Genomic DNA, 57,671 nt, shown 5'->3' on the forward strand with positions numbered 1-57,671 from the left:
CTTTTGATAACGACGAGCAACAACCGCCGCAATACGGTGCGTATCATCTTGATATGGAATTTCTAAATTATACTTACGATAATCATTTCGTGATGGACGACTATTTTTATAAACAATAACCCCACCAGTCACAAACTCATTATTAATATTAGCAATATCAATCATTTCAATTAAATATGGTAATTCTGATAAACCTAAAAGCATTTGTAACTCTTTTAAAACTTCAGCATTATTTAATTCTCGTTGGGCAGTTGTCTGGTATTGGACATAAGATTCATAACTATTTTCAGTCGCTAACTTCATAATTGTTTTTTCAATTGGTGTTTTAGGATGAAAAACACGATTATCAAATAACAAGTTTAATTCTGGTAATGCAATTGCCTCGTTAACAATTATTTTTGTGGGTAAAATATTTTTTTGATAAATATTTTGCAAGTATAAGCGGTATAATTCTTGGTAATCTTCAGCAAAATCAAGATGATAATATTCATAATCTTTATAGCTTAATTTTCCAGCACGATAAAATAAAGTTGTTAACACTAAATGCTCAGTAGCTTGATATAAGCTAATCACATCTAAATCATCATTTTGATTTAACATTTCAACTGTTTGTGATGATAAAGTTCAATCTAAGTTTCGAATTAAAACTTTTAATTTATGTGCTTCTTCAAATTGTAAGTTATCTGCGGCTTGAAACATTCTTTTCTCTATTAGTTTTTTTGTTTTAGTAAAATTACCTTTAAAAAAATTATGAACTTTTTTAATCATTTTTGTATAATACTCTGAAGGAACTGATTTAAAACAAGCACCTGAGCATTGATTAATATGATAATAAAGGCAAGGTTTTCCAAGATTTCCTTTACAACGACGTAAAGGATATAATCGTTCTAAGACTTTAATAATTTCCCGCGCATGACTCCCTTCTGGGAATGGTCCATAATAGCGAGCATATTTTTGATGAACATTACGAACATACAAATATTGAGGGTCTTTTTCTTTTGTAATTACAATATAAGGATAATGTTTATCATCATTTAACAAAATATTGTATTTTGGTTTGTACTGCTTAATTAAATTATGTTCTAAAATTAGTGCCTCTTTTTCAGTTTTCGTAATAATTGTTTCTAAACGAACTATTTCTTGAACTAAGCGGGTTGTTTTAAAATTATACACTTTGTTAAAATAAGAACTAACACGACTTCGTAAGTTTTTTGCCTTTCCAACATATAATACTTGATGATAATTATTGTAAAATAAATAGCATCCTGGTTTAGTTGGTAAAATCTCAACTTGCTCTTTTAACGATAATTTTTCTGACATTTTTCATTCTTCCCCTTATTTTTGTTAATATTTTATGCTTAATTAAAACAATTAGCAACTCATCATAAAAAATCCAAGATAAGAAAACGGACTTAATATTAAAATAAAAAACTACTTTTCAGAAAAGTAGTTTTGTTAATTTTTTAACGCTTGTTTTGATTTTTCTACTAACACTTTAAATTCACTTGGATTATGAATTGCTAATTCTGATAACATCTTACGATTTACTTCAATGTTAGTTTTATTTAAACCATTCATAAATTGTGAATACGACATATCATGTTCACGTACTGCAGCATTAATTCTTTGGATTCATAATGAACGAAAATCTCTTTTACGTTGCTTACGATCACGAAAAGCATACGCTCATGATTTCATTACTTGTTCTTTTGCTTTTTTGTAATGAGTTGATTTTGTTCCAAAATATCCTTTTGCCTCTTTAATAATTTTTTTACGACGTTTCCTTGTTGTTGGTCCGCCTTTAACTCTTGCCATTTGTTAATACTCCCTTCTCTTTCTTTATCCTTGTAATAGTTGTTTTAATCGTCTCTGATCAGTTTGGTCCATTAAACCAGCTTTACGTAAATGACGTTTTTGTTTTGTTGTTTTATTTTGGGCTAAATGTGAAGTATATGCATGCGCAATCTTTCATTTTCCTGTTCCTGTTATTTTAACTCTTTTTGCTAAAGATTTTTTCGTTTTCATTTTTGGCATAAATTTTCCTCCTTGTCTTTTCTTTTAAAAGTTAATTTAATTAATTATTTTTTTGGTACAACATACATATCTAAAAACAAGCCATTTAACTGGGGTTCTTTTTCAATCTTTGCCAAATCTTCAATATAACCAAAAAATTTATCTAATGTTTCTTTACCATATTCAGGTCTTGCAACTTCTCGACCACGAAACTTTAAAGAAATTTTAACACGGTTTCCATCAGTTAGAAATTCACGCACTTTTTTTGCCTTAAATTCCAAATCATGTTCACCAATTCCTGTTCGTAAACGCATCTCTTTATTTTCAGTTACATGTTGATTTTTCTTATTTTCTTTGTCTTTTTTCTTTTGTTCGTATTTATATTTTCCATAATCAACCAATTTTGCTACCGGTGGATTTGAAGCAGCTGATACTAACAATAAATCTAAACCTTTTTCTTCAGCAAAACGAACTGCTTCATTTCGCCCTAAAGGACCAACTTTATTACCATCATCTAAAATAATTAAAACTTCACGTGGTCTAATATCATAATTTACTTGCTCGATATTTTTATTGTTTTTATTGGGTTGATTCATCCAATACCTCCATTTTAATTAATTAAAAAAACGCTCAAAAGTAGCGCTTTCATTAACAAGAATTATCTTCTTAAATGATTAAAATATAATCATTAAAAACTTTAATTTTATCTTGTAAAACCTATTAACCACACTAAAGGGCATAGGTGAGCATTAACTACTTTAACATTTTTCAATATTAATTATATGATGTTTTTTTAATTTAGTCAATAATATTAATAAGATATTTTAAATTAATTTACTAATCCAAATCATTGTATTCTTCTACTCTAATTGTTGCTGAAACTCTTTTAAAATTTGTTGTTCTGCTTTTGACAACAAACCATTAGTTGTTACTAAACTATCAAAATTAGTTAATGTATATAAAGGAACTTGTAAACTTTCAAAAGCAATAGTAGCTTTTTTTAATTGATAACTAAAAAATGCTAATACCGCAACAACTTCCAAACCAGCCGCTTGTAAAGTTTTCACAACTTCAATAACTGACCCACCTGTAGAAATTAAATCTTCAATGACCACAACCTTTTGCCCCCTTTCATAGACTCCTTCAATTTGATTTTGTTTTCCGTGACCTTTCTTACTACTACGAACATACCCAAATGGTAATTGTAATAAATGGCCTAATAGAGCAGCATGGGGAATTCCTGCTGTTGCTGTTCCAAAAATATTATCAATTTTATCTTGTCCGAAATTAGTATTAATAAGTTCAGCAAACCTTTTGTGGAAACCATATACATTTAAGACAAGTTCTATCGTTAGATTAAGTATACCGCTTTTTTATTAATTTTTAAATCAACTAAATTAAATATAAAAAATGACAAAGTAAATTCAAATGCATTAATAGCATCCAATTTTTTTCAGCCACGACGTTCGTCTCTAATATTCGTTTTTTCGTAATTAAGACATTTATATAATTTGTAGAATAAAAGATGAAGTAGGAAAAAAGCAACTCTTGTTAAAGGGTTGTTTTTTTATTTGAAAAACAATCTAACAATTTAATAGATATTTTGGTGGTCTAACCCAACAGTAATCAGTCTGGAAATAATAGACGCTTTAATAAGCGATAGTGGTGATAAGTGCGGGGTCAACATCAAACCACAATAAAAATAGAGATGGTCACTTTATAAATAAATTTGCGATTAGCATTAGGTTCTTCAAGGTGCGAGTGAATTTATTTTAAAAACTGAACGCTTTGACCTGAAATGGTGCGGATGAAGAAATGTAATTATATGGCGTCTTAACTATACAAACAACTACAAATTGTAGAACATTGTAGTTAATATAACAACAATTACCAAAATTAATAATAAGGAGGTAAAGATGAAAAAGTTAAATAAAAAAACTATCAACAAAATAAATGAATTAATGCTTAGAAGTTATCTAGTTTCAAAAGATGAAATTACTGATGAACATTGAGCATTAAATACTAAAAAGAATTAGGAGGAGTTAAATTATGGAAAAAAGATATTTATTAATATCAAAATCAGAAATTATATTTGGAATAGATACTGAATTATTTTATACCTTAGAAGAAGCAGAGAATACTGCTAAAAATAAAAAGTATTTTGAAACAACTATTATTGATTTAAAAAATATTAAATGAAAAGGAAATAAATAATTATGAAAGAAATTAGAAATTTACAATTATCAGAATTTCAAAAAGAAATTATTAATAAATTAGATGATGAATATTGTTATAAAATTTCCTATGGATTTGGAAGTTATGATGAATATGATGCAATTAAGATTTTTAATAAAGAAATGTAACACTTATTCACAATAGATGGAAAAGATAATACTGTATCAATAAATAATTACATAGAAAAATTAAAAAAGAAACTGGAATTCTTGGAACTTATATTAAAGGAGGATAAATAATATGTGAAAAGATGAAGATGGCAAAGTTTACGCAGGAGAAGATTTATTTAATGAAGCATTAGAAGAATGTCATTCAGAAGAAAGTGCTTATGACTATATTGAAAAATTAATTATGGAAAAGAATTTGGAGGAATTATAAAATGAAAAAATTACAAGATTTAATTAAAGATTTAACAGGAGTTACTGTTGAACAAGAAAAAATCAATGAATATTTAGAATATGAAGCATTAGATTTACAAGGTGCTTATTTACGAAGTGCTAATTTACAAGGTACTGATTTACAAGGCGTTAATTTACAAGGTACTGATTTATCTTTTGTTGATTTACGAGGTACTGATTTACAATATGCTAAGTTACAAGATGCTGATTTACAAGGTGCTTATTTACGAGGCGCTAAATTACAAGATGCTAATTTATATCGCGCTGATTTACAAGGTGCTAATTTACAAGGTACTAGAATTACAAAAAAACAATTAGAACAATTAACTGTTATTGAAGAGGAATTATAAAATGAAAACATTACAAGATTTAATTAAAGATTTAACAGATATTATTGTTGAAGAACAAAAAATAAATGATTATTTAGAAAATGAACCATTAGATTTAGAATATACTGATTTATCTTGTGCTAAATTAAAAGATGCTGATTTACATTGGGCTGATTTAAAAGGTGTTAATTTACGAGGTGCTGATTTAGAAGATGCTGATTTATATAATGCTAATTTAAAAGGTGTTAAAATCACCAAGCAACAATTAGACCAATTAACTGTTATTGAGGGGGATGAATAATGAATATAACAGAATTAATTGATGCACTTAATAGCAAAATTCAAGCAATTAAATGAGAAAATGAAGCACTTAATAGCAAAATACGAACACTTAAAGCAGAAAATGAAGCACTTAAAAAAGAACTTGCTGAATTAAAACAAAAACAATTATTTAAAGAAGATTTTGGTGTTTTAACTGAAATGTATTATGTAAATGGTTCAATGCAACGTTGGGGTAATGATTATGATTATTGTTTAAAGGATAATTCTAAATATTACAAATTGCCTAGTAAGGATGTGAAATAATGAAAAATATAGTTCAAAATGTTTCTTTTCCTTTTGCAATTAAAGGTAATGATTTTAAAGAATTAAGTTTAAAAGCATTAAATATTAAAAAATGAATTGATGAAAATGGACAAGAATTAGCAGAATTTATATACAGACAACAAGCTTGATTAATAAATGGAGAATATAAATCACAATCACTAAAAGATTTAAAATTAGTAGTTTCAAAAATTGATTATGTTTTTAGAGAACTATTAGAATTAATAAAAAATTTTAAAGATCCATTAAATTCTATTAGAAACGTTATTTTAAATTTAGAAAAAAATATTAAGAATAATCAAGATTATTTAAAAAATAGTGTCATTGATATTCAATTTCAAAAACAAAATGAAATTGTTGAAAATCATAAAAAAGAACAATTTTTAGAAATTAAAAGTGTAGCAAAACAAGAACAAGAATTAAAAATTATTACTAGTAATTTTCGTAAAGAAAAATTATTAATAAAAGATATTGAAATATTAGGTATTAATGATGATTTTTTAGAAAATGCTAATCAATATGAATTAAAGCAATTAATTAAATATTTAATTATTGATGAAAAGTTAGTTAAAAATACAATTAAAGCACAATGAGATACAAATACTGATAATAAAGTAGTTGGTATTAAAGGAATAAATATTCAAATTAAAGGAGTGAAATAAAATGACAAATATTGTTGAATTTTTAAAAACAGATAAGGTAAATGAATGAATAAAAAGTAAATTTTCTAATGAAAATGAAATTGCAAGATTTAAAAGTAATATTGTAGCAATCTCAAATAGCAATGATTTATTACAAAAAGCAGACCCAAGAACTATTATGACTGCTTGTTATCAAGGTGTTTTATTAAATTTACCAATGGAAAAACAATTTGGTTATGCTTATGTCGTTCCATATAATACTAAAATAACAAGAATTATTAATGGTCGTGAAATCCAAGAATGAGTTAATCAAGCACAATTTCAAATGGGATATAAAGGTTATATTCAATTAGCACAAAGAAGCGGTCAATATTTAGATATGTCAGTATCAGGTGTTAGAGTTGGTGAATTAGTAACTTATGACCGTTTAAAAGGAACTAGTTTTAATTGAGTACAAAATGAAGATGAACGAGAAAAATTGCAAATTATAGGCTATGTAGCATATTTTAAAATGGTTAATGGGTTTGAAAAAACTTTATATATGACAAAAGAACAAATGAAAAATCATTTTATGAAGTATTCTAAAACTTATGCTAAAAATAAATCATTTTATATTTCTACTTTTGATGAAATGGCATTAAAAACAGTATTAACATCATTATTAAGAAAATGAGGTATTATGTCTGTAGAATTACAGCAAGCATATAAATCAGATCAATCAGTTATAACTACTAATGATGAAAATATTTATATTGATAATGATACTACTGTCGCCAAAAATAAAGGACAGATGAGCGATGAACCCTTATTAAATAATATAAATACCCCATCTTATACAGAAATAGCGGACACTAACGATAATGTAGTTAAAGAAGAAGATATCTCAAATGTAGTACCAGCAGTTAATAATAATGAGAAGGATTTATACGCTTGATAAAAATAGGTATTGACCCATCAGGAACTGGTACTACTGGTATTGTTTGTTATATAAATAACAAATTGTAGATAAAACAGAAATAATAAGCAAAGAATGAACAATACATGTATTAAAAATCTTGGAATATATAGGAGAACAACAAGAATGTAAAATATATATTGAAAATTGTTTACCAACAAATGCTAATGGTTCAAAAGATAGAGATGATTTATTAAGAGTATTAGGTGCTATTGAAATTGAAAATAAATTTAATCTTATTGGAGGACTTAGTTTTTCATTCTGTCCTTATTTTATATCACCAAAATATACTAAATCAGTTGTTAAAAATATGGAAAATTTAAGTAAATATAATGATAGTTGTTTATGAAAATATGATAAAGATACTAATTTAACTTATCAATATGGTAAAGGTTGATTTTATAATAATGAAAAAAATAAGTAATCATCTCCGCGATGCAATTATTATTGCTAATTATGAAAACTAATTTAGGTGAATTATATTTAGGTGATAGTTTAGAAATATTAAAAACAATATCTGATAAAAGTATTGATTTAATATTAACTGATCCACCTTACCTTTACCCTGATATTGCTAAAAAATTAGAAAATAAAGAAAAGCATATTAAATATAATTTAAAAAAAATACAAGATCCTAATTGTTCTAATATTCAATATCAAATTCGTAAAAGAGAACTTGAATTTTTACAGGGTGAATTTATTAGTAGTTTTGATATACCATCATATTTTAAAGAATGAATGCGAATTATTAAAAAACCAAATTTTATAATTTATTTATTAAAACAACAATTAAAAGATTATTTAATTGAAATAGAAAATTATAACTTAAAGTTTGAATTAATAATTTACAAAAAACAAATGATGCATCTACTAATGCTGCATATCGTAAAGATAAAGAATTATGTTTATATATTTACAAAAAACCAATTTCTTATAGTAATGTTTGAAATCAAGATATGAAAACTATTTATCAAATTACTAATAGCAATAATCAATTTATAGGAAATATAAAACACCCTACTATTAAAGATATTAATTTAATTAAATTACAAATAAATAAGCATAGTAAAAATGGTGTAAAAAAACTTAAACCAGGTATAGTAGATGATAAAATTCCAAAAAATTTATTTGCTGATCTATTTTTAAATTGAGTAGCTTTTTTTCAAGTGATTTAGAAATACTAAATGTTTTAATTAAAGTAGGAATAGATATTAGTAATTGAAAAAATCTAATATTTTAATTAACTATATTTGCAATTTTAGGTGATAACAAATTCAATATAGCAAATTCTTATTGTCTATATCCTCATCCCAATTCTCAATTATCTAAATAATAAGAATTTTGGTGTTCGCTTGTAGCAAATTGTTTAACTTCCAATAAAGTTGTAAACACTCTAACAGGTCTATAACTTGAAATTTTACCTGTTTTTTTAGAAACATAATCTTTTTTATAAATTTCTAAAATTCCTTCTCCGCTTAACCCAATAGGTTCAAATTTGAATCCTAATAAAAATGAATCTGGTCTACATGGTATTAATAATTCAAAAATAATTTTTTTACTGTTATTAACAACTAATTTATTAATAGATAATGATATTTTTTCAGATATAGTATGTAATTGTTTCTTAATAGTATCAATTAATTTATTAACTAATTTTTCTAATCAATAAAATGGATTAATTTTTTTAACTGAATTAATTATTTTTCTTTTCATCTTAATAAAATTTTCAATTAAACTTTTTTGAAATTTATAACTCAATCGATACTGATTAATTTTTAAAATTGTTTCATTACCAATTTTTGTTTTAGCTAAATCTGATAAAATCACAACTGCATCAATATCATTTAGATTTGAAAATTCATCTAATGAAATATTACTTATTTTTTTAAATATTAATCATATTTTTTGCATCTAAATTATTATATTTAGGAATTAAATTTTTATCTATTTTAAATAATATTTTTTCAATTTCTAATAAACTATTTAATTCTTCTACAGTAAATTATTTTAATTCCTTTTTCATTTCACCTTGAACAACTGCTGCAATACTTTACAAAATTTCATTTTCTGTTACTTCTTTTCCAAATCTTAAAACTACTTTATTTTTAGTAATGATATCAGTCATTGCTAATTTTTGTTGTGCTTGTCAAAAATTTTTAATTTCAAAATTTAAACCCATTTTTTGAAATATTTTTTCTTGATTGGCGAAATTTAATAATTTCTGTTGCCTCATTCCTCTACCTAATTTTCCAAATTCATTAACAGAAAAAAACAAATTTAATAATGTATTTTTCAAATTAACATTTTTATTTAATAATGTCATTAAATTCCATTACTAAAAAATTTGATAATGAGGAAATAGCTATTCTTGTTGTAGAAATTGTTAATTGTGTTGCATTTAATCCTTGCGCAACTGCAGCTCCTAAACCACCAGTTAACACTCCTAAAGAAATAGCAACAAACTGAAATCTTAACATTTTCAAAAATATTCAAAATCAATTTTCATTTTGTATATTTGGTTGATATAATATTCTTTTTTTATATGTAACTAATTGAACATCAATTATTTTTCTAGCCATTTTCGGGATTTTATTGAATTAATTCCAAAATTTTATCTTTTGCTTCATAAATCTTATCAATCGTATCGGCTTTGATTAATTCTTCAAGTGCTTTAGTAAAGTTTTGATCATCTTTGTAATTAGCTGGTAATGAAGTAATAATTAATGATTTTGCTAAGTTTTTTGCTTGATCCAATTGTTCATGCGAAATAGAAGATTTTTCAGATTCTGTTTCTGTTTCTGTTTTGTAACCAAATACAAATTTATTTTGAACAATAGCACATTCATAAAATTCATTATCAACAATAAATTTTTGCCCAACAAATGGAACATGTGTATACTCACCAGCTTGCAATTGTAAATCAACAGCTAATACCCACGCAAATGCTTGCGGTAAAACAGGTAAAAATTGAAATCCTAGTTTTCCAATTGATGCTTCAATAAAATTAAATCCTAATGCACTTTTAATAGTCGCAGAAGTTCCTTCAATTGAAGTTTGAGTAAATTGAATTTTAGCATTAACCATAGCAGCTACAACTACATGATCAATAAAAATAATCATATCTTCTAAATGAGCATAGTTATCTTCTACTAATACTTCTAAACGTTTTAATTCATCAACAAAATTTTCTTTTGTAATTTTAACAGGATTTGGTACTAAATCTTTAACTCCGGATGCAATTTTTGATAAAACATATTTATCCAAAATTTTAGCTTTTTGAGAATCAGTTATTTTTAATTTATTCTCGGCTCAATTATCAGCTAATTTATCAACTTTGCTGATACGATTATAAACAGTAAAATTTTGAGTTAATTGTACTTTTTTTAAATCTTCCGTTACATACTTTTCATCAAATCCTTTAACTGTATCTCAATAAGTTTGTGTTTGAGATTCGTTCATAATAGGTAAAAATACTTCTGCTTTAAATGCACCACCATCTTGTTGCAATTGATTTGGAAATAAAGCAGCAATTTTAGAAGCACCATACAAATTTGTTAATCTTCAATTATTTTGAAAAAAAGTTTGTATTGTTTTAAATGTAACTGCCATGACTAACCTCCAATAATTGTTTTGCTTTGTGGATCAAATCCCATTTATACATTTTGTGTTTCATTATTAGAACTATTTTGTTCAGATTCATTGGTTTCTATAACTAGTCCTGTTCCTGAATTTCTTTTTACTTGTTCTTTTAAAATAGCCAATTCTTTCTATAAATAATCAATTCTTTCTTTTTTTCTGTCTCTTCTAAAACAGCTCTTGCTGCAGCTTCTTCTTCAGCCTTTTTAGTTTCCTCTTCACTTTGTGTTGTTTTATATTCTTCAATGGCATTATTAATTACTTCATCTAAATTAAAGTCTTCAATGACATAAGTGCCATCCTAATTTTTAATTGGTTCACCATTTTCATCTAATTTTAAAATCTTTAACATGTTAAATTTCCTCCTGTCAGTAATTGATGCACTATTTTTTGTTAAAAGTCAAATATTATTTTTTTCGATATTTTTCTTTTAAAATTCCAACACGATTAATTTCCTGAATATTTTTTACAATCAAAATATTATTTTTATTCATTCTATTAAAATCGTTTGTTATTATACTCTTAATATGAAAAACATCATCAATATTAAATCGATTAAGTTTTTTCATTTCAACAGGATCATAACTTTTAATAAAACCATAACTTGAACCTCATCTAACTTGTAATGTTAAAGTTGGAATTTTAATACCATTATAATCCTCATCTTTTATTCTCTTATTATATACAGTAACAATACCATCAAAAATTGCTACTAATACTTTATTTTCAATATGTCTAACTCCCATATTTTATTTCCTCCCAATTTCATAATTCACATTTCAACCCTCTTTCTTTTTCTAATAAATGTGCTTCCAAGATTATTTTTGCATGTATTGCATGTTCATTTTTTTGACCAAATTCCTCTAATAATTTTTTTACTTTAATTTTATCTTTATCATTTGGCTTATGCAATCTAATTTTTGTATCATAGATATATCTAAGAATTACTATTAATTCTCTGGTAGCTTTAACTTCTTTCATTTTTTCAGGACCTTAATGCAAATTTTCAATTACAATGACTTCGATTAAAATAAAATTATTAACTTCTTGAAATTTTTTAATTTCACTTTGTATTTTTAATGCAGATTCAACTGGATTATCAGATTTCAATTGTATATGTTTACGTATAGGTGATTTGGTTTTATATGTTTTTAAAAATATACCAGTAGGCTGGATCAATGCCAATTGATATTCGACTTCTTTTGTCATCAGTAAATAATTTATTCATTTTACCCTTCATTTCCATTTGTTACTCTTTTTGTAATTTCTTTTGTCATTTCTTTTGTAATTTTTATGTTTATCAAAAATATTGAATATTTTTTAAATAAAAAAAATAACTTTACGTAGAAAAAGTCTACTATGATATAATAATCTTGTACAAATAGTCTTTATTAAATTCCCCCTCCTTTATAACGCTGATAAATCTTTCAATAATTGTTCTAAATCAACTTCATCAGGTGGATCGGTGTTACTAATAGGGGTTTCTTGTTTCTTACTTTCCAGGACATTGTCCTGGTTTTTTTCTTGTTCTTTTTCTTTAACAATTTTTGCTTTTAAATTATTTCAATGTTCAAGTTTTTTATTTTTTTCTTCAATTGATTTATAAAAAATTTTAATTAAGTTATTTTCATAAGCTACTCAAATTTCATGATCATATAATTCTAAATCAATTAAATCATGAAATAACATATAGCCTTTATATTTTTTATTTGACTATTTTTTTACATTATCTTTTATAGATCTAGTTCAATGACTCAATTGCGGAATTATACCAATTAAAAATCATTCTTCTTTAAATTTATCTTTAAAACAAAACAAGAAGCTAAAATAAATGAACGTTCAGGTGTATTAATTATATAACTAATTACTTCATTGCCACATTTTTTATACGGTTGAATTGATGTTTTATGTATTCGATAGTTTGAAATATTTTTCCTTTTATTATTTTGTTTATGCGGTTCATAAAAACTGCCATCTTCTTTTTTAGAAAATTCAGCACGAAAATCGAACCCGGGTTCGATTTTCGTGTTCGAGCATGACATCCTGCTTCACAGTTCAAAATTTCACGCATAAACTTTCTCCTTTCTGTTATTAAATAAATAAATTTTTCAATAATTATGTTGTACTTTTTTTAAATTTAATATGTGGAATATCTGATGCTCATCGCACAGAATATTGATGTATTTTTTTAATTTCTTTTAGTTGTTTTATTTTTTTTGTAGAAACCACATACATTTTGTATTTTTGGTTTTTAAAGTTTTGGAAAGTAAATTTTTTTAATATTTTTAATTGAGGAGTTGAAATTATGCAAACAAAGCAATATTTTATTTTGCGGTCCCTAGTGAAAAAGTATGGTAAAGATAATGTTATTAATACTGTTAATAAGATTGCAAAAGATATTGAAATTAAAAAGTAAAAGAATAAATTATTCCGAGTAATTTATTAGCGGATAATTTATTCAGTAGTGTTTTTAATGGAGAGAAGCGACAACGAGCGGAGCAAGTTTGCAAATTTCAATTTTTTAGTTTTTAGAAAGGAGATGTATTATGCCAACTTGATTAACGACAATATTTAGTGTTGTTATTATATTAGGGATTTTTGCTTGAATTGGTTTATCAATTTATCAAAAAATTAAACAAATTCGAGGAAAGAAAAAAGATAAAAAAGAAATTGAAAGAAAGGAGAGTAATAAATAATGTTAGGTATGTATTTAACAACAGCGTTTAATTTTTTAACAGCACCTACACCTAAAACTATGACTGAGGGTATGACTGGGATTTGAACTGGTTTGACTAGTGCATTATGAAAAGTTAAAGAAGGTATAACAAATATTTTACCTGAGATAATGGTTTTCTTAGGTGAAGCGTGAATTATATTAATTCCATTTGCTATATTTTGTATTATTAAAATCTTAAACTTTTTCCGTGTTATGGTTAAAGGATTTTAATATTTATTATAATCGATTATATCTTAGTTAAGGCACACTAGGAAGTTTTAGTGAAATAATTGTTTTAATTGGTGATACCATTCATGATAATCAAAAAATAGATGGTATCACATTTGTAAAAAATGAATTTATTAAATAGAAAAATGAACTTATTATATTTACTATTAAAGTTCTTAATAGTTATTTTCAGTGTGCCAATTTTTATTATTTTTATATTTAACAATGTTTATTAACAATGTTTATTAACAATGTTTATTAAACATTAAATAAACAATATATTAGCATTATATATAACATTGTTAATAATCAGTGTTTATTACAATTAAAAAACATTATATAAACATTATTTATAACATTGTTTATTAAACAAATATTTAGTTAGGAGACTATATTATGGATATGAAATTTAAAACAACTAAGGAATATAAAAAATTAAAAAAAGAATTTATTATTATGAATTTTGTTTTTGTTTCTATTTATTTTGCTATATTAATTATTTCTGGTCTTTGTATTGTTTTTATAATTTGGTCTTTAAATGTAGGAGATATTATAGGTATTTCAGGTTGTTTAATGCTTTTTGTTGTACTTTTACCATTTGTAATTATGGATCATATATCAGAAGTTAAGGAATTTAAAGTTACAGTATTTAAGAAGCAATTATTACCGTTAGAAAATATAGTTGGAAAATTAGGAGAAGGTAAAATACTAAGAAGTGGAGATGATAAAATTGAGTAATTTTGTTAAGAAAAATCAGAATATAGAAAATTATTTTATTATTAGTAAGGAATTTATCCCTTTTACAACAGATAAAGCAAGTTTTATTAATTTACCCAATCATAATCGTCATATTGGTTTTTGATTGAATAATAAGTTTATTTATCCGAGTGAAAAACATTCGGAACAAGTAGCAATCGGTTTGATTTATGATAATTCTTATCCTATTGTAAAATATGATGAAAATTTAAAGCAAAATATTTGAAAATATTTAACTGGAACAGAATTAATCAATTTATATAATCAATATAAACAAAATTATTTTACTAAAATGAAAAAAGCGTTATTTTTAAGTGAACCTAAAAAAGTAAAAGCAAATAATAACAATAATAATTTAACAAATTGAAGTGTTGAAAAAGAAGAACAATTAATTAATGATTTAGAAAGTTTAAATTAAATGAGTTTATATGATTATTGAGTTCAATTTGTTAGTTATATTATTGGTTCAAATGCCCCTGAGTTTTTATATGTTATATCGTTTGTGTTATTTATTGTTTTGTTTTTTGGAATGTTTTTTAAACTTATTCAAAAAATGTGGAGTTTTTAAAAATGCAAAATGATTGACAAGAATTCAAAGAGTTTTTTATTTATATCTTTTTGTTTATAGATAAGGCGAATGTTGAAAGTATTACAATGTGGAATTTAACGCAAAATGAATATTTAACTTTGATGGTTGGTGTTTGAATTGTGATTTTGTTTTTAACTTGGTTTTTCTTGTGAATGGTTTTTAAAATAGTTGGGTATTTTAAATAATGAAAAAGTTTATATTTTTCTTTAAAAACTATTGTTATATTAGTGGTTCAATGTTTTTGTTTAGTTTAATTGATTTATTACTTTGGATAATTTCTTTTTATTGTGTTGGTTTAGTATTTTGAATATTATTTGCTTTGCAATGTGTATATTTTGTGTGATGATTGTGAAAAAATATTTTTTATCAGTTAAATGCTTTTCGGTTAGTAAATTTTGTTTGAGATAATCCGTTATCGGTAATTATTGGTAAGTTAGGAACTGGTAAAACATTACTTTTAACTTATTTGTCGCAAAATATGAAATTATTGACAGATGAAATTTATAGTAATTATCCGTTAGAAGATGATAAAGTTAAAGTTTTAACATTTAAAAATTTAGATTTTACCGATCGAACAAAACTAGTCCCACCCGATGATAGTGTTATTTTATTTGATGAAAGTTATTTATATATTGACGGAACTAGTCCTCACGATGAGAAAAAAGTTCATAGTGGTAAAATACCGTGAATTGTTTTAGCGAGACATTTTGGACATCGTGCGTTGTTTACTGCTCAGCGTGAAGGTATGATTTGAAATAATATTCGCCAGTTAGCAAGTGGGATTATTATTCCAATTTCATTGAAAAAACCCATTGCTAAAAAAGGATTTAATTTTTTTAATCGTTTCTTTATTATGCGAATTGGTATTTTTCAAGATATAACGGATTATGAAATTTGAAAAACAAAATCAGTAGAACGAAGAGCAGAAGGTAAAAGAGTAAAACATAAGTCGGATGTTGATCTAATAATTTTTTAATTTTATTTTGTAGTTCATATATTTGGTTATAAATCATTGTATAAGTATTATCACTTATTCTTGAATCATTTAATCATCTATTAAAATAATCAAATTTTTTATCTAATAATTTTTTAATTGTTTCCATTTTGGGCCTCTTTTAATTCTTCATAAACCATTTTTAATGTCTCATGTGCAATTTTGTTAGGTCATTTTTTGAAATCATCACCACAGATTTGTTTTACTTGTTTTATTTGTTTAACAATATTATTAATTTTTTCCATATATTAAATACTCTTTTGCTTAAAATACCTTTTTAACGATAAAAAACCACCTTAGTGGTCTTAAATGTATATGGTACCTTACAAAAAAAAAAAAAAAAATATTATAATCTTAAGATTAAAATTCTGATTGTGTCATTGAATTAATGCCCCCACCACCTAAAATTATTTCACGTGCATAAACAGGAATTACTTTCCGTTTTGGAAAACATTTTCGTAATACCATAATTGCTTTTTGATCATAAACTGGATCACCAAAAATTGGACAAATCAGCGCTTTGTTAACAAAATGAAAATTAAGATAACTAGCAGGAAGACGAAAACCTGGCATTCGATGTTTAAAACGTAAACTACATTCACGGTCAGTTGCTTCACGTTGGGTTAAAAATAATGGAAGTGGTTGATAAATTTTAGTAATTTTTAGTTTTCGCCCTTTGGCATCAGTTGTTGATTCTAACAATGATAAAGCTTCGATACTTCGTTCATATTGTGGATCATCTTTATTATCTGTTCATGCTAATAAAACATGTCCGGGTTCAACAATTTGAAGTAAATTGTTAATATGACCACATGCCTCATCATTATATAGTCCCCTTGTAATTCAAATAATTTTTTTAACATTTAAATATTGCTTTAAATATTGTTCAATTTCAAGTTTTGTTAAAGTAGGGTTTCGATTTGGGTTTAATAAACATTCTTCGGTTGTATATAATGTTCCTTCGCCATCAACATGAATACTCCCACTTTCTAGCACTAACGGACAAGCATAATAATCAACACCGCTAGTATTTGCCATTGTAATAGCCACGTTATTATCCACATTATAGTCTCAGTTAAAGTGTTTTGGTTTTAACATTAAACTATTTTGCATTCCTAAGCCATTAAATTCAAAACTAACTGCACGGCGTTCTCCCTTTTCATTTATTAAATAAAGTGCTCCTATATCACGTGCCCAACTATCATAATAATTTGTTTTTACTAAGTTAATATTACTATTTCCTAGCATTTTTTTAACTCGTAAATAATTCTGTTCATTAACAATCATTTGGACTGGTTCATAATTACTAATAATTTTAGCAACTAATGCAAAAAATTTTTGCGCGGGAAAAGCATTTTTCTGTCAATTATCTTTCATATATGGTCATATCATTCAAGTTTGTAAATGATTACTTGCTTCTGCTGGCAAATAAAACCCATCTTCTTGCGGAGTTGTTGTTAATAATTTACTCATTTTATAATTCCTCCGTTCTAAATAGCACCGACTATTTTATTAATAAAGAAAAATATAATTAAAAAATATTATTTGTTTTAAATAACAAATAATATATAAATGTTTATTATTATTAAAAATCATTTTTAAACAAAAATTTTCAATATAGATATTTTTTTAATACATTTGATTTAAAATATTAATTTCAAAAGAAACTGGTGAAGATGACATAATTTGACTAATACTTGCGATACAACGTGTAATCATTTTTCCCTGAGGTTTTAATTTACAAAGAACCTTAATTTTGTTTGTTAAAGCAAAATTTAAATTTAAACAAAGATTAAAAACTTCTGTTGCGGCAGTTGAATTAATAATTTTAAGTTTAAATGAATCTCATTCTTTTTCTAAATGTCTTTGATGATAATTAACCCGTAATTTATCAACTTGGATTTCATTTTGATATAAAATAATATCTGTCATTTCTGATTGTTTAATATAATTTGAACCTAAATCAGAAAAACATAATTGTAAATAATCAATTTCAAAAAGATTAACTGCCATTTCTTCACCAATTTTCCTCATATTTTATTATAACCTTATCATAAATACAATAAACTAGCAAATATCTTGTGTTAAAAATAAAGTTAAAATTATGTTATCAAATAGAGGGTAATTGTTTTTATTAAAATTAATTAATACAACAAAATACTTATTTTTGATTAATTGTAAATTTATAACAATTAAAGTAGTAATCCTTTTTAGTTAAACGACCTAACATCATAATCCTAGTTTTGTTTTATAATATTTATTACGAAAATTAAACATAAATATTAGCAAATACTTATCCATTAAAAAGTTTTTTCCACTTTTAGTTTATCATAATTTTAGGGGTTAAAAAAAGGAAATATAATTTTCCTGAAAAAAATATTTTTTTAAACTTTATTAACAATTTGTTCATTAATTAAAATAATAAACTTATCAAAAGTAGTAGTAATTTGGTCTTCTTGTCCATAAATTCGATAAGTAATCATTTTTTTATCCCGTTCTTGGTCACCAATCACAATTTGATATGGAATTTTAGCAACTTGTGCTTCTCGAATTTTATAACTTAAACGCTCATCACGATCATCAATAATTGTACGTAATTTTAACTTTTTAAATTGCTGATGCAATTCATTAACATATTCCAAATGATACTCATTATTAACTGGGATTATGACAATTTGTTTTGGAGCTAATCAAAATGGTAAAACCCCTTTTGTTTGTTCTAATAAAATTGCAATAAAACGCTCATAAGTTCCAATTAAACCACGATGTAACATTACTGGTCTTGCTTTTGCTCCTGTTGCATCAATATAACTTAAATTTGATTTTTTTGGTAATAAAAAATCAAATTGTAGAGTTGAAACAGTAATTTCATTGTTTAATGCTGTCTTAATTTGAATGTCTAACTTTGGTCCATAAAACGCTGCTTCGCCAATCATTGGCACATATGGAATTTTTAAATCATCTAATGCTTCTTGTAGCATTTGTTCAGCATGATTTCACATTTGATCATCATCATAATATTTTTCCTTATTTGTTGGATCACGTAATGACAATGAATAATAATCAACAGTAATTTTTAAATCTGTTAAAACTTCATTAATTAATTTAAAACAACGTTTAAATTCTTCTTTTAACTGGTCATGACGTAAAAAGATGTGTGAATCAGTTAATTGCATCATTCGTACTCGCTCGAGTCCTGTTAAGCTTCCCGATGTCTCATAACGATGTAAAATGGCATGCTCAGCAATCCGTAATGGTAATTCACGATAACTACGTTGTTTATAATTATAGACAGCAATATGGTGCGGACATGCCATTGGCCGTAAAACACTAATTTCATTATCTTGTGCCATTGGTGCAAACATATTTTCTTGATAATGATCCCAATGACCAGAAATTTTATACATTTCACTAGTTCCAATAACTGGTGTATCAACCTCAATAAAATCATATTCTCATTCTTTTTCTCGGATATATTCTTGTAGTACTTTTTTTAATGCCATTCCATTTGGTAACCAAATTGGTAAACCGGGTCCAACTAATTTATCAAAAGTAAAGATTTCTAAATCCTTTCCAATTTTACGATGATCGCGTTGTTTACGCTCTTCATATGCTAATAATATTTGTTCAAATAATTCACGCGAAAAATGTGAACTTCCAGTTAATCGTTGCAACATTTTATTTTTAGCATCATCTTGTCAATACGCTCCTGATAAACTTCAAAGTTTTAATACTTTAATATGTTTTAAAGTTGTAACTGGATAAGTATTTGGCAAATATAATTCATTGCCAAGTAAGTATCCGGCTTGTTCTGACCCTGTTTCTAGACAAAAAGTTAATAAATAATGATTATCCATATATCATTTTTTTGCATCGGTCAGAGTCCCTAAAACAGGTTTAATAGCAAGATTATTATTAATTAATTTTGTTACTTCCTGTTCTAAAGCACTAAGATCGGTTTCTTTTAAATGTGGTTCAACATCAAAGTCAATTAAAAAGGTATCATCTTGTACCACAATTTTTGCAATTTTAGCGGTTGGATGTAAATTAGTAATTGCTTTTGCTACTATTAATGCTGTTGTATTATGCAAAATTGATAAGGCTCGTGGTGATTTATCAGTAATAATTTCTAATTGCCCATCAGTTGTTACTAAATAGTCTAAACTATGAATTTGACCAGCAAAAACCCCACCAAAGGCAGCTTTCCCTAGACTTGATGCAATACTGCTGGCAATAGCATGAATTGTTTGTGGACTTTTAAATTCACGAACTTGCCCATCTGGTAATGTAATTTTAATCATTTGTAATCTTCCTTTCCTAAAAATAAAATTCGCTCCCAATATTATTAAAACAATAATACTAGGAGCGAGTTCTTCGCGGTACCATCCTAATTAAATTAGGATTTAACCTAATTTATCTTTCGCACTTAATAACGAAAAGTACTTAAACGTAAACTAACCGTTGTTACTAGTAATCTAATCTTTCTTTTATTAAGCTTCCATCATCCTTAACTTTCTGAGAAAAGAGGAAGATTAGACCATGGGTAACTAGTTTAATTATTTAATTGTAATTTCTTTAATTTCTTCGTTGCGCGCAAATAAAATTGTTGAACCAATTTTTGCTCCTCATTTTTTTGCAACTTCACAAATTGCTTTTTCATCTGTTTTAAATGCTTCATAATTATCAACTTTATTCATAAAAATTGAATGCCATGATCCAAAGGCAGTATACAATTCTGGAAGTGGACTAACTCCTAAAATTACTACATTCGGGCGGAATTTTGAAATTGTTTTTAATAATTCTCCGGTGTTTGAAACAACAACAGCATATTCATATTTTCCATCTTTACATTTATTTGCTAATTTTTTAGCAATATCAGCGCGTGGTCCTGTTGTTGAATTCATAGCATCTTCTAATTGCTTTTCATAATATAATTTTGAATAAAATTCATGCTCTGCTCGTTTATTAATCATTGCCATCGTATGAACAGTAATAAATGGATAGTCACCATTTGCTGATTCACCTGATAACATTGTTGCATCAGATCCTAATTCTGTTGCAAAATAAACATCAGTAACTTCTGCTCGTGTTGGCGATGGATTTTCTGTCATTGTTTCTAACATTTGTGTTGCAACAATAACAATTTTTCCTGCTTCACGACATTTACGAATAATAATTTTTTCTCAATATGGAACATCATAATAAGGAATTTCTAAACCTAAATCTCCCCGCGCAACCATAATTCCATCCGATGCGGCAATAATTTCATCAATATTATTAATTCCAATTTGTGATTCAATTTTAGCAATAATTTGAACATGTTCAGCTTTACACTCTTTTAATAATTTTCGAATTTCTTTGATATTACCAGCTGTGTTAACAAATGATGCTGCAATATAATCAATTCCTTGTTCAACTCCAAATTTAATATCATTAATATCTTTTTCAGCTAAAAATGGTAATGTAAAGTCGACCCCCGGTAAATTAATTCGTTTATTTGTTTTAACAATATGATGGTTGAAAGCTTTTGTTTCAATAATTCCTGGCTTAACACCAGTAACATTTAACTGTAATTTCCCATCATCAACTAATACTACGTCACCAACTTTTAAGTCTTGTGACATATCATATGAAACAGTAATTTCCGTTCCAGTTCCTTCACGGCTTTGATATTCCTTTGGTAATGAATAAATTGTAACTGTTGCACCAGCAACAATTTCTTGCTTCCCATCTTTCATTATTCCAACACGAATTTCTGGACCTTTCGTATCTAATAATACTGAAATTGGTTTACCAATTTTAGCACTAACTTCTCGTGCTCACACAATTCGTGCTCCTTGTTCATCATGATCTCCATGTGAAAAGTTTAAGCGAATTGTGGTCATTCCTGCTTTAAACAGTTCTTCAAGGGCTCCCGCTGAATGGGTGCTTGGTCCAATTGTTGTAATAATTTTTGTTCTTTTCATTTTCTCGTTAATATTAAAGTTATCCATTCTCTTGATAATCTCCTTCTAAAAATATTTTACCACCTTATTTTATCGTAAAATTATGATTTTTGATAAATATTCTGATTTAATTCATCAAATTTAGCTCAAATTTCTTTCCGTGATGGTCGTGGAATACTTAATGATTCCACAATTGGACGAGCAATAATTTGATCACCGTGATTGCCAATTGCTAAACCACCTGCTCCCGCAATAATTTGTTCAACAGCAAATTGTGCCATTTGAAAAGCACGATAACGCTCCATTGCCGTTGGATTACCACCTCGTTGAGTATGTCCTAAAACTGTTGCACGGGTAATATAACCACTTTTACTTTCAACTAATTTTGCTAATTTATGCACATCGGGATAAATCATTTCACTAACAACAATAATAACACTTCGTTTTTGTGCTTGATATAATGTTGCAACCCGCTCAGCAATTTCTGTCTCAGATAAAGCAGCTTCGTTAATTGAAATAATATCTGCTCCACCAGCAATTCCAGCATATAAAGCAATATCACCACATGCATGACCCATTACTTCCACAATTGAACAACGATTATGTGATTGCATTGTATCACGCAAGCGATCAATTGCTTCAACAACAATATTAATGGCAGTATCAAAACCAATCGTATAATCTGATGAAGTGATATCATTATCAATTGTTCCTGGTAAAGCAATACAATTAATTCCCATCTCTGTTAACCGTTGTGCTCCTTGATAACTGCCATCACCGCCAATAACTACTAATGCTGCAATTCCTTGTTTTTTTAAATTAGTAACAGCTTTTTCTCGTACCTTTGGGTCTTTAAATTCCGGTAAGCGTGCACTTCCAATCACAGTCCCTCCTAAACGCATAATACTATCCGCAAAATTATTATCAACAACTTCCATTCAATTATTAATTAATCCTAAATAACCATCACGAATAATATATGTTTCTAATCCTTTAGCATGTGCTGTTTTAATAACCCCAGCAATCGCCGCATTCATTCCTTGCGAATCACCACCAGATGTTAAAATTCCAATTTTTTTAAGCATGCTTTTTCTCCTTCTCTTTTGTTTCTTTAATCTTGTTTATATTAATTTTAGTTGATATTCTACGATTGTAAAGATTTTTTTAACTAAAAAGCATAAAAAAACACTTTGTAAGTGTTTTTTTATTTTGTTCCAAATAAGAAAAAGTAATTCTTATTGAGCTGTTGTAGCTGTTACTTTTGCATTGAATTTAAATTGACCAGTAATTTTTGCTGAACTATCATTTGCTTTAACTGTTACTTCAACAGTTTTTGGTGCTGAATAGTCTCCCACTTCACCATTATTTGTAATTGCAAATTCACTTGCTTCTACATCTGATACTTTTGCTTTTATAGCATTTAAAACAGCTTGTGCAAGATCTGCATCTTTATTAACTGCTTCTAATTCATTTTTTGTAACGGCTTGTGGATTGCCTACTTTAATTCCTACAGTTTTTTCAGGCACTGTTACATCTGAAATATCTGCTTTTGCTTTTGGTAAAGTTACTTTAATATATCCTGATTTACCAATAACAACGGTTTTATCTTTTGCTGGAGTAATTTGAACATATACATCAACGTTACCTGCTTTTAAATTAACAGTATCTAATGCTTTACCTTGGTTGTCTGCATAAACTTCATATACAAAGTCAGTTGCTTGTGCTGTTTTTACAACACCTTGTACTGCTTTTAAAACATTAGGATTTAATCCGTTTTTAATTTCTTCTTTTGTAACTTTTGCTGCATCTATTGCATCTACAGTTTCAGGTGCTGCAATTGTTGTAACTCTTGATAAGTTGTTACTTTCAGTTTTGTTACATGCGATTACTGATGTTGTCCCTACAGCTGATACACCAAAAACTGCTAAAATCGATAAAAGTCTCTTCATTTCTTATATTTCCTTTCTCTATTAAGTAGTGTTTTTATAAAAGCAAATGTAATTAAAATTACATTGAATATATAAGAGAAAAATAACATTAATAATAATAATTAATTGCTTCTAACGCTACTTTATACAATTTATATCTTTCTTTTTCTTTCCCTTATAGAAGTAATTATACAATAAATATTTTTAAAGACAATAAATATTTCTAAAAAAAAAAAAAAGATTTTTCAAATAAATTGTTTAATCTTTTTCTGTATTTTTAGCTTCTTTTGATTCAGAAACCGGTTCTTCGCTTACTTGTTGTTCACTAACTTTTAATTCTGGTTTGGTCTGTTCTGGAACAAATGGCATAATTTCTTGATTTAATAAATTAACATTATTAATCATAAATTGCCCTGCTTGACTTGCTAATCAAAAACGACATTTCTTTTTACTACGGGTTCCTTCGGTATGATAAATTACTAATTGATTTGTTTTATCATTGCATTCAACACGAGTAATTTTTCGAATTAAAATTCGCTCCCCTAAAAAAGCAACTTCCTTTTCATCAATTCCAACAGCAATTAGTTGTAAAAATAAGAAAATATAAACTCCTACCCCAACTGTCAAGCCAAAAGCTAACACAATCATAATAATTAATGGTGCAGTTGTTGAGAAATCAATAACAAACTGGAATAAAAATCCAAGAATAACAACTGGTAAATTAATTCCTAACACTGTAAATAAAATAATTAAAATTTTTTTATTAATAAAACTTGCTTTAAATTCTCGTTTTGTAAAACTAATTAAATAACCAATAATTGATAAACTAACTGCAACAAATAAAAATGCTGCCATCGAGATTGCAATTATTGTTCCTTTTTCAGTATTTTCCATTTTTAGGCTTTCCTTTCTATCACAATGATTCTTATTTGCGAACTTGTGCCATTACTTCTGAAGCAAAATCAATTTCTTCTTTTTCAATTCCTTCGCCAACTTCATAACGAATCATATCAACAATATGAACATTATTTGCTTTTATAACATCACTAATTTTTTGATCAGGATTAACAACAAAAACTTGGTCTAAAAATGATATTTCTGCTAATTGTTTATTTAAACGCCCTTCAACCATTTTTTCTAAAATATTATCTGGTTTTTCAGCATTTTTTGGATCATTTTTTGTTTCAGCCGTTAAAATTGCTTTTTCACTATTTAAAAAATCCGTTGAAATATCATCACGTGAAATAAATTGTGGACGCATTGCACAAACATGCATTGCTAATTGTTTTCCAATTGTTTCATCAATTTTACCACTAAAAGTTAAAACAGTTACAATGCGATTATTAGAATGTAAATAAAATCCCATTGATTGATCTGCTTTTAAATGAATTATTTTAAAACGACGTAAGGTAATCTTTTCACCAATTGTTGCAATAGCATGAACAATAACAGTTTCTAATGATTCACCATTAACTGATATTTTTAATGCATCTTCCACAGTTTTCGGTTCATTATTAATTAAAGTTTCTCCTACGGTTGCCATTAAATCTAAAAATTGCTTATTTTTTGCAACAAAATCGGTTTCTGAATTAACTTCGAAAATAACTGTTTTATCACCTTTAGTTACTAAACCAACTAATCCTTCAGCAGCAACTCGATCAGATTTTTTGGCCGCTTTGGTAATTCCTTTTTCACGCAACCATGTAATTGCTTCTTCAATCTTTCCATCAGTAGCTTCTAATGCTTTTTTACAATCTAGCATTCCGGCTCCTGTTCTATCTCTTAATTCTTTTACTAATTGTGCAGTAACTGCCATTCTAATTCTCCTTTCAAATTTAAGGGTGCTTGTATTGAAACTAACCAGTTAATACAATTTAATTTTTTATGTTATTTTTTTACTATTTTATTATCAACAATTGTTAAATGTTTACTTAATTCACTAACCATTTCAGCTTTTTTTTCTTTTGGTAAGGTAAATCCTTCACTAAGAATTTCTAATTCATCAACTTTTAATTTTGATAATGTTTTTTCTAAATCATTATCAACTACATTAATTGTATCGAAATTAAAACTTGGTGGTGGAACTGGAACTGGTTCTTCTTTAACTGCGACAGGTTCTGCTACAGCATGTACCTCTTCTTTTCTTGAAGGTTGTACTTTATGTGCCGAATATGTTTCTTTTCCACGTTCATTTCTTCCACTCATTCTTCGATTATCATATTGCCCACCACGTGAATTACGATTGTCATAACCATCACGGCGCGTAAATTCATTTGGTTTAAATTGAGGTTCTGGCATTTTAATTCCCATTGCATCACCATATAAATCAGCAATATGATGGGTAATAATTGCAATTGAGCGTGAAGTATCATCATTTGCTGGAATAATATAGTCAATTGGGTCAGGGTCAACATTTGTATCACAAATAGCAATCACTGGAATTCGTAATTTGCGTGCTTCCCGAACGGCAATATGTTCCTCTTTTGGATCAACCACAAATAATGCTTGTGGTAATTCTTTCATTCCTTTAATTCCACCTAAGAATTTTTCTAATTTATCTTTTTCTTTTTTAATTAACATTTGTTCTTTTTTTGGTAATAATTTTAATTCCCCATTTTTTTCTTGGCGTTCAATATTTCATAATCTTTTAACACGTAAATGAATTGTTTTTAAGTTTGTTAATGTTCCACCTAATCAACGTTGATTAACATAAAAACATTCGCAACGTTCCGCTGCATCCTTAACAATCCACTTGGCTTGTTTTTTTGTTCCAACAAATAAGATTTTTCCCTTACGTGCAGCAATACTTGCCATTAATTTTTTAACATCTTCTAATCTTCATAATGTTTGTTGTAGATCAATAATGTGAATCTTATTCTTTTCACCATAAATGTATGGTTTCATTTTTGGATTTCATCGTTTTGTTTGATGCCCAAATTGAGCACCAGCTTCTCATAACATTTCTCTTGTTAATTCTTTTGCCATATTTCTATTTAATTCTCCTTTTCGTTAAAACATCCATTTATTTCTAACATTTACCACTATCTTATTAAAACAAATAGCACTGGGCAAATGAATCCATAAATGTGTATTGTATATCATTAATTTTATTAAATACAAGCAATAAAATTATAACATATTTTGTTTTAAACAAACAAATAAAAATGTTATTTATCAAAGATAAATAACATTTTTAGCTGTTCATTTGAATTCTGTTCATTTTTCTATTATTGTGTTTTAATTAAAAATTGTTTGTTTTTCAAGGTTTCATAATTTTTAATAAATTAAAAATAAGTAAATCAAAAACAATTATTTTTAATTCAACATTTTTAATGTCCAATGGTTCGGATTAATTTCTTCCTTTGAAAAATTAATTAATGGTAAATTCGGATTAAGTTGTTGCAATGTTAAAATTTTAATTAAATCTAAATTTTCATTTTGATGAATCTCATCTCTTGAGCGAGTTAACATTTGCTGCAAATATAATACCAAAATAAATAAGGCAAATAAATCGACAATTAATGTTGTAATAGAATAAATTTGTTGGAACAATTGACGCAATTTAATATTTTCTTCCAATATTATTGGAATTGATAATTTTGAAGTATTATTAATAATATTGAAAAGAATTAAAATAATAGCAAAACGAATAACATTGCTTTTTTCATCTTGACGGGTTAAAAGACCACATAATTGTAAACTAGCAATAAAAATAGTTATTACTAAAATAGTTAAAATAATAAATAATTCTTTATCATAACGAAGATTTACATCATTAAAATTATTAAGAATAACTGGTCCAATAATAACAAATGGTGAAGCATAAACAATATATAACAAAAGTGAAACTAAACGCCGACTATTAAAAATCATAGCTAGGGTAATCGTTAATTGTACATATGAATATCCTGTTAATAATATTCGATAATAACTTGGATCAATTGAATAATCTGGTACTAACACTAAATTTCAAATTAATTTACTAAAGAAAAAAGTACTAATTCCCCCAATAATTGAAACAAAATTTAGTGAACTACGTGAAGCACTAATTTTTTTACTTTTATAATGTAAAAAAGTTCATGATAAAAGAATTGTAAATAAAAAAAAGGCAGCAAAAATAAACATTCATAAAAAGAACTTAAAGACACCATCACTGACATATCTATTTTCAAGAATTCATTGACGAATAAAAGGGGTGCTACAAAAGTCTTTAAATAAAATATCATCAAATGAATAATTCATTAATGTTTTCTCCCCCTTTTTGTAAATTTCTCCACTATCATTATACTCTAATTTTGCAGAAAAAAAGAAAAATAATTATTAAAAAGTTGAAAAAATGGCAAAGCCAACGCTATACTCTCGATCATGACTAATTGAAACATGAACAAGTTCATTTTGTTCTAATGAAAGTCCTTCAACATGAAGGTTATTATCATCTTTTAAACAAATTGTTACTTGATTTAAAATTAACTTACTTTCTAATGCTTTAACTAAAGCTTCTTTTGCCGCTCATCGTCCTGCTAAAAATTGTCTTTGAGCATTTTTATCAAAAAAAGTTGCATATTGTTTTATTTCAGCTGGACTTAATACTTTTTGAATGAATGCTGTCGATAATTTAATTCGTTTATTTTGAATAATATCAATACCAACATTTTTAATCATAATTTTTTCCTCCGTTTGATAACTTACTAATATTTTAACAAAAAAAGGTTGAAAAACGATATAATAATTTTATAAAAGAAAATAATGGGGGGCATCATATGAATAATATCAGTTTTAAAAAAGTTGATTCCACAATTATTAAAGCAATTATTACTACTTATCAAAATTATGCAATTCATAATACAGATTCCAATAAAACTAATGTTTTTAATAAAAATGGGATTATTATTACAATTTATAAAACAAATAGTGTTTTGTTTCAAGGCTATCAAGCTGAAAAAGAAGCAAAACGTTTTTTTCCAACCTTAATGAGTAATTTACAAAATAAAAATGTTTCTATTCCAATGACATATTTTCAAAAAGATGTGATTGGTAACGATGAAGTTGGTGTTGGCGATATTTTTGGCCCTCTAGTTGTTACTGCTTCTTATCTTCCGCTTGCAACTTTTAATGAATTAGCAAAGTTACCAATTAAGGATAGTAAAAAGATGACAAAACAGCAGATTTTAAGTTTAGCCCCAATAATTAAAAAAATAGTCAAAAGTGTTACTATTATTATTAATAATGAACTTTATAACAAATGATATGCTAAATATCAAAACGCTCATATTATTAAAACCTTAGCGCATAATCAAGCTTTAGTCCAATTATTAGCAAAACATCAGTTGAATAATAAAACAATTTTTATTGACCAATTTGTTAACCAAACAAAATATTTTGAATATTTACAAAAAAATAAAACAAGTACAATTATCAAAGATAACCTTGTTTTTATTACTAAAGGAGAAGAAAAATCATTAGCCATTGCTTGTAGCGCGATTTTAAGTCGTGCCGCATTTCTAATTAAAATTAATGAACTTGCAACAAAATATCATTTATCGTTTCCCTTAGGGTCTAGTGAAGATGTTAAAGCGCTAGCACGTAAATATAAAGAACTGCTTCCAGCAACTACTTACACTCAATTTTTAAAAGAACATTTTAATTTAACAAAAAAATAATCTTTCTAGAAGGATTATTTTTCATCTTCATCAAAAGCAATTATTTTATTAGGAATTATTTTTGCTTTATATTTTAATGGTTGCTGATGTGTTGCTAAATAAGCATCCAAATCTGCTTTCGAATATTTATGATTATTTAAACATAATGTTGCAATTACAATATCAAACACAGGGCCAAGAATTCAAATTCAATTAAAACATACTAAAGCAATTGAACAAAAACCAACCACAATTCGAGCTCAATAAAGATTTTTTAATCCTAAGATGGCAAAAACTAAGGTAATAATACTAAAAATGCTAATAATAATACTAAAAGCCAATACAAGTTCTTTTTGATAAGGAAAATTTAAGATTTTTGACCACATATCACGATAAACATAATATAAAACGGAAAAAATAATATTAAAAATAGCAACTACAATCGCTAGAATCATAGCAACTTTACCTTTTTGATCTAATTGGCGATGTTTTTTAATATTTATCATAATTTTAATTTGATCAACTTTGGTAATATTATTTTCTTTAATTTGCTTACGAAAATAAAATAAGTTATTAATTCAGATATAAAAATATTGAAATGAAGTACATAAGGTAAAAATTAACACTGAGCCAACAGCTAATAAGGCAAAACCATTTGTTACATAAAAATTTAAGAAAAAATAAGGAAATAGAGTATTGTCTGGTTGGTGGTCAATATGTCGAATATAACCACGAATTAAAATACAAATTAAATATAGGGTCGGATATAAACAAATTAATCAATAATTAGTTTTATGATGGATTTCAAATTTGTAAAATGTATCACCAGCGGTAACAATATAACTTAAAATCATTGCAATCGGAATAATGGTATGCAAAATAAATGTTGAAATTCATTCATAAACACTCATATTTGTTACTATATCACCTTGCACTGCTAATCCTAATCAAAATACTAGCATTGTCATTGTAATATAAACTGTTACCATTAAGCGAATAATAAAATCTGGTTTTGTATTTTTAAATTTTTTTTGAAATAAATAAAAAATAAAATAAACAAAAACTAGATAATTTGTTTGTGTTGTAAAATATGAATAATAATGGCTTAAGCGCTCTAAAAAACTTGGTAACTGCCCATAAATGCCACTTTTTGTTTTTAACGCTAAAATAAAATCACAAACTAAAAAAGCAAAAATTAACATAATACCAATAATACGATAAATTAATAATTTCCGATCTGTAAAAAAATGCTTCATCTTAAAAACCTTTCTTTCTCTAATAATTTATAAAAATAAGTTAATAAAGGTTTTTTATTTTATTTGATAATTTATAGTTTTATTTGTAAATCTAATTATTTTTCCTCTTGTCGTTCGACTATAACATTAATAACTGGTAAGCAGCGATAATGCACTTGTGCTTGGTCAAACATCCGCTTTGCTGCTTGATTATCATCGCTGCCTTCGTATTTGTCATCATCATAAATAATTTCTTTAATTCCAGCTTGAATAATGATTTTTGTACATTCTGCACAAGGAAATAAGGTTGTATAAATTCGACAATTTTCTAAATTTGTTCGTGCACTTAAAATGGCATTTAATTCAGCATGAGCAACATAAGGATATTTTGTTTCTAAATATTCCCCTTCCCGTGCTCATGGAAAATCATCATCATTTAAACCACGGGGTAAACCGTTATAACCTGTCGCAATAATTTGCCCAATTTGGTTAACAACACAACTCCCAACTTGTGTATGTGGATCTTTGCTTCGCATTGCACAAACATGCGCAACACTTAAGAAGAAATCATCTCATGATAAATAATCATTACGTTTTTTTCCTGTTACTGTTTTCATAAATTAAAGATTCCTCCTTTAAAATTAGAAAAGAGATCACTAAAACTAGACTGACTTTGTAACAAAAAGATTGGTCAATTTGCTTTTGGATAAAAATAATAATTATTTAACATTTCCTCAATTGCACTCTTTTCCATCAAACCTGCACGTCAATAACTTAATAATGCCTCAATAACAGCACGATTATAGGGTGGAACATAACATATTCATAATAATGCAATTGTACTAACCATAATCATTGTTACAATAATAAAAACTGGATATAATATTGTTCAATTAACACGATGTAAACGGTTAAATTCTAAACCATAACCAAGCGCACTACCAACAAAAAAACCAACAAAATTAATTAAATAAAATGAATAACCTAAAAAGATTGGCATTATTAGCAACCACAGCATAATAATTAAAGTTCGTTGGTTGGCAATTAACGCCCCTAAATCTTCTTTACCATAGTTATAACTAAACAAACTTCCCCATAAAATTGCTAATAAAATAGTTGATCCGCCAAAAATTCAATTTGGTAATACGGCTGCTAAAAATACTCCGGCTAAGGGGATCCCAACTACTAAAATGACTGATAATTTTCAACGCCCTAACAAAGCTTCTGCATAACGAGCAACACTAAAAATCATAAATAAATTTAAAACTACTAACAATGGGTTACTGGAAAATAAAACATATGTTCATAATCGTCATCATTGATTATTTCAAATTAATAAATCACGAGTAACACCACCATAAACTAATTGCGTTGCTCCTTCACTTAAGCCTTGAGTATTAAAAATTTTCTCACCAAAAAAGATTCCAACAATTGGAATAATTAATAATAAAGCAATTAAAACTCATGTAACACCAAGGTTATTGACACTTAATTTATCACTTAGTTGCTTTAAATTTTTTGTTAATTTACTATTAGGGTCTTTAATCCCATCTAAAATTTCCTCAGTTGTCATACCTGCCATTGAAGTATCATTTTCATTATTTTCTTGCAACATTGTAATGTTCGGATAATAAGTACTTAAAAGGTCAAGATAATTATTTTTGTCAACAAATAATGTTACATCGCCACTATCATCTTTATAAATCTGCGAACGATTTTCAATTAAAATAATTGATAAAATAGTAAGTTTTGCGAGTTGAAATTTTTTATTTAAAAAAGTCTTTAACGTTTCCACAACCTCATCATTAATGATGAAATCATTAAATTCACCACTAAAATTATCAATAATTTTAATAATTTGAAATTCTTTACTATCAACTTTATATAAATAAACATTATTATTATTATTATTGCGTGGTTTACTTTTATAAACATTGTATTTTTCTTGTTTTAAAAAATAATCAACTAGAGATAATTTATCTTTATCAAAACTCATTGTTTTTTATCCTTTCGCGCGTAATATTGCTAATCTTTGTTCAAACTCTTGTGGTAAGGCTGCTGTAATGGTCAGATTTTCTTTAGTAACTGGATGAATAAATCTTAATTGATACGCATGCAGATATTGTCCAAAACTTTCTTTTTTATCAGCGACTGTGCCATATAACGGATCACCAACAATAGGATGGTTAATGTATTTTAGATGGGCTCGAATTTGATGAGTTCGACCGCTTTCTAATTCACACTCTATATAAGTATAATCATTAAAGCGTTCAATTACAAGAATATTAGTTACTGCTTTTTTAGAATTTTTTGCTGTAACTGTCATTTTCTTGCGATTATTAGGGTCACGACCAATTGGCGCATCAATTTTAGCGCGATTTTCAATAATTTGACCATGAACAAGCGCTAAATAGCGGCGTTGTAATTGCTTTGTTTGAATTTGTTGTTGTAGTTGATGATGAACAACATCATTTTTAGCAATAATTAAAGTTCCTGTCGTTTGGCGATCAATGCGATGGACAATTCCCGGGCGTTGCTCACCACTGGCAGTTGACCATTGCACTCCTCGTGCTAATAAAGCATTAACTAAAGTATCATTCTGGTGTCCTGGTGCTGGATGAACAACTAAATTATTTGGTTTATCAATCACCATTAAATAACTATCTTCATACAAAATTGTTAATGGGATTGGCATTGGTGTTAATTCACTTGCTTTAGGATTTGGAAATTCAATGCGAACATGGTCTCCAATTTGACTAACATAATTTGCCGGCACAACTTGTCCATTAACTTGAACTTTCTCTTGCTTAATTAATGCTTGGATTTTAGTTCGCGAAAAATGAGTGGGATTTTTTTTAAAATAATCAGTTAAAATTTTATCAATTCGAGCTGATGAAGAAACAGTAAAGGTAATCTTAATCATTTGGTTCAAAATGCTCTTCGAGTTTGCTTCGTGCTCGCTCACGATAAAACTGAATAATTTCAATAATAATAGCAAAAATTAAGACAATAACACCAAATGTTACTCAAGTATCAGCTAAATTAAACACACTATAAGGGGGAAATAAAATTCATGCTAGAAAATCAACAACCCCACCATGGTTTCACATACGGTCAATTAAATTACCAAACCCACCAGTTGTAATCATCATTAAACCAACAGCAGCAGTTTTATTATTAATATATAAAAAAATACTAAATGCAAGCAAAGTAATAAAAACTGCACCAATAATAACAAGCGGAAGATTATCAGCATTTGTTCCAAAAGCAATTCCTTTATTAACCATAAATTTAAAATTAATAAATCCATCCAAAAATTTAACTTCGGGAGCTGCTGGGTCATGGTACAATAAATGAAAAGCTAATTGCTTCGTAATAATATCTAACATTAATAACGAAATAAAAATTGGTAGACAAACTTGGAATTTATATTTTCAAATATAATCTCGATTTTTAAAATGGTCTTTAAAATCATATCAAAATTGTTTTGTTCGTTCTTTCATTTGCTTTTGACTCCTTTTTCGTTTTATATATTATCGCACATTTTTTACCCATAAAACATTAAAACAGCGATCACAAATTTCATTATTTTGGACATTTAAATGATTATAAATCATTCAACAACGTTGGCATTTTAAACCAGCTTTTTCTTGAACTTTTAAAAAACTAGTTTCATATTCTGTTAAGTTCTGATGGTCAGTAGTAAAAATAATTTCACTAACAATAAAAATTTGATATAAATCCTTAATTGCTGCTAAACTTGCATAGGCTGGTTTTAAAGCAATCGTTACTTGACATTCTAATGATTTTTTAATTTCTTTTTGTTCACGACGACGTTCTAATTCTTTATTAACATCATCTCGTAATTTCAACACTTGATCTCATTTTGCAATTAATTTATCATTAATAGCCATTGTTAAAACAAAATTTTCTTCTAAATGAACCGAGCTTTGTTGGTCAGGATATGTAATAAAGCGATGACTTTCTTCAACTGTATGCGGAATAATTGGTTTTAAAACATCAACTAAAATCCGATATAAATAATATAATGTTGTTTGTACCGCACGACGACGTGGTGATTTCATTTCCTCAATATATAAAATATCTTTTGTAAAATCTAAATAAAATTTTGATAATGTTATGGTAACAAAATTATTAATTAAAGTATAAACATTATTAAAATTAAATTCTTCATAACTTTTATTTACTTTTTGTTGAAATTCCTGCGCTAAATGTAACACATAATAATCAACCTCTCCTAATTTTGATTGTAAATCAGTTGCTGGATTAAAATCATTTAAATTTGCTAATAAAAACCGTAATGTATTACGAATTTTTCGATAAGCTTCCGCAATTTGTTTTAAAATTTCTGACCCAATTTTAACATCATCACGATAATCAACCGAAGCTACTCACATTCGTAAAATATCAGCCCCATACTGGTCAGTAATTGCTAATGGTGAGATAACATTTCCCAATGATTTACTCATTTTGCGGCCTTTTTCATCATTAGCAAAACCATGTGATAAAACAACTTTGTAAGGAACATGACCTGTCGCCACAACCGAAGTAATTAATGATGAATTAAATCATCCTCGAAATTGGTCAATTCCTTCCAAATAAACATTAACGGGATGGGGTAAATGATATTCTTTTGTTACTGCTAAATTACTAACACCACTATCAAATCAAACATCCATAATATCTTCCTCTTTTCGTCAATTGCGATTTTGATAAGCTGGCGGCAACAATTGATCAGCACTTCATTCAAATCAAATGTCAGTTGTTTTTGCTTTGGCAAATAAATTAATTACATGTTCAATTAATTCTGTTGTAAATTGTGGTTGATTATTTTCATCGTAAAAGGCAATAATTGGTACACCCCATAATCTTTGACGAGAAATACATCAATCCTGACGATTTTCAATCATTGTTTCCATTTTTTTTGCTGCTCATTGTGGATTTCATTGTACTTGTCTAATTTGTTTTAATAATTCTGGTTTAATTTTTTCAATTGAAACAAATCATTGTGCTGTTGCACGATAAATAACTGGTTTTTTTGTTCGTCAATCAATTGGATAACGATGTTTTGTAAATTTTAATTTTAACAAAGCGCCATTTTGTTCTAATCGTTGACCAATCATTTTATTTGCATCTTCATAATAAACACCAACTAAACTATCATCTGCTACTTCTGGAGTATATTTTCCAGTATCATCTAATGGTGCAAAGATTGGAACATTGTTCGTACGGGCAATCAAATAATCATCTTCACCAAATCCCGATGCGATATGGACAATTCCTGTCCCAGCTTCAACAGTAACATGGTGGCCAAGAACAACAGAACTATCGCAATCATATAAAGGATGTTTTGTAATAATTCCAACTAATTTAGCACCAACTACTTCTTGTACAATTTTAACTTTTTTCCAATTTAATAATGTTTGTAACTCGTCAAATAAAGCCTTAGCAAATAAGTATTTTTCACCTTCAACAAGAACTTCAACATAAACAACATCTTTTCCAACCGCTAACAATTGATTCATTGGAATTGTTCATGGTGTTGTTGTTCAAATTAAAAATTTTGTTCCTGGTTTAATCACCTTATTTCCTGTTGTTACTGTAAAAGTTACATAAATTGATGGTGATGTTAAATCAGCATATTCAATTTCTGCCTCCGCTAAAGCTGATTCACTTGAAGGTGATCAATAAATTGGCTTTAATTGCCGATAAACTAATTTTTTTTGAACCATTGTTTGAAATAATCGTAATTGTTCTAATTCATATGGCAAATCTAATGTTACATATTTTTGCTGAAAATCACTAAACAAACCTAACCGACTAAATTGCGTAATTTGTTTTTCAATTTGGTCTAAAGCATATTGACGACAAATTTGGCGAAAGGCAACTGGTGGAGTTGTTTTCCGATCAACCCCGCTTTTAACAGCAGCGGTTTCAATTGGCAAACCATGCGTATCTCACCCACAAATTCATGGACTATAAAATCCTTTTTGATTATAATAACGAACAATAAAATCTTTTAAAATTTTGTTTAACGCATGACCAACATGTAAATCTCCATTTGCATAAGGAGGACCATCATGTAAAATAAATGGTTGGTTGTTAGCATTATGTTGATAGCGCACTGAAACAACATTTGTTTTAAGTCACTCTAACTGAATTTGCGGTTCTTTTCCTGCCAAGTTAGCTTTCATCTCAAATAAGGTATTGGGAGTTAATAATGTATCTTTATAATTCATCAGTGTTTTTTCCTTTCTGTCATAAAAAAAGTAAGACTATAAGAGCGCAAATGCACGGTACCATCTTACTTTATAAATATTGTAATAATATTTACCTTTTTTTCTTTATTTTAAATTGTAAAAACAAGAGATAATTATTTGTCTTTTTTGATTAGCTCACATCATCCTAATCTTGCTGTAATAAAACGAGCAAATAACCGTGGTTTGTTTTCTTATAAATAAATATTACACTATTTATTTAATTTTGTTAATAATTTCTTTTTTAATCAATTCTGTAATTCGTTCACCATCATTAATGGAAAAGGCATAAATGCGCTTATTTCGTTCTAAAAAATCATCAATTACTTTTAACACATTCTGGGGATTATGCCGATTATGATCAATGTAATCAAGTAATACTGCAATTTCTTCTTTAAAAGCATAAGAAAAATCAACTGCTTTCATAATAATCCGTCCTGCATTATGACTTGCAACTTCAAATGCTTCGCGTGATTTTTCAATATTATACCGTGAAATATGCTCTAAATGTTGTAATTCTTGTAAACGCAACATTAATTGGCGATTATCGTATGTTAATTTTTCTATAATTTCATTTTGTTCATAAATAATTGTCCGTAAATCTTTTTCTTGTTCTGCCATATTTTCCCCTACTTTATTCAAACTTTGCAATTGTAATTCGATAATGTTGATTTTTTGATGGTAAAATTGCATTAATTTTAAAACGACCATACCGTTTTATTGATATTATAATATCACAAGCAACTTGAAAAGTCTTATTATTTACCACTGAAAAATTAACATAAACATAATTTTGTTCAACATATTTTTGTGCTTGTTAGCGTGAAACATTGCAAAGGGCACTTACCACAGCATCTAAGCGTAAAATTTTTACTGTTTTTGTAAAAACAGTAAATTGATATTCAATAACAACAGAGGCAGGGTTAATAGTCCAAGTTAATAAGTTCTTTTGAATAATTAATGGATCATTAATAAACACTGGCATAATTTTATTTAAAACACTTAAATATAAATAATTTTCTGTGATATATAAATCACCAATCACTCGCATTTCTAATTGTAATTGGTTTAAAATAAAAACCAAGCACCTGATGATGTTGAAAAAAATGCGGTGTTGGTTGTTTCGCATGTAAAATAACCGTATTATCGTGCTTAGCATTAAAACTAACTGTTGCTCGAAAACCATTTGTTAATGGTTTATGAATAAAATAATTAGTAATGTTTTCTTGTGACAAGATTGCTTGCAAAATTTCAATTTGACGTAAATCAAGAAAATCTGTGTTAACAAATTGCCCACGGTGGACTTGTTCACATCATCCTTTAATTTTACTAATTAATTCATAATCTTGCTGATAATGTTGCAATAATTGTGTCTTATTAAGCATCTTTTTGAATTGTAAATTGATAAGTTCTATGTTCATTTTTTTGAACATCACCATTAAAAGCATACATCACACCACTAATAAAATCTAATAGCCGTACTCGTTCTCCTTTTGGTAAATTCTCTAAATGAACAATTAATTGCCCTTTTGTCAATAATAAATCAGCCATTTTGGGAGCATCATTATAACTATCAGCAATAAAACCAGTTGTAAGTACACTTGTGTTACTACTAACTTCAGAAGAAGACTGTACTTCGCTTTTACGCTTAAAATCCACCTTTTGAAAGGGTGTTTCTGGGGCAAGAACAGGTTTTGTTAATGGTTGATCACTATGGACAATTGGTGCGGTTGGGCTATCATTAAAATCAATTCGTGGTTGAGATTCGTAAATACTTCGTTGTTTTTTCTTAAAAATACTCATTATTATCAACTACGACGAACAAATGGTGGTAAATCATCATCATCATCATGTTCAACGACTTGATTATTATTAACATGTTCTCGTCACGCATTAATCCGACGGTTTGCATTCGCTGTTTCACCTTCAGCATTTTCAGATAAATTAGTGAAATAACTTGGCCGTTTACGAGCAACATCTTGATCATTGTCATCACTAACCTCAGCATCCCGTGTTGGGCGTGGTGCTGGTGCTTCGTATTCTTCCATTGAAGCACGATAACCATTATCTGGATTAGTAAAATTTTGTTCTTCATCGAACCCAGTTGCGATGACAGTTACAATCATTTCATCATCTAAATGCTCATTAACTGCTGTTCCAAAAATAATATTAACTTCGCCACCAATTGCTTGTTTAACAATATCAACAGCATCATTAGCATCATTTAAGGTTAAGGTATTACCACCAGTAACATTAATAATAGCATCACGAGCACCACGAATTGATGCTTCTAATAACGGAGAAATAATTGCTTTATTAGCAGCTTCAATTGCTTTATCTTTACCTGAACCAATCCCAATTCCAAATAAAGCATTCCCTTTATTTTTCATCACGGTCTTAATATCTGCAAAGTCTAAATTAATTAAGGATGGTACTGCAATTAAATCAGTAATGGTTTGAACTCCTTGGCGTAAAATATTATCTGCTTCTTTGAATGAATCTTTTAATGGGACACCACCAATTACTTCTAATAAGCGATCATTTGAAATAATAATTAATGAATCAACATGTTTACGTAGTTCTTCGGTTCCTTGAATAGCATAACTATTGCGCGCACGTCCTTCAAATGAAAATGGCGTTGTAATAATTCCAACGGTTAAAGCACCCTGTTCTCTGGCAAGTTTGGCAATAATAGGAGAAGCCCCAGTTCCAGTTCCACCACCCATTCCAGCGGCGACAAAAACCATATCTGCCCCTTTTAAAGCGTCTTTAATTTCCTCTGCTGATTCAATTGCTGCTTGACGACCAACATCAGGATTAGCACCTGCTCCTAGTCCTTTTGATGTTTCTTTACCTAATACAATTTTATTTTTTGATTTTGAAACACTAATAATCTGGGCATCAGTATTAGCAACAATAAATTCAACCCCTTGTACGCCTGCTTCAATCATCCGATTGACAGCATTATTACCAGCACCACCAATACCGATAACTTTTATTGACGCGACTTGTTCATAATTATCAAAATTGTCCATAACCTTAATTCCTCCATTTTTTATATATTATACTATTTATTTAATATTTTGGTAGTATTTTTGGTTGATATTGTTGCGAACCGTTTAAATGCTGGTTACTTAGTGGCATAACCCCTTGTGCCAGATTAGCATTGCCACCTGGTTGATGATGCTCACCATATTTGTCATTTCGTGGTACTTTTTTATCACCATTATTATTTAAATAACGAATATAACGATGATCAACCGATTGAATATTTGTTGCACTAACTTTATTTGCTAAATGTTGATAATAAATATTTCCCAATAAGCCAGTACATCATGTTTCTTTTGCTCCTAATGTTGAAGCAATATAAACTGTAACATTTTTATCTTTATTTAACGCCAACAAATTTTCTTTAAACCCACTAATTCGTAAAATTTTACCAACAACAACAACTGGATAGTTATAGCGCCCTAAGCTATTAGCTAACTTTTCACTCAATGTTTCCATTTCTTCTGTTAAAACATGATTAACAATTCGTTTTAAATCATAATGGGTAAAATTTAATTGTGTTTGTTGCTGTTGATCATATTTGCTATAAATAATTAAATTATCTTTACTATTATTATTTAAATTAATAATTTTATATAAATATTTTAGTGCTTGCTTATTATCACAACTTAAGACATTACGTAATCGCGTAATTATTTTTTTAATCCCACCCGGAATAATAATTTGTTCACATAAAGTTTCACGAACAAAAACATAAGCGATAATATTATCATAATCTCAATTAATAATTGTAATTCCATTTTGTAAATCAACTGGTGATGAAATATTTCACGCAAGACTAAACCCTTCTGGAAGGATACCCATAACTTCAATTTTGGCATATTTAAGTGTCGCAAAAATACTTTGAATAATCTGTTTTTTTGTTACATAAACAATTGCCTTAATACTTAATTTGTGAGCCGCCTGCCCTATTGGTGGCGCTGATAATGCTTTTTGTTCATTAAGAATGTAACGATATGGTCTAATAAAAAAAGCAGTTTCATCATCTAATAAAGGAACTTCTTTTGATAATGTAATTAATGAATCAATATCATTCTTCGTAATTAGACGATCATGTGTTAAATTTAACATTTTGGTTGAAGTTTTAATTGTCATATTATTTGCTGGAATACTAATTGCCACCCGTTCAATTACAATTCCTAATTGTCGATTTGCATCTTTAATTAAATTAACTAATTCTTTAGCCACATTTTTTTCATCAATAATGATACCATTATCACAAAAATGATATTCAAGATGCCTTTTATAAAGCACTTTAATTTGTGATTCAGTATAAACACCAACCATAAAACTAAAACTATAATTTTTAATTTCTAACACAGCATATACTTCTTTTAACTTATAATCCACTTCGTTCACCTCCTTTTCAAATTTTAGAATATTATTTCACCCGTTCTAATATTCTTAATTTAGCACTTGTACTTCGATGGTTGTTTGTTTGTTCAGTTACCGAAGGTACAATTGCTTTCTTAGTAATAATCTGATAATCACTTTCAAAATGTGATATTACTGGTAGCTGTTGATTTATTTCATAATTAGGATCTTTTGTTAAACTTTGAAAATATTTTTTAACAATACGATCTTCTAATGAATGAAACGAAATTACAACTAACCGACCATGCACCGCTAATAAAGTTGTTGCTTGTCGTAATGATTCTTGTAAAAAAAATAACTCTTGATTTACTTCAATTCGTAATGCTTGAAAAACTCGTTTTGCTGGATGTTTTGCCTTTTTTAAAATCTTTTGTGGCAAACTTTTTTTAATAATTTCAACAAGATGGAAAGTAGTAACAATTTCTTTTTCATTACGAGCAATAACAATGGTTTTTGCAATTACTTTTGCAAATGGTTCTTCACCATAATCTTGAAAAAGTTTTACTAAAGCTTCTTGCGAATAAGTATTAACAATGGTTTTTGCTGTTAATCCTTGATGTTGATTCATCCGCATGTCCAATGGACTATCATATCGATAACTAAAACCACGGTTATCATCATCTAATTGTGGAGATGATACTCCGAGGTCATATAAAATCCCATTAACCGCTTTAACATGTCGTAGTTGTAATTCAGCAACTAAATTAACAAAATTATTTTTAATAATTTCATAATTACGATATTTACTCTTCTGCAAAATTTCTTCAGAAGCAAAAATTGCTGCTTCATCTTGCTCAAAGCAATATAACTTTCCATTTGGAAGATGCTTTAAAATTTCAAGACTATGTCCCGCTCGCCCTAAGGTACAATCAACATAAATTCCATTGTTTTGAACATTTAAACCGGCAATTGCTTCTTGTAATAAGACTGTCTGATGTTTAAATTTCATACGTTAAATTTTTTCCTCAAAACTTTTTGCTGCTTCTTCGATTCCTGGTGCTTGTTCAATGTATACTTCTCAAACTTTCGGATCTCATAATTCTAAGTGGTCATTGTTTCCAATAATAACAACATCTTTTGTAAAATTTGCTTTATTTTGCAAAATGGACGAAATTTTAATTCGTCCAGCATTATCGAAAGTAGTTTCATCAGACATTGACATAATTTTTCGTGTCAAAGCCCTTCCTTCGGCTGTGGCTTGTCCAGTTGAAGCAACTTTTTCTGTTCACTTTAACCATTCAACTTCATTGCGAACATCAATACAACCATCAAAACCAAGAGAAATAAAGACTTTATCATCTTTAAACTGTTCTCTCATTTTAGAAGGAATTGTTAATCGTCCTTTATCATCTAATGTATGATTGTAAGTTCCTAATAATGCCATTTTGCCCCATTCTCCCCCACTTTCATACATATTGTATTATAATTTTTCCCATATTGCAACACTTTTCCCCAAAAATTTTTTACAAAAAAATAGTCCTACTACTGGACCAATAATATAAAAGCTTTTTTAAACAAGATAAATTATAAATACAACATTAGTTAAAAAAAAGAATCTCTTGATCCTTTCCTATAATTAGTTATAACCTAATCAACTCTAATAACTTCTTTATCCTTATAATATCCACATTCACGACAAACTCTATGTGGTTTAATTAATGCTCCACAATTTTTACATGCTATCAAAGTTGCTCCAACTAATTTAAAATGTGTTCGGCGTTTTCTTTTTGCCTGTTTGGATTTTTTTCGAAATGGTACCGCCATTATTTCTCCTCCTTTGTTGTTTTAACTAATTTTTCGTGTAATTGTTCTCATCGTGAATCCGCTTGAGCTGCTTTATACGCTGCAAATTCTTCCTCAGAAAAAACTTGCCAAGTTGAATTACCACTAATTATTTTATCACTTTTTTTAGATAAATTAATAGGAATATTCATAATTATTTCATCTCACGCATATTTTATTATATCAAAATTTTGCTCATTTAAGTAATTAATATCACTTTTTTTATAAAATTTAAAACTATACTCATCATTTCATTCTAAATTAATTGGAACAGCAAAATGTTCTAATGTCTGAGCATCCTCAACAACAACTTCGCCAATAATTGTTGCAACAATATTAATTGCATTAAGATTTGAATGATAAGTAATTATTCCCTTAATATTAACATCTTTGATTCCTCTAATATTAACCGAATAATCTAGTAATTCTGGGCTAATATTTAATTGTATATCGACAATAACTTGCGGTTGTTTAATAAAATCTGTTTCTGTATAAATCATTTTGTTCCCTCATTATTTTGTTGACTTTTGTTGCCAAATTTGAATAATCTTACCCTAATAAATCTTTTGTTAAATTATTCATTAATATAATATAATATAATTATACATTTATTTTTATAAAATATAAATGTGCTGTAAAAAATGAGGAGCAAAAATGAAAATTATAACATACGAAAAAGAAAACCAATTAACTGATTTGCAAATTCAATTAATTGAAAAATTAAATAATGACATTCAGAGTGTTCTAGAGTTAACTATTAACGAATTAGCAGATAGTCTTTTCATCAATACTTCTACCTTAAGTCGTTTAATTAAAAAATTGGGGTTTGAAAATTATAGTAAATTTAAAGTATGAGTTGCTGGAAAGTATAATAATATCAAGGAATTTGATATCCAAAAAAATGAGACAACTCTCCATAATATTATTGATAATATTTATAAACTGCATACTTATGCATTAGATGAAACTTATCGAAATTTAAAAGTTAATCAATTAGAAAAATTCATTGATACAATTCATACGAGTGAACGAATTGTTATCTGGGGAATTAGTCGCCATACTTTAGTTTGCGAAAATTTAAATTTACACTTAAATGTTTTAAAATATAACTCAACTTATCTTGTTAATTATTATGCCACAATTCAATTAATTGAAACTCTTAGTGAAAATGATTTATTAATTTTAATTTCAAAAAGCTTACAAGATGCTGAATATCATTTCCTAATTGAAATTGCAACAAAACGAAATGTTAAAATTATTTTATTAACAATTAATAAAGAATATAAAGGACCACCCAATTTACAAAAACTAACCTTAGAGAATACTGAAATTCTAAATTTTTATGTTGATAATCCCCGTTATGTTTCACGGTTGATGCTAATTAATATTATTTTTGGAATGTTAATTGCAAAATATCATCCTACTCATAATGAAGAATATCAAGATTATTATGCAGCCATTGATGAATGACACGAATATATTAAAAAAATAAAATAACTAGTGAACATCTGTTTCAAAAGATGTTCTTTTTATATAAAAAATAAAGCAAGTTCTAATTAAAAGGATTAAGATTTAGTGTTCATAAATTACCTTAATCCTCAAATACATAAATTTTTTTTCTAGCGAATTTGTAATTGTAATTTCTTCAAATTCATTTTAATTTGTTCAAATTGTTGGTTAATATCTGTTTCAGTTAGCTGTTTTGCCATATCATTAAATGTAAAACTAATTGTTAAAGCAACATGATTAGGCATTTCTTTATGATCAAAATACTGGTCAATCACTTCTATTGCAACAACATTTTTAACTCCTGTTAAAATCTTTTTCTTAATTTGTTCGTAGGTTACTGTTACTGGTACTCAAATTGAAATGTCACGACTACTTGTACTAAATTTAGAAGGCGGTGTGAAAAATGTTTGTTTCTTATGCGGATAATTAAACATTACTTCAAAATTAATTTCGCCAAAATAAGTTGCACTTTTTAAATCAACTTCTTTTTGATAACTATGATTAATCACACCAATAATTGCTAATAATTGTTTTCCTAAAAAAACATGACTAGTTTGATAAGGATGGTAAATTTTATTTTTTGGTGCTGATTGATATGATAATTCATCAATATCAATTTGTTCACTTTGCAAATAAGCTTCCAATAAACTTTTAATATAATAATACGAATTAGAAAGACTATCGCCTGTTATTTTATTTTGAATAATTTCTGCTTGACTTACAAATGCCCCATGATAATAACTTTTCTCATTTACATAAATTTTTTCAACAGTAAATAACTTAACATTTTTTTGATTTCGAGCATTATTGTATTTAACACTGTTTAATAAACTATTTGTTAAACTTAACCGCATTACAGCATGTTCTTCCGATAATGGCGATAGTAATTGATATGGTTTTTGATAATTAAAAAAGTTAAAATGAGTAATTTCTTCTTGTTTAACTAGCGCATATGTTTTTGCCTGATAAAAACCATTATTTAAAAAGAAAGTTTCAAAATTTTTAATTGTTTTTTCAGAAGGACGTTTAGCCTTAACTAAATTTGGTAAGACTGGTGGTTGAGCAACAATGTTATTATAACCAAATAACCGGGTAATTTCTTCAATCAAATCAGCTTTCTGAAAAATATCGGTACGAGTTGCTGGTGGTGTCACAAATAATTGTTCACCTTCTGTTTTAAATTGGAAAGCTAATGGTTCTAATAAAGCTTTAATTTCTAATAAGGTAAAAGAATAACCGATAAATTGATTAATCTCAAGTAAAGTAATGTTAATTGACTCAACTGTTTTCTTATATTCTTTAATAAAGTTTAAAACTGATAACTCGGCTAAAAAACCATTAATTTTTAATAAATACAAATAACGTGATAATCCTAATCCAACAGTAGCATAACTAAGGGGTTTGATATAACGTTGTAAATTAATGTTACTAATACCAACTTTTCGTTGTTGTTGACGCATTATAATATGATTTAAATGGAGTGCTAACACTGTTATCTCCGTTGTTGTAGCACTAATAGCATAAGTCGGATTAACGCGGACACCAATTAATTCTAAAAATTCATTCCCATCAAGAACTACTAAATCACCTTTTTTAATATTAAAAGTTTTATTTTCATAATCATCAGTAATTTTTAAAGGGTTTTTAATTTTATTAAAATCATAAAGTAATAATGGTTGCCCTGTTTCAAGGGTTGCTTTAATTGCTAAATCGCCAAATGGATCTGCTACATTTGATTGATATTCATTAATTTTTAACCAAATTCGATCTGATAATTTTAGCGGAGTTTTTTCCGGCGTTAATTTAATATTAACACTAATTGCTGATTCAACTGCTGATGTTGCAATTTCTACTTTTAATGGATTTTGATATTCTTTTAAATTTTCTGTTGATTCTAATTCTAACGGAAATAATTCACGTTTAAAATAGTGGGCTAATTCACGGGCTAATTCATAAGCACTTAAGCAATCACTGCGGTTTAATGTTAAATCAATCTCAAACAAATAATCAGTTAAACCAATTTTAGTTAAAACATCTTCAGCACCAATCATATCATATGAACCTTCTTTTTCATTAAAAGTTAAAATAATTTCATCTTGTTCGGCTGGCGTTAAATATTTTTCAGCAATTCCTAATTCACTTAGTGAACACATCATTCCTTCCGAAGCATATCCTTTAATTTCACGTTTTGCAATTTTTGCACCATCGGCTAACACTGCCCCTGGACGAGCAACGACAACATATCCATTTTCCGCTGGGTTACTAGCTCCGCAAACAATTGGATCAACTAATTCTTGTCCTATATCAACTAGACAAAACTTTAAATGCGTATCAGGAATTTCATTAACAACTTGAATTCGACCACAAACAATATTACTATTACGATCAAAATTATGCGTACGTTCTACTTCAAACCCTAAACTATTTAAAGCAGCAACAATATCAGCATTACTAATATCAGTAAAATCAATATATTTATTTAATCATCTTCTTGTAATAATCATTTTAAACCTCCTAATCAAATTTCTTAAATTGTTCTAAAAAGCGGATGTCATTTGTATAAAAACGACGAATATCATCAATCCCATATTTTAACATCGCAATTCGTTCAATCCCAATGCCAAAGGCAAAGCCAGTTAATGCTGGATCTTGTCCACATGCTTGATAAACAAGCGGATTAATCATCCCAGAGCCCATAATCTCAATTCAACCAGTTTGCTTGCAAATTGAACAACCTTTACCTTGACAATTAACACAAGTAACATCAACTTCAACAGATGGTTCTGTAAATGGAAAAAAACTTGGCCGTAAACGGATTTGTGTTGCTTCACCAAACATCCGTTGACAAAAGTATTGAATTGTTCATTTTAAATTAGCAAAAGTGATATTTGGGGCAACTAAAAACCCATCAACTTGCATAAATTGATGTGAATGTGTAGAATCATCATCATCACGGCGATAAGTATTTCCAGTTGAAATCATTGCAATTATTTCATTTTTACTTTTCATCTGTGAAATTGCACGGGCTGTCATATTGGTACAGTGTGTTCGTAATAATGTGTTTTTAGACAAATAAAATGTATCTTGCATATCACGAGCTGGATGTCCTAATGGTAAATTTAAGCGTTGAAAATTATATTCATCATCATCAACTTCAGTTCCAAACACAATATCATATCCTAATTCTTGAAATAATTGCGAAATTTCATCAATAACTTGGTTTAATGGATGCTTTGTTGCTAATACTAAATTATATCCTGGTAATGATAAATCAATTTTTTCTTGTTCAATTGTCGCAATTAATAAAGCATTTTCTAATTCGGTTTTTTTAACTTGACATAATTCAGTTAATTCTCCTTTAATTTGATTTGCTTTTTGACCAATTGTTAAACGTTCTTGATGTGTTAAATCTTTCATTTTTTTCAATAAATCATTCAACATTGATTTTTTCCCTAAATATTTTAATTGAACGGCATTAACTTCCGCCACTGTTTGTGCTGCTTTAATGTTTTTTGTTGCTTGGGTAAATAATAAGTCTAATTCTTTTTCCATTGTTTAATCCTTTCTTGCTGAAGTCTAATTAAGTTAGAAAAATCCTTGTCTATATTAAAAAAATATAAACAAGGAGCAATTTCTTACGGTACCATCCTTTTTTTACTAATAAATAGTCTTAATTAAAGTTAACGAATCATTTATATTAAATAATCCGGCTGGGATTAGCAGCTCTCATTAGGTGAATTCCTTAATATCTCACCAGTTATTTGCACCAATCATAACCTCTCTGACGATAAGCATATTAATTACTATTCCTAAATCAACGATTTAATCTGAAATTTTATAATTTTATTATAACCTATTTTACTCAGTTAATTCATTTAGTTTTTGTTTTTTTACTAAATACATAGATAATAGTCATGATAGAACTAAAATAATAGTAATAATAGTTCCAACTTTTAATGGTGTTTGTCAATTTAATGGTAAATTAATAACAAATTTAAACTGTTCTAAAATAATGTTAACAGCAAAGTACCAAATTAGTAAGGAAATAACATATGCCAGGAAGAATGTAAATAAAACACCAAGAACATAATTACCAATTACAATAAAGTTTACTTGCCGTGGTTTATATCCTAAGGCTCGCATTGTTAAAATAACTGAGCTAGCTTCATCAATTACAGAAGAAGTAATAACTGCTAAAATAATGAAAATAATAATTCCATTTAATATTTGTAAAATTAACAATGAATCATTTAACATCCCCAAGCCTGCCGATGCTAATAATTTTTGCAAGGTAATTAATTCAACATTATTTGGACCCGTAAAGATACTAATATCACTACCATCACTAGTTATTGTTGTCATAATTTTTCCTAAATTATCCGTAATATCATGGTTAAAAATATTAATTGTTAAGTTTTGCAATGTAATCTTATAATCTTGTTTCCCCATTAGCAATTCTTTTGGGTTGATCTTATCATAAATCATTTTTTCCTTAGAAATAACTCCATCATAAAAATCATTTGGGACTGGTTTTTCGTTAAAATCATAAAATAAAAACCGAATAGTATTAGCATTAATAAAAACATTGCTTCGTATTGTATCATTTTTATTAATTCCCTTTACAGCAATTGATATATTATACGTAGATCTTACATTTTTAACAGTAAATTCAAAAGTATCATTAATTTTTAAATTATTTAATTTAGCTATTTTTTCTGAAATAATTGCAGGAATTTGTGTTCTTGTTAATGGTGCTGCAAACAATTCGTTAATAACCTTTTTGTTAACACCTTCCATTTGATAAAAATTTGTCCAAGTATTTGGTTCAATCCCTTTTAAATTAAGATCACTAATTACTGCTGTTTCACGATTACTTGGAGTTACAGCTAAATTAAGAACTGGCAATTCTGTTTGAGGATTATAATACAATGTATTAAAACTAACAACTGTCTTAATATGTGTCTGGTCAATCAGATTACTTAAATTAACAATATTTTTTCCTCAATCTGGTAAATTTCCTCCTGTTATATTTGTTATATCTTTAACAACTTGAATTAAATCAGTTAAATAAACTGACTGATAAATTGGTTGATAAAGAAAGAGTTTTTGTCATAATTCCATATCCATCGGATTATGATGAATCGCTGTTGCTAATTCACTAAATTTTGCTAATGAAACAGCTTGGGTTTGTTCAACATTACTTGTTGGTAACACTCGAAAATGATTATTATTTATTAATTTTAATTTTTCTTCTCCTGTTGGAGTTCGATGACTTGTTGCCATTGTTAATAAACTTGGAAATTGGAAGCGATGGTCAACATCTTTTTGATAAACATTACTAAACGAATAAACAATTTGTCGAAAAATATCAGATGCATTAAATTGAATGATAAAGAGTAATGAAGAAATAAAGAAAATAAACATTACAATCATTCATTTTCAAAATCCTTTTAAAGTAAATGCTAATTGAATTCGAAACAAGAAACTTGTTTTACTAAAAATTTTTTTAATCCCAATTATTAAACCATAAAAATGCATTTTTCCAGCACCATTAATTAATAATAAACTTGGTTTGTTTAAATAACTCATTGTAAATAAAAATGATAAAGTAGTAAAAAAGATGGGGATAACTAAAAACAAAATTAGCATAAATCATCAGGAAACATAAATTAATTTAAATGGAATTAATAATCCTGTTGTATATAATGTATTAACATATAACTGAATAGGAATACTAACACAATATCCTAATATAATACCAAATAGCATCGTGACAAAAAACTTTGTTGAAAAAATTCATGATAATTCCGTTGTTTGATAACCAAAAGCTTTAAAAATTCCAATTTGACGACGATTTTTATTCATCTCTTTTTTCATTGTATAATTAATAAAAATAAAACCTAAAAATAACAACACCGAACCAATTGCACTATACAAAATAATTTGAATATTAATATTTTGCGTTTGCATTGCAATATCACTATTTTCATATGGAATTAAAGTTGCTGTTGGATTAATATAACCCTGTGCTAAATTTTCTTTTAAAGTTAAAATTGCATTTGTTGAATTTAATTTAATTAAAATTTTTTGACTTGGATTTAAAATAATATTCCCTAACTCACCACGAACATTTGCATCCTGCAATTGAGTTTGGAAATGCTCAGTTGTAAATAATACACCGTATTTCCGAATATCATTGCTACTATTAATTTTTAAATTTGTCCGCTTAATAAAATTATCTAAATTATTTCCAATTCCAACAATTTTTAAATTAAAATTTGGGTTGTTCCGAATGACTGGAAAAATATCTCCAATTTTTAAATGATTTTGCTCTGCAAATAAACTACTAACAACCGCTTCATTATCTACTGTTGGCAACTGTCCTTTGTATAATTTCAATTGGTTAAAATTAACGGCGGCTGTCTGTTCTAGATTTTGTACTACCGCAGGAGTAATCTTTAAAGTATAATTTGAACCGCTTTCTTGTTTAAAAGAAATAGTTTCAAAAACACCAACAGAATATTCTGGAAAATTTTTTTGTCGTAATAACCGTGTTACCATTTCTTTTGGTTGGTTTCAATTAAATTTTTTAAAATAAAGATAGCCAATCGGATTAACACCATCAATATTTTGCTTCATTCCTCGATATTGCGCAACTTCCGCTAATTTAGTAATAATTTGACTTGTTGAACAAATTTGCTGTAATTCTGGACTTGCAAGAGTACCACACACACTTTTTGTTGTTTTTCACCAACTACTGTTTTCATTTAAAATTGCTTGGGGAACTCCTGTAACATTAATTTCTTGCTTATTTTTATCAATAAACTTATTATGTAAATAATAATCTTCCATAAAATTAGGTTTATAATCTTCAACACTAAAACTATAATCTCATTGTTCAGATGTATATACTAAATCATTATATTTTATTTTATATTGTAAAGCACCTGATAAAATTCCGGCAATTGTTGCAATAATAATGATAATAAAAAGAATTAAACCTCCGGCTTCAATTCAATTTTTAAAATATGATTTTAAATAACTTTTTAAAATTTGGCGCATTATTATTCTCCATCTTTCATTTTAATAAATTATAACAAATTCAAAAGTTACCGAAATAACCAAAATAACTATTTTTTAAAATTAAGCGAATCGTCACTTCCAATAAGCTCTGCTAAAACAAAACCAATTTGATCAATAATGTCTGTTGGTAACACTGGTTTTTTGTATTGTGAAATTTCATCACCAGCTAACCCGTGTAAATACGTTCCAACAATTGCTGCTTCAAACAATTCATAACCTTGACCAACTAAACTAGCAATTAAACCAGTTAGCGTATAACCCATACCAGCCATACCAGCAACAGCGATATATGGATTACCGGTACCGTTAATATACACGCGATTACCATCCGTAATAATTGATTGATATCCTTTTAAAACAAAAATAATTTTATACTTATTAGCAAATTCTTTTGCAATATTAATTTAATTACTTAAAATTTCTGGCACACTTTTATTAATTAAACGTGATAATTCCAATGCATGGGGTGTTAAAATTGATCGCCCACGTAATTTCCGTAATAATGGGACATCTAGAACATTAATTCCATCATCATCAACAACAATTGATCCTTTATAATTATCTAAAATATAATTTAAAGTATTATATGTCCGTTCTGTTTTTCCTTTTCCCATTCCATAGACAACTACATTAACTTTGTTTGTTAATAAATCTAAAATTCGGATTCGATCAGAAGCATCACAAAACGTAATTTATGGAGCAGTATTATTGGTTTTTCCCAATAATTCTGGGGATAATGCTCAAATTACTAGGCCAATTCCAGCATTTAATGCCATATTAGCAACTAAAGTCCCAGCATTTAAATATTCTAAACTTGAAGCAAAAATAAGTAAATTTCCATAAATGCCTTTGTGTGAAATTAGTGAGCGGGAATGTAATTGGACACTATCCGTATAAAATAAGTTGTTATCAATTAATTTCGCGCAAATACAATTGATTTCTTGCTGATGAAACCCCATTAGCCTTAATTGCAATTGTTGGAATTGTTGCACTATCATTTTCAATTCCACTTGGAATATCAGATGCTAAAACATATTTTTGACTTTCATTAACTTTTTTAATAATTTCAGCAATGGCAGGTGGCATTTTTCCATGATAACCAATACCAAAAATGCAATCAATAAATAATATCAGTTCATAAAATTACTGCATCAATATTATCATCAAGAAAGGTCATTGTTACATTTCGCAACTTTTTAACTAATGAATAATAATATGCCACTTCTTGGGTTTTAGCAGTATCAAAGGTTTTTTATCAGTGCAAATATGAATATGGATCTTTTTTGTTCCATCATAATCACTAATTAATTTTGCTAAACAAAAACCATCCCCACCATTATTACCAATGTTAGCTAAAATTAAAAAACTATGAACTGCTAAATTCAAATGATGAAATAAACCCTCGGCTGCTTTCGCCATTAATTTAACTGCTGAAATATCAAATTGATTAAAAATAAAATTTTCAAGATTTTTAGTGTCTTTTTGATTACTAATATAAAGCATATTTCTTAACTCCTTACTTATTTATTTTAAATTAAAAAGGAAACCATATTAGATTCCTGGTTTTTTTAAAATTTCAACTTTTTCACGATAATTTGGCATATATTTTTCAACACGATATCAAAACGCCTTAGAATGATTATGATGAACTAAATGTGATAATTCATGAATAATTACATATTCCAATACTGTTGGATCAAAATGAATTAACTTTGTATTTAAAACAATTTTTTCCGTTTGTGGATAACACACACCTCATTTACGAACCATTGCTTTAATTGTTAAATTTTTATAAGATAAATTCATTATTTTTGCTCATTTATTTAATAACTGTTCAAATTTATAACTAAATTTTGGTTTTAAAAAATGGTGTAACTTTTTAACATTTTCATCATAACTACCAGCATCTTTTAATAAAAAATATTGTCGATTAATAATTTTTGTATGAATATTTTCATTGGTTAATTGCAACGGATATTTTTCATTAAAAACATAAACATAACCTGTTCCGTTTGGATTAATGACAATCTTTTGATAATTATCGTGAACATTAATTACCGTAATAATTTTTTTAATATTTTTATAAATTAGAGTTTCAATTTCCCAATCATGGGCATAACTAGGGGCCGATACTTTAATTTTGCCATTATTAACATTCAACACAATATTCTTCTGTTCTTTAATAATTAAATCATATTTAATTAAGTTGCCCTGATATGGTATCACTTTTTCCAATGCCATGCTATTACTCCCCCTATCATAAATATGGATTAATTAATGATTATCATCTATTTTATCATCATTTTCATTTTCATTCTCAAAATTATGGTGTAAATCCGATGATTGTAAAGAATTATTAGTTGCTGGTTTTTTTGTAATATCTTCACGGTATTTTTTTCCTGCTGTTCAAATTTTATCAATATCACCTAAAAAAACTTTACCATCATAAAAACTATCAACACGGGCATTGGAATTAATGCGTTGCTTACCACTTGGTTTTGAAACCGAACCAATTCGTTCTGCTAATTCTGTTTTATCTAATGACATATGTTGTTTTGATTTTGGAATAATAATTGAATCATAGGCATTGAAATTTCCTTTTGAAGACGAAGTTTCCGCACTAAAAATAGGAGCTGAATAATCACGATGTTTAATAATATCACCTTTTTTCACAAAGTCACCTTCTTGTTCAATAAGTAATCCTGCTGGTGATTCATCAACAATTCCTTCACCCTCTTTAATTGTGCGTAAATATTGGCCTTCTGCACCAACACGAATTGTTGGTTTTGAATTATCAGAATTATTATCTTCTTCCTCTGGAACAAGATGTCCTTCACCTTGCTCATGTAAAAGAGCATTCCGAGCCATTTTTGCTTTCAATAATGCTATTTTTGCTTTTAAATCATTTGTTGTTGAAACTGATTTGTTGTTAAGAGGAGTTTTTGTTTCTTCAATATGAGTAAGTTCAGCTTGATTAACCATTTCTTTTTGTGGTGTTAACCCACGAGCACCAATTTTACCAGTTTCAAAATTAATTGCTGTTAAACGATTTTTTTGATCTTGTGTTAATGATTTTGCTTTTCGTGTTGTATGATAATAAGCTATTGCAAAGCAACTACCAAAGAAGGTTAAGACTGGTCCAATAAATAGCAAAATAAAACCTGAATTAATTGGTAAATTTAACTTAAAAATATTTAAACCAGTTTTAGCACTTATTGGTTGACCAGCAAGTACAACAGCCATTGTTAATAAAATGCAAGATATTAATCCAATAACAAAAGCGCCACTTATGCCAAAAATTTTATAACCATTATTTTTTGATAAATAATTTGGAATTAAATACAGCAATACTAAAAAACTAGAACTTCCAATTAAAATCCCCCCAAATAATTCTGGGTTTGCCATAACATTATTATATACTGTCATATTTGAAAACTGTAAAACTAAAAGAGCAATATCGTGTAATAGCATATATGAAGCATTATAAAAAAACATTTGATTATTAATTTTATTTGCTAGCATAATTAATATTCCGAACAGTAACGCACTAAAAATTCCGCCAATTGTTAAGAAAGTTAATGACACTCTACGTAATTTCTCCATTTTTTTCACCTATCTTTTAACCATAAAAAAACCATACATATATTATTTAGGTATATACGATAATTATACCCTATTTCTATCAAAACCAATAATAAAATGTAAAAATCGTTTGTTATTTATCATTTTAATTAAAACAAAATCCAACAGAAAAAACAATTTAAAATTTTAAAAATAAAAAAGATACTAGTTTTAATTTAAAACTAGTATCACTTCACATAATTGTAACACAACTTTCACTCAGGGTAATGTTTATTATTTTGATAATTATATTTGTTCAGAAATAATTAAATAATTCAGGGTATATATATTATGTTTATTAAAAATTGATTTGCTACTTAGTTTAAAGGATAAAAAAAAGAATGGATATATTTTTATCACAAATCATTTTACAGACTAGTTTGTTTTTTATAAAATAGACAAGGTAATTATTTTTAATTATTATTCTGAAACAATTGAAAGTTAATAGTTTTGTTAATTGATATTTGATATTTTAATACATTAAAAAAATATCTATATCCTTTCGCTTAACATCCCAACCACCCTACCAGAATTCCAGAAGATTGATAAATTTAAAAGTAAAATGAATTAGTTACTAATTGCTAACTAACCATTAAATAAATGTTAAACTTTATAATCTTGCATCAAAATAACGTATATCCAATTACATTATATAATATATTATTTTATTTTCAACAAGATAATTTACTTTAAAAATTAAAAACTAGTTTTATTTAAAACTAGTTTTATCCTAACACTTTTTTCAATTGTAATTACTTCTTTTTATTTTTTTATTGTAATGTTGCAATAATTTGATAAAACGGCTGTTTTGTTAAAATTGATGCCATTTTATCAGACGATGCTAAAATTTTTGAACCTGGTTTTGCTCGAAAAACAAGTTCTTTTTTATCTGGAATATATGGTTTGTCAACTAAAAATTCATCATATCATAAGTCTTTATACTGCTCGGCAAAATCTTTTCCCAACAGTTCTTTAACAACAGCATAACGAATGTCATTTAAATTATTTCCAGTATATGTTTCAGTTAGGCTAACTTTAATTTGTGCCATATTTTTTGGTTTTTCATTATTATAATTTAAATATTTACGGTGATCTAAAATAACATGAAATTTAAAAGTAACATTCGAATCATTGAAAATATTAGGGACACTACCACTTAAGTAAAAAGTACCGTTGAATTGATCATCAATGGTAATATCTAAGATACCGCCTCGCATAAAGGCTTGCATAATAGCTTGACTATAAAAAGCACAAAAACGATTACGATCACCAGTAAATTCCATTAGGGCTGCTGCCATAATTAATTTATTTCCGGTTGGATCTTTTTTTCAATTATTATATATAGAACTATTTAAATAGACATTTCCTAGGTTAACAACTGGATACACTTGGTCAAAAGTAACAGCTTCTGAAATAATTTCTAATTCACCATTAAAATTACTGCCTTCTTTTGCAATCATTTTATAATTATTACCTTCCATAATAATTTGGACATCATCACTCGTAAAATTTGTTCCATTTAAGACATTAATCACTGCTAAAACACGAGCAGGATCAGCAGGTTTACCAACTGATTCTTCTGAATATGGTAATGAAGTGAACGTAATAATTTTTGTTAAATCATTTGTTGTTCAATCCAAATTAATTTTTTTTGTTAAAAATGGTTGATTCGTAACATCTGGCATTGAACGAATTATTGCTGTTTTCATCCCCGGGGCAAGATCAACATCAAAATTATCTGCATTATAATTTAACTTTTGAATAGTTGCTTTAATACTAGCAACATTTGGGATAACATGATAATTGGTTTTTTGTGTAATATCAACAACATTAGTACAACTAACAACTGAAGCAATAGAAACCGAAGTAAATGTTAGGGATGCTAAAATAATCATTAATTTTTTCATACCTAAAAGCTCCTCTATTCTAAAAATAAATTATTTAAAAATATTATTATAAACAAAGCAAGGGTGGACAATTCTCCTTTTTGAATTGAATTAATAATTTTGTTTTTCGTAATTGCGCTTTTAAAAATGTGCGACAAATGAGTAATTTAATAATTACTACAATCTTCATTTGCTGCAAAAATCTAATCAGCGCAGCAAATGGATCAAT

The 57,671-nt window shown here is 27.5% G+C and carries 67 protein-coding genes and 2 pseudogenes (2 of these 69 only partly in view); 18 read left to right on the forward strand and 51 right to left on the reverse strand.

Features of this window, described 5'->3' with window-relative positions; all coding sequences use genetic code 4:
* The 5 genes from uvrC to SDAV_RS07810 all read right to left on the reverse strand — a co-directional run.
* Positions 1–1,320 carry the 5' portion of an excinuclease ABC subunit UvrC gene (gene uvrC, locus SDAV_RS07790; protein ID WP_114565166.1) on the reverse strand. Its footprint begins 462 nt before the window's first position, so only the first 1,320 of its 1,782 coding nucleotides appear in the window; its start codon is at positions 1,318–1,320; its stop codon lies off the left edge, out of view.
* 135 nt (positions 1,321–1,455) lie between these two features.
* The gene (gene rplT, locus SDAV_RS07795) at positions 1,456–1,815 is read right to left on the reverse strand and encodes a 50S ribosomal protein L20 (protein WP_114565167.1); all 360 of its coding nucleotides are present in this window, start codon (positions 1,813–1,815) and stop codon (positions 1,456–1,458) included.
* Positions 1,816–1,839: 24 nt separating this feature from the next.
* Positions 1,840–2,034 carry a 50S ribosomal protein L35 gene (rpmI, locus tag SDAV_RS07800; protein WP_114565168.1) on the reverse strand — a complete coding sequence of 65 codons (195 nt, stop codon included), beginning with the start codon at positions 2,032–2,034 and terminating at the stop codon, positions 1,840–1,842.
* A 44-nt stretch (positions 2,035–2,078) separates the two neighbouring features.
* Positions 2,079–2,609: a translation initiation factor IF-3 gene (gene infC / locus SDAV_RS07805; RefSeq protein ID WP_114565169.1), complete on the reverse strand. Its 531-nt coding sequence runs from the start codon at positions 2,607–2,609 to the stop codon at positions 2,079–2,081.
* A 264-nt stretch (positions 2,610–2,873) separates the two neighbouring features.
* Complete coding sequence (locus SDAV_RS07810; protein ID WP_114565170.1) at positions 2,874–3,377, reverse strand: orotate phosphoribosyltransferase; 504 nt, start codon at positions 3,375–3,377, stop codon at positions 2,874–2,876.
* 685 nt (positions 3,378–4,062) lie between these two features.
* Between SDAV_RS07810 and SDAV_RS12175 the strand changes: the two genes are divergently transcribed.
* The 10 genes from SDAV_RS12175 (at position 4,063) to SDAV_RS07845 (ending at position 8,176) form a co-directional block, all read left to right on the forward strand.
* A complete protein-coding gene (locus SDAV_RS12175) occupies positions 4,063–4,227 on the forward strand; it encodes a hypothetical protein (RefSeq protein ID WP_186823363.1) in 165 nt (54 codons plus the stop codon).
* A gap of 2 nt (positions 4,228–4,229) precedes the next feature.
* The gene (locus tag SDAV_RS12180; protein WP_186823364.1) at positions 4,230–4,376 is read left to right on the forward strand and encodes a hypothetical protein; all 147 of its coding nucleotides are present in this window, start codon (positions 4,230–4,232) and stop codon (positions 4,374–4,376) included.
* 112 nt (positions 4,377–4,488) lie between these two features.
* Positions 4,489–4,626, forward strand: coding sequence for a hypothetical protein (locus SDAV_RS12185; protein WP_186823365.1), 138 nt, complete (start codon positions 4,489–4,491; stop codon positions 4,624–4,626).
* 1 nt (position 4,627) lies between these two features.
* Positions 4,628–4,996 (forward strand): pentapeptide repeat-containing protein, encoded by a 369-nt coding sequence (locus tag SDAV_RS07815; RefSeq protein ID WP_114565171.1) that lies wholly within the window; start codon positions 4,628–4,630, stop codon positions 4,994–4,996.
* Between the two features lies 1 nt (position 4,997).
* Positions 4,998–5,276: a pentapeptide repeat-containing protein gene (locus tag SDAV_RS07820; protein ID WP_114565172.1), complete on the forward strand. Its 279-nt coding sequence runs from the start codon at positions 4,998–5,000 to the stop codon at positions 5,274–5,276.
* Positions 5,276–5,560, forward strand: coding sequence for a hypothetical protein (locus SDAV_RS07825; protein WP_114565173.1), 285 nt, complete (start codon positions 5,276–5,278; stop codon positions 5,558–5,560). The genes SDAV_RS07820 and SDAV_RS07825 overlap by 1 nt, the downstream gene beginning before the upstream one ends.
* Entirely contained in the window at positions 5,560–6,240 is a 681-nt protein-coding gene (locus SDAV_RS07830) for a hypothetical protein (RefSeq protein WP_114565174.1), read from the forward strand. The genes SDAV_RS07825 and SDAV_RS07830 overlap by 1 nt, the downstream gene beginning before the upstream one ends.
* Position 6,241: 1 nt before the next feature.
* Positions 6,242–7,156: a recombinase RecT gene (locus tag SDAV_RS07835; protein WP_114565175.1), complete on the forward strand. Its 915-nt coding sequence runs from the start codon at positions 6,242–6,244 to the stop codon at positions 7,154–7,156.
* Between the two features lie 118 nt (positions 7,157–7,274).
* Positions 7,275–7,598 (forward strand): hypothetical protein, encoded by a 324-nt coding sequence (locus SDAV_RS07840; protein WP_114565176.1) that lies wholly within the window; start codon positions 7,275–7,277, stop codon positions 7,596–7,598.
* 23 nt (positions 7,599–7,621) lie between these two features.
* Positions 7,622–8,176 (forward strand): TRM11 family methyltransferase, encoded by a 555-nt coding sequence (locus SDAV_RS07845; protein ID WP_151202522.1) that lies wholly within the window; start codon positions 7,622–7,624, stop codon positions 8,174–8,176.
* 288 nt (positions 8,177–8,464) lie between these two features.
* On the opposite strand, the gene SDAV_RS07855 is transcribed toward SDAV_RS07845, so the two are convergent.
* The 7 genes from SDAV_RS07855 to SDAV_RS07890 form a co-directional block, all read right to left on the reverse strand.
* Entirely contained in the window at positions 8,465–9,085 is a 621-nt protein-coding gene (locus tag SDAV_RS07855; protein ID WP_114565179.1) for a hypothetical protein, read from the reverse strand.
* 139 nt (positions 9,086–9,224) lie between these two features.
* Positions 9,225–9,497 carry a hypothetical protein gene (locus SDAV_RS07860; RefSeq protein WP_114565180.1) on the reverse strand — a complete coding sequence of 91 codons (273 nt, stop codon included), beginning with the start codon at positions 9,495–9,497 and terminating at the stop codon, positions 9,225–9,227.
* On the reverse strand, positions 9,481–9,753 hold the full coding sequence (locus tag SDAV_RS07865) for a hypothetical protein (protein ID WP_114565181.1): 273 nt from the start codon (positions 9,751–9,753) through the stop codon (positions 9,481–9,483). The genes SDAV_RS07860 and SDAV_RS07865 overlap by 17 nt, the downstream gene beginning before the upstream one ends.
* A gap of 10 nt (positions 9,754–9,763) precedes the next feature.
* Positions 9,764–10,783 carry a hypothetical protein gene (locus SDAV_RS07870; RefSeq protein WP_114565182.1) on the reverse strand — a complete coding sequence of 340 codons (1,020 nt, stop codon included), beginning with the start codon at positions 10,781–10,783 and terminating at the stop codon, positions 9,764–9,766.
* 434 nt (positions 10,784–11,217) lie between these two features.
* Positions 11,218–11,556 carry a hypothetical protein gene (locus SDAV_RS07875; protein WP_114565183.1) on the reverse strand — a complete coding sequence of 113 codons (339 nt, stop codon included), beginning with the start codon at positions 11,554–11,556 and terminating at the stop codon, positions 11,218–11,220.
* Entirely contained in the window at positions 11,546–11,791 is a 246-nt protein-coding gene (locus SDAV_RS07880) for a hypothetical protein (protein ID WP_114565184.1), read from the reverse strand. Before SDAV_RS07880 ends, SDAV_RS07875 begins: the two co-directional genes overlap by 11 nt.
* Before the next feature lie 426 nt (positions 11,792–12,217).
* Positions 12,218–12,499, reverse strand: a complete 282-nt coding sequence (locus SDAV_RS07890) for a hypothetical protein (RefSeq protein ID WP_114565186.1) — start codon at positions 12,497–12,499, stop codon at positions 12,218–12,220.
* Between the two features lie 857 nt (positions 12,500–13,356).
* Between SDAV_RS07890 and SDAV_RS07900 the strand changes: the two genes are divergently transcribed.
* The 6 genes and pseudogenes from SDAV_RS07900 to SDAV_RS07930 form a co-directional block, all read left to right on the forward strand.
* Entirely contained in the window at positions 13,357–13,506 is a 150-nt protein-coding gene (locus SDAV_RS07900) for a hypothetical protein (RefSeq protein ID WP_015967969.1), read from the forward strand.
* Positions 13,506–13,757, forward strand: coding sequence for a hypothetical protein (locus SDAV_RS07905; RefSeq protein WP_071937632.1), 252 nt, complete (start codon positions 13,506–13,508; stop codon positions 13,755–13,757). Before SDAV_RS07900 ends, SDAV_RS07905 begins: the two co-directional genes overlap by 1 nt.
* A gap of 393 nt (positions 13,758–14,150) precedes the next feature.
* Positions 14,151–14,492: a hypothetical protein gene (locus SDAV_RS07910; protein WP_114565188.1), complete on the forward strand. Its 342-nt coding sequence runs from the start codon at positions 14,151–14,153 to the stop codon at positions 14,490–14,492.
* Positions 14,476–14,928, forward strand: coding sequence for a DUF3627 domain-containing protein (locus SDAV_RS07915; protein ID WP_114565189.1), 453 nt, complete (start codon positions 14,476–14,478; stop codon positions 14,926–14,928). The genes SDAV_RS07910 and SDAV_RS07915 overlap by 17 nt, the downstream gene beginning before the upstream one ends.
* A 152-nt stretch (positions 14,929–15,080) precedes the next feature.
* Entirely contained in the window at positions 15,081–15,284 is a 204-nt protein-coding gene (locus SDAV_RS07925; protein WP_114564286.1) for a DUF2649 domain-containing protein, read from the forward strand.
* Positions 15,284–16,063 (forward strand): annotated as a pseudogene (locus tag SDAV_RS07930) (hypothetical protein); the annotation flags it as partial. The gene SDAV_RS07925 and the pseudogene SDAV_RS07930, both read left to right, overlap by 1 nt.
* 125 nt (positions 16,064–16,188) lie before the next feature.
* Here the strand turns inward: SDAV_RS07930 and SDAV_RS12190 are convergent.
* The 12 genes from SDAV_RS12190 to SDAV_RS07985 form a co-directional block, all read right to left on the reverse strand.
* Positions 16,189–16,338 (reverse strand): hypothetical protein, encoded by a 150-nt coding sequence (locus SDAV_RS12190; RefSeq protein WP_186823366.1) that lies wholly within the window; start codon positions 16,336–16,338, stop codon positions 16,189–16,191.
* A gap of 115 nt (positions 16,339–16,453) precedes the next feature.
* Entirely contained in the window at positions 16,454–17,566 is a 1,113-nt protein-coding gene (gene aguA / locus SDAV_RS07935) for an agmatine deiminase (protein WP_114565190.1), read from the reverse strand.
* Positions 17,567–17,722: 156 nt separating this feature from the next.
* The gene (locus SDAV_RS07940) at positions 17,723–18,127 is read right to left on the reverse strand and encodes a hypothetical protein (protein WP_186823367.1); all 405 of its coding nucleotides are present in this window, start codon (positions 18,125–18,127) and stop codon (positions 17,723–17,725) included.
* A 350-nt stretch (positions 18,128–18,477) separates the two neighbouring features.
* The gene (thrS, locus tag SDAV_RS07945) at positions 18,478–20,394 is read right to left on the reverse strand and encodes a threonine--tRNA ligase (RefSeq protein ID WP_114565191.1); all 1,917 of its coding nucleotides are present in this window, start codon (positions 20,392–20,394) and stop codon (positions 18,478–18,480) included.
* Between the two features lie 255 nt (positions 20,395–20,649).
* The gene (gene pyk / locus SDAV_RS07950; RefSeq protein WP_114565192.1) at positions 20,650–22,086 is read right to left on the reverse strand and encodes a pyruvate kinase; all 1,437 of its coding nucleotides are present in this window, start codon (positions 22,084–22,086) and stop codon (positions 20,650–20,652) included.
* Between the two features lie 53 nt (positions 22,087–22,139).
* Complete coding sequence (gene pfkA / locus SDAV_RS07955) at positions 22,140–23,123, reverse strand: 6-phosphofructokinase (protein WP_114565193.1); 984 nt, start codon at positions 23,121–23,123, stop codon at positions 22,140–22,142.
* Positions 23,124–23,273: 150 nt separating this feature from the next.
* Positions 23,274–23,987 (reverse strand): spiralin lipoprotein, encoded by a 714-nt coding sequence (locus SDAV_RS07960; protein WP_114565194.1) that lies wholly within the window; start codon positions 23,985–23,987, stop codon positions 23,274–23,276.
* A 237-nt stretch (positions 23,988–24,224) separates the two neighbouring features.
* Positions 24,225–24,860, reverse strand: coding sequence for a hypothetical protein (locus SDAV_RS07965; RefSeq protein WP_114565195.1), 636 nt, complete (start codon positions 24,858–24,860; stop codon positions 24,225–24,227).
* Between the two features lie 31 nt (positions 24,861–24,891).
* The gene (tsf, locus tag SDAV_RS07970; RefSeq protein WP_114565196.1) at positions 24,892–25,782 is read right to left on the reverse strand and encodes a translation elongation factor Ts; all 891 of its coding nucleotides are present in this window, start codon (positions 25,780–25,782) and stop codon (positions 24,892–24,894) included.
* A 71-nt stretch (positions 25,783–25,853) separates the two neighbouring features.
* Positions 25,854–26,951 (reverse strand): 30S ribosomal protein S2, encoded by a 1,098-nt coding sequence (rpsB, locus tag SDAV_RS07975; RefSeq protein WP_114565197.1) that lies wholly within the window; start codon positions 26,949–26,951, stop codon positions 25,854–25,856.
* Between the two features lie 330 nt (positions 26,952–27,281).
* Entirely contained in the window at positions 27,282–28,208 is a 927-nt protein-coding gene (locus tag SDAV_RS07980; protein WP_114565198.1) for a hypothetical protein, read from the reverse strand.
* A gap of 78 nt (positions 28,209–28,286) precedes the next feature.
* Entirely contained in the window at positions 28,287–28,628 is a 342-nt protein-coding gene (locus SDAV_RS07985; protein ID WP_114565199.1) for a holo-ACP synthase, read from the reverse strand.
* 98 nt (positions 28,629–28,726) lie between these two features.
* Here SDAV_RS07985 and rnhC point away from each other — a divergent pair, with 98 nt between their 5' ends.
* Positions 28,727–29,626: a ribonuclease HIII gene (gene rnhC / locus SDAV_RS07990; protein WP_114565200.1), complete on the forward strand. Its 900-nt coding sequence runs from the start codon at positions 28,727–28,729 to the stop codon at positions 29,624–29,626.
* A 14-nt stretch (positions 29,627–29,640) separates the two neighbouring features.
* On the opposite strand, the gene SDAV_RS07995 is transcribed toward rnhC, so the two are convergent.
* The 17 genes from SDAV_RS07995 to SDAV_RS08065 form a co-directional block, all read right to left on the reverse strand.
* On the reverse strand, positions 29,641–30,861 hold the full coding sequence (locus tag SDAV_RS07995) for a Pr6Pr family membrane protein (RefSeq protein WP_114565201.1): 1,221 nt from the start codon (positions 30,859–30,861) through the stop codon (positions 29,641–29,643).
* Between the two features lie 95 nt (positions 30,862–30,956).
* The gene (locus SDAV_RS08000) at positions 30,957–31,457 is read right to left on the reverse strand and encodes a deoxycytidylate deaminase (protein ID WP_114565202.1); all 501 of its coding nucleotides are present in this window, start codon (positions 31,455–31,457) and stop codon (positions 30,957–30,959) included.
* The gene (locus SDAV_RS08005) at positions 31,445–32,836 is read right to left on the reverse strand and encodes a rhomboid family intramembrane serine protease (protein WP_114565203.1); all 1,392 of its coding nucleotides are present in this window, start codon (positions 32,834–32,836) and stop codon (positions 31,445–31,447) included. Before SDAV_RS08005 ends, SDAV_RS08000 begins: the two co-directional genes overlap by 13 nt.
* Positions 32,837–32,842: 6 nt before the next feature.
* Positions 32,843–33,763 carry an RluA family pseudouridine synthase gene (locus SDAV_RS08010; RefSeq protein ID WP_114565204.1) on the reverse strand — a complete coding sequence of 307 codons (921 nt, stop codon included), beginning with the start codon at positions 33,761–33,763 and terminating at the stop codon, positions 32,843–32,845.
* A complete protein-coding gene (lspA, locus tag SDAV_RS08015) occupies positions 33,756–34,343 on the reverse strand; it encodes a signal peptidase II (RefSeq protein ID WP_114565205.1) in 588 nt (195 codons plus the stop codon). The genes SDAV_RS08010 and lspA overlap by 8 nt, the downstream gene beginning before the upstream one ends.
* A gap of 30 nt (positions 34,344–34,373) precedes the next feature.
* Positions 34,374–37,100 carry an isoleucine--tRNA ligase gene (gene ileS / locus SDAV_RS08020; protein WP_114565206.1) on the reverse strand — a complete coding sequence of 909 codons (2,727 nt, stop codon included), beginning with the start codon at positions 37,098–37,100 and terminating at the stop codon, positions 34,374–34,376.
* A gap of 234 nt (positions 37,101–37,334) precedes the next feature.
* Positions 37,335–37,739, reverse strand: coding sequence for a hypothetical protein (locus tag SDAV_RS08025; RefSeq protein WP_114565207.1), 405 nt, complete (start codon positions 37,737–37,739; stop codon positions 37,335–37,337).
* Between the two features lie 13 nt (positions 37,740–37,752).
* The gene (locus SDAV_RS14115; protein WP_281268790.1) at positions 37,753–37,887 is read right to left on the reverse strand and encodes a hypothetical protein; all 135 of its coding nucleotides are present in this window, start codon (positions 37,885–37,887) and stop codon (positions 37,753–37,755) included.
* A 48-nt stretch (positions 37,888–37,935) separates the two neighbouring features.
* Positions 37,936–38,103: a hypothetical protein gene (locus SDAV_RS13415; RefSeq protein WP_245938334.1), complete on the reverse strand. Its 168-nt coding sequence runs from the start codon at positions 38,101–38,103 to the stop codon at positions 37,936–37,938.
* A gap of 4 nt (positions 38,104–38,107) precedes the next feature.
* Complete coding sequence (locus tag SDAV_RS13420; protein WP_245938335.1) at positions 38,108–38,503, reverse strand: hypothetical protein; 396 nt, start codon at positions 38,501–38,503, stop codon at positions 38,108–38,110.
* A complete protein-coding gene (locus tag SDAV_RS08035; protein WP_114565208.1) occupies positions 38,496–38,921 on the reverse strand; it encodes a cell division protein SepF in 426 nt (141 codons plus the stop codon). Before SDAV_RS08035 ends, SDAV_RS13420 begins: the two co-directional genes overlap by 8 nt.
* A gap of 2 nt (positions 38,922–38,923) precedes the next feature.
* Positions 38,924–40,153 (reverse strand): cell division protein FtsZ, encoded by a 1,230-nt coding sequence (ftsZ, locus tag SDAV_RS08040; RefSeq protein WP_114565209.1) that lies wholly within the window; start codon positions 40,151–40,153, stop codon positions 38,924–38,926.
* A gap of 40 nt (positions 40,154–40,193) precedes the next feature.
* Positions 40,194–41,537 carry a cell division protein FtsA gene (locus tag SDAV_RS08045; RefSeq protein ID WP_245938336.1) on the reverse strand — a complete coding sequence of 448 codons (1,344 nt, stop codon included), beginning with the start codon at positions 41,535–41,537 and terminating at the stop codon, positions 40,194–40,196.
* Positions 41,538–41,568: 31 nt separating this feature from the next.
* Positions 41,569–42,510 (reverse strand): 16S rRNA (cytosine(1402)-N(4))-methyltransferase RsmH, encoded by a 942-nt coding sequence (rsmH, locus tag SDAV_RS08050; protein WP_114565210.1) that lies wholly within the window; start codon positions 42,508–42,510, stop codon positions 41,569–41,571.
* Between the two features lie 3 nt (positions 42,511–42,513).
* On the reverse strand, positions 42,514–42,945 hold the full coding sequence (gene mraZ, locus SDAV_RS08055; protein WP_114565211.1) for a division/cell wall cluster transcriptional repressor MraZ: 432 nt from the start codon (positions 42,943–42,945) through the stop codon (positions 42,514–42,516).
* A gap of 203 nt (positions 42,946–43,148) precedes the next feature.
* Positions 43,149–43,325 carry a 50S ribosomal protein L32 gene (gene rpmF, locus SDAV_RS08060; RefSeq protein WP_114565212.1) on the reverse strand — a complete coding sequence of 59 codons (177 nt, stop codon included), beginning with the start codon at positions 43,323–43,325 and terminating at the stop codon, positions 43,149–43,151.
* Positions 43,325–43,843 (reverse strand): YceD family protein, encoded by a 519-nt coding sequence (locus SDAV_RS08065; protein ID WP_114565213.1) that lies wholly within the window; start codon positions 43,841–43,843, stop codon positions 43,325–43,327. Before SDAV_RS08065 ends, rpmF begins: the two co-directional genes overlap by 1 nt.
* Before the next feature lie 154 nt (positions 43,844–43,997).
* Between SDAV_RS08065 and SDAV_RS08070 the strand changes: the two genes are divergently transcribed.
* On the forward strand, positions 43,998–44,840 hold the full coding sequence (locus tag SDAV_RS08070; protein ID WP_114565214.1) for a MurR/RpiR family transcriptional regulator: 843 nt from the start codon (positions 43,998–44,000) through the stop codon (positions 44,838–44,840).
* 122 nt (positions 44,841–44,962) lie between these two features.
* Here the strand turns inward: SDAV_RS08070 and pheT are convergent, their stop codons facing one another.
* The 10 genes and pseudogenes from pheT to SDAV_RS08110 form a co-directional block, all read right to left on the reverse strand.
* Complete coding sequence (gene pheT / locus SDAV_RS08075) at positions 44,963–47,356, reverse strand: phenylalanine--tRNA ligase subunit beta (RefSeq protein WP_114565215.1); 2,394 nt, start codon at positions 47,354–47,356, stop codon at positions 44,963–44,965.
* A gap of 10 nt (positions 47,357–47,366) precedes the next feature.
* Complete coding sequence (gene pheS / locus SDAV_RS08080; protein ID WP_114565216.1) at positions 47,367–48,404, reverse strand: phenylalanine--tRNA ligase subunit alpha; 1,038 nt, start codon at positions 48,402–48,404, stop codon at positions 47,367–47,369.
* 306 nt (positions 48,405–48,710) lie between these two features.
* Positions 48,711–51,914 (reverse strand): ABC transporter permease, encoded by a 3,204-nt coding sequence (locus SDAV_RS08085; RefSeq protein WP_114565217.1) that lies wholly within the window; start codon positions 51,912–51,914, stop codon positions 48,711–48,713.
* Positions 51,915–51,982: 68 nt separating this feature from the next.
* Positions 51,983–52,549, reverse strand: a pseudogene (locus SDAV_RS13425) (ADP-dependent NAD(P)H-hydrate dehydratase).
* A 292-nt stretch (positions 52,550–52,841) separates the two neighbouring features.
* Entirely contained in the window at positions 52,842–53,021 is a 180-nt protein-coding gene (locus tag SDAV_RS13430; RefSeq protein WP_245938337.1) for an NAD(P)H-hydrate epimerase, read from the reverse strand.
* 114 nt (positions 53,022–53,135) lie between these two features.
* On the reverse strand, positions 53,136–53,438 hold the full coding sequence (locus SDAV_RS13435) for a hypothetical protein (protein WP_245938338.1): 303 nt from the start codon (positions 53,436–53,438) through the stop codon (positions 53,136–53,138).
* 48 nt (positions 53,439–53,486) lie between these two features.
* The gene (locus SDAV_RS08095; protein WP_114565218.1) at positions 53,487–54,176 is read right to left on the reverse strand and encodes a M48 family metallopeptidase; all 690 of its coding nucleotides are present in this window, start codon (positions 54,174–54,176) and stop codon (positions 53,487–53,489) included.
* Positions 54,177–54,209: 33 nt separating this feature from the next.
* On the reverse strand, positions 54,210–55,538 hold the full coding sequence (locus SDAV_RS08100; protein ID WP_114565219.1) for an MFS transporter: 1,329 nt from the start codon (positions 55,536–55,538) through the stop codon (positions 54,210–54,212).
* Positions 55,539–56,326: 788 nt separating this feature from the next.
* The gene (locus tag SDAV_RS08105) at positions 56,327–57,463 is read right to left on the reverse strand and encodes a hypothetical protein (RefSeq protein WP_114565220.1); all 1,137 of its coding nucleotides are present in this window, start codon (positions 57,461–57,463) and stop codon (positions 56,327–56,329) included.
* 46 nt (positions 57,464–57,509) lie between these two features.
* Positions 57,510–57,671, reverse strand: the 3' end of a protein-coding gene (locus SDAV_RS08110) for a hypothetical protein (protein ID WP_114565221.1). Its footprint extends 552 nt past the window's final position; 162 of the gene's 714 nt are visible here — the last part of the coding sequence; its start codon lies beyond the right edge, outside the window; the stop codon is at positions 57,510–57,512.

It is taken from the genome of Spiroplasma phoeniceum P40 (assembly GCF_003339775.1).
GTDB classification, from domain to species: Bacteria; Bacillota_I; Bacilli_A; order Mycoplasmatales; family Mycoplasmataceae; genus Spiroplasma; species Spiroplasma phoeniceum.